Origin of the sequence: Agrobacterium sp. ST15.16.024 (genome assembly GCF_027956545.1) — a bacterium.
Classification (GTDB): Bacteria; Pseudomonadota; Alphaproteobacteria; order Rhizobiales; family Rhizobiaceae; genus Agrobacterium; species Agrobacterium cucumeris.
This window is the reverse complement of sequence record NZ_JAQKGO010000004.1, coordinates 1-57,671: the sequence shown is the minus strand read 5'-3', so window position 1 is coordinate 57,671 and position 57,671 is coordinate 1. Positions and strand designations below refer to the sequence as shown.

The window sequence follows — 57,671 nt, the reverse complement described above, 5'->3', positions numbered from 1 at the left end:
CGGAACCGTGCGCACCCAGGCCTGGGAAGCTCGGGCGGCCAGCAATCCGCAGGTCTTTGAGGAGGCGAAGCACTGGTATCCGCTGCAGCGGATCGTGCGGCCAGAAGATGTGGCCAGCGCCGTCGCGTTTCTGGCCGGTCCGCAGGCACAGGCCATCAGCGGCGTGTGCTTGCCGGTCGATTGCGGGCTGACGGCGGGGCAGGCGCCGCTGGCCCGGACTTTTTCGCAATCCGAACACTACTGATCGAAGCCCTCTCAGGGGCTCAATACGCAATGAAGGGGAGCATCATGGCGCTCGCAAATTATCGTCTCGAAAATTCGTGGCATCCGCTTGCAGAGTCCGCATCCGGCGGCTTTACGTTCACGCTGGTCAATCTTTCCCGCGAACCGCTGAAGGATTTTCGCATCGTCTACACCTCGCTGACGCGGACGGTGGACAAGCCGGTTTGCGGCAATGCCGTTTATCTGCGCCGCAATGCCAATTTCCATGAGTTTGCGCCGCCAGCCGGTTTCGTGCTGGAAGCGGGGAAATCCTGGCGCTTTACCGTCGATGGCCTCCTGAGGCCTGCTCGGCATCGCACCGACGGGGCGAAATCGGCCTATATCAGCCTTGCTGATGGTACACATCGCGTCGTTGATGTCGGCGATTTGATGCTGGATGGGCGTCATAGCGAGCCGGCGCCAGTGCTGCTTCCGGAAGGCGAACTCGATCTGCCTTTTGCCATCCAGCCATGGCCCGCTGAAATCAATGCTGAACCGGGCGAGGGCTTTCCTGTCGCGCTTTTCCCGACGGAAGACGCAAGCACGGAAGAGGTTCTTGCGGTGGAAACCGTGCTTTCCCTGTTCCGCAGGCTTTTTACCGTCGGTCATGTGCCCTTCAGCCTTGCACCGGTTCATGAGGGAAAGCCGCTTCATTTCAAGCAGCATAGCGGGCTGGAAGCGGAAGGGTATCGCATCAGCTTCTCCGAAGATGCGGTCGTCGTGGAGTATTCGGCCGCTGCCGGTCTGCAATATGGCCTGACGGTTCTGGCGCAATTGCTGCGTGGCGCGCGTATCGATCCCAAATTCCGGTTCCCGGCGTCCGGTAGCATCAGCGATGCGCCGCGTTACAGCTGGCGCGGCTGCCATCTCGATGTCTCGCGGCAATTTTATCCGACCGGCGATGTCGTGCGGCTCATCGATATTCTCGCATGGCTGCGCATGAACCGTTTCCATTGGCACCTGACGGATGACGAGGCATGGCGTCTCGAAATCAAGGCCTATCCGCTGCTGACCACCGTGGGCGCGACCCGTGGTCCGGATGCACCGCTTCTGCCGCAGCTTGGCAACGGGGCTGAGCCGGTTTCGGGCTATTACACCCAGGACGACGTCCGCAGGGTCGTTGCCCACGCGGCCGCGTTGAATGTCGAAATCGTGCCGGAGGTTGATATTCCCGGCCACAGCACGGCAGCTCTTGTCGCCTATCCGGAACTGACGGATGGGCAGGAAGCGCCGGACAGCTATCGCTCGGTGCAGGGATATCCGAACAACGCGCTCAACCCGGCGATCGAGCCGACCTATGAGTTCCTCGGCAAGATATTCGATGAGATGGTGGAGCTGTTCCCGTCGCGGTTGATCCATATTGGCGGCGACGAGGTTGCGGATGGTTCATGGCTGGCCTCGCCGCTTGCGAAGGCGCTGATGGAAAAGGAGGGGCTGGATGGCACCTTCGGCATCCAGTCCTATTTCATGAAGCGCATTCAGGAGATGCTGCATGAGCGTGGCCGCCAGCTTGCCGGTTGGGACGAGGTTTCCCATGGCGGCGGTGTCGATCCGGCTGGAACATTGCTGATGGCATGGCAGAAGCCGGAAGTCGGTCTCGAGCTTGCACGTCAGGGCTACGACGTGGTGATGACGCCGGGTCAGGCCTATTATCTCGACATGGTGCAGGATGAAGCCTGGCAGGAGCCGGGCGCAAGCTGGGCCGGCACCGTTCCGCCTTCGCATACCTATGCCTATGAGGCCGTCGGTGAATTTCCGGAGGAATTGAAGGAGCGGATGAAGGGTGTTCAGGCCTGCATCTGGTCCGAACATTTTCTCAACCGCGCCTATTTCAACCATCTGGTTTTCCCGAGGCTACCGGCCATTGCCGAGGCGGCATGGACGCCGAAGGCGCAGAAGGACTGGCTGCGTTTCTCCGCCATCGTTCCCTTGAGCCCGGTTTATTAAGGGGGAAGGTGCAATGCGTATTGCCGTTGGTGGAATTCATACCGAATGCAGCACCTATTCGCCGGTGCTGATGGGTGAGCAGGATTTTCGCGTCTTTCGCGGCGCGGAATTGTTGGAGGCCGAGTATTTCAATTTCCTCGGTGAAGGCGGAGCGGAGATACTGCCGCTTCTGCATGCTCGTGCGGTGCCGGGTGGTCCGGTATCTCGCGGGGCCTATGAGGCGTTCAAAGCGGAATTCCTTGACCGCCTGAAGGCCTCGCTACCGCTGGACGGGCTTTATCTCGCCATGCATGGCGCGATGAATGTCGAAGGCATGGATGATGCGGAGGGTGACTGGATTTCCAGCGCCCGCGCCGTCGTCGGGCCGGATGTGATCATTTCTGCGAGCTACGACCTGCATGGCAATGTCAGCCAGACGATCATCGATCAGCTGGATATATTCGCCGGCTACCGAACGGCGCCACATATCGACGTGCGCGAGACGATGGTGCGGGCTTGGACGATGTTGCTCAAAGCTCTGAAAACGGGTGAAAAGCCCGGTGTGGCCTGGGCGAAAATTCCCGTTCTCCTGCCCGGTGAAAAGACGTCCACCGAAGATGAGCCAGCCAAAAGCCTCTATGCGGTTTTGCCGGGCTATGATGCCAGGCCCGGCATTTGGGATGCGAATTTCATGATCGGTTACGTCTGGGCCGATGAGCCACGGGCGACGGCCTGCGCGGTGGTGACGGGATCGGATCGAGAGGCTGCACAGGCCGTCGCGGCCGAAATCGCGCAATCTTACTGGGACGCCCGGCAGAATTTTCGTTTCGGTCCTGTTACCGAGCCGCTCGAGGCCATTCTGGATATTGCGGAAAAGACGGCTACCGGCCCGATCATTCTCGCTGACTCAGGCGACAATCCAACCGGTGGCGGGGTCGGCGATCGTGCCGATGTTCTGGCGGCGCTGATTGCGCGCAACTGGCAGGGCGCTCTCCTGGGCGGCATAACCGACCGACCGGCGGTCGAAGCCTGCTTTGCGGCAGGCGAGGGGGCGAGCCTTTCCCTGAAGATCGGCGGCAGTCTCGATCCGCAAAGCCCTTCGGTCACTGTTGAAGCCACGGTCCTGAAATTGGATGATTCCAGCGCCGCGGATCAGCGGCAGGCGGTGGTAGGTATCGGCGGTATCACCGTCATTCTAGCGGCGCGACGCAGGCCCTATCACATGATTTCGGATTTCGCGCGTTTCGGTTTTGATCCGAAGGCGGTGAAGCTGCTGGTCGTCAAGTCGGGTTATCTTTCGCCGGAGCTTGCGCCGATCGCCAATCCCAACCTGATGGCGCTGACGGAAGGCGTTATCAATCAGGATATCGAAAACCTTCCCAACCGTCGCCGGGAGGGGGATTTTTACCCATGGAAGCCGCATTTCGATTATATGCCCGAACCCATTCTTTCGGCCCGCTGGCGATGACAGCGGTCCGGTAGCTTTTATCCAGCGATCCGGCGGGGCCGGATCATCTCAGGCGAATATCCATGCCGTCGGCTCTTTCCATCGTCATCAACAATCCGTCGATCCGCATCGGGGCGCTCGCCATCCTGTTTTTCGGATTTTCGAATGCGGCGACCGCACCTTATCAGGCGGTCATCGGCATTCGCGAAATCGGGCTCAGCAACACCGTTTATTCCCTTCTGATGCTGTTTGCCGCCATCATCAATGTCAGCGCCAGCGTGCTGATGGGCATTGTCGCCGACAGGCTGGGCGAATATCGCAAACCCATGCTGTTCATCGCGCTGTTCGGTGTCAGCGGTTATATGCTGGTTTATCTGGCGGGGAATGCCACGGCCTTTGTGAGCGCGAAGCTCATTCTCCTGCCGATTTTCGGGGCGATGAACTCGCTGATCTTCGCGCATGTGCGCGCCGATGCCCGCAATCTTTCGACGGGCGACATGATTGCCGTGAACTCGATCATGCGGGCGACAATCTCGCTCTCATGGGTGCTGGTGCCGGGCATCGTCGGCATTTTTCTCATCAGTTCCGGCAATATGCTGACGGCCTTCCTGTTTTCCGGCCTCTGCGCACTTGTCTGTTTTCTGCTCGTCGCCTTCTGCCTGCCCCGGGCCGCCACGCCGGCGGTGGTGAATACGGAAGCGCGTTTCGGTCTGCGTGCCTCGCTTGCGGAAATCGGATCACGGCGGGTATTGCTGCGGATCATCGCCATCGCGCTCATCTGCTCGATGCTGCATCTCAATGATTCGATACGTTCGCTCATCATCACGGGCCAGGCGAAGGGCACGGTTGCCGATATCGGCATCGTGGCGGGCATCGTTGCTGCGCTGGAAATCGTCTTCATTCTCTTATGGGGGTGGATCGAAAAGAAGGTGCCGCAAACCCTGACCTTGGCGGCGGGAGCGGTGCTTTATGCGGCCTACCTCATTCTGCAGGGGCTTGCGACCGAACCCTGGCATATCTACGCGCAGACGTTCATCAGCGCGCTGGGGGCTGCTGCCATCATCAGCATCCCCATCACTTACCTGCAGGAGTTGATCGCGGACCGGCCGGGGCTTGGAAGCTCGCTAATCGCGGTCAATATCTTCCTCGGCGCAGGTCTTGGCGCTTTGATTTTTGCTCTGGGAACAATGGTCTCCAGCTATTCGGGCACCTCGATATTGGGGGCTATCGTGGGTCTTGGCGGGGTTTATATGCTCTACACGCTTGATGGGACGGGTCGCCGCAGGTAGAGCGTCGAACCCAAAAGTGTGGCGGTTTTCGAATGGTCCAGTGCGTAAACAGGGCACGTTCAAATGAAAGAGGTTAGGATGATTCTCGAGATTTGCGTGGACGATGTGGCCGGTCTGGAAGCGGCGGTTCGGGGCGGAGCCGATCGGATCGAGTTATGCGCTGCGCTCTCCGGCGGCGGTGTAACGCCGTCTGCTGGCTTCATGCAACGGGCGGCGTCCTGTGGATTGCCCGTCAGCGTGATGATCAGGCCGCGCGCGGGTGATTTCGTGTTCACGCGCGACGAAGCCGATGTGATGAAACGCGATATCGACGCGGCACGTGCGGCAGGCCTTTCCGGTCTGGTGCTTGGCGCATCGCTTGTCGATGGTTCGCTCGATCTCGCTCTGCTCGAGGAACTGCGCCGTCACGCCGATGGGCTGGATATGACACTGCATCGCGCCTTCGATGTCGTTCCCAATATGGATGAAGCGCTGGAGGCGGCCATTGCGCTCGGCTTCCCGAGAATTCTGACCTCCGGCGGCGCGCGCTCGGCGCTTGAAGGGATAGAGGCGCTGGCGCACCTCTCCGAGAGAGCAGCCGGTCGGATTGTCATCATGCCGGGTGCCGGCGTGCGTCCGCAGAGCGTGCAGGCATTGCTGGATCGCTTTCCGATTACGGAAATCCACGCATCCTGTTCTGCCGTCCCATTTTACGACCCGGAAAGCCGGGTGGCAAAGCTTGGTTTCACCGGCGATGGGCGCAAGGGCACGGATGAGGCGGCGGTTCGCGAATTAAAGGCGATGCTTACTGCTCATCATAAAGGCGGCGCAAAGCTCTAGCCGTACCAGCCGCCCCATCGAGATCAAGGTGGATTGTGTCCGGTCCCGGCAGGGCTAATGCCGCCGTGATGGCATCGGCCATGGATTGCGTGGAGATATCCTTTTCCTCAAGAACCTGCGCCAGCCCCAACCGCGCGAGCCGCTCGGCACGGGCGCTCTGTTCGGTTTCGCCACCGACTGCGAAGGGTATGAGGAGTGAGCGGCATTTGGCCTGAAGAATATCGCAGACGGTGTTGTAACCCGCCTGTGAAACCGAAAGCCGGGCGCCGGCGAGCAGACTCGCGAAATCCTTGCGGAAACGGAAGACAGAGACATTGTCCGGTGCCTCAGCCGAAATCGCGTCGAAATCCACCTGGGGCATGTTGGGGCCAGTGACGAGGCACCAGTTCCCGATGCCGTCCAGCAGCGGTGCGGCCTCAAGGGCGACCCGTAGAAGTGCTGCACCGACTGCGCCACCACCGGCGGACACCATTATATCGAATTTCTCCGCCGGTTGCGGCGGTGGAAGCGGGGCAACAAGGCCGGTATAGACGATGCGCTGGCTGATCTCGCCAGCAAGGGGGAAGGTGTCTCCCAGCCGGGCGAAATTCGGATCGCCATGCACCAGCACGGCATCGAAATGTTTTTTAACCAGTGACACGGTTTCTTCGTCCCGGCCCGGCTTGGTTTTTTCCTGCAGGATGTCGCGCAGCGATGTCATGACCAGCGGGCGCGGTTCGCTGTCCTCGATCTCGTCCAGCAGCGGCAGCAATTCGAACCGCACCTGCCTGCGGCCGAAGGGGAAAGCTTCGATGATGACGATATCGGGTTTTGCACCATGATAGGCGCCAATCAGCATATCGGTTCTGAGCTTCCTGAAGGCGTCGTCCACCGGCTTGCCGGAACTGTCGACAAGACCGGAAAAGCTGCCGTCGTTGACGGCGATCGGTGGTAGCTCGACATGGCGGATTCCCTCGCCCGGAAAGCCCGGAACCGGGGTGCCGCCTGTCACCAGAACGACATCGAAACCATCTGCCTGAAGCGCGTTGGCAATGCGGCTGGCGCGGGCGATATGGCCGATGCCCAGAAGATGCTGGACATAAAAAAAGACGGAAGGACGCTTTTCCGGTTCACTCATGGTGCTTTTTCCCACTCGGTCTCGAACAGGGCCTTCAGCTCGCTAATGCTGGTGCGGTGGTCGAAAGCGGTTCGCACACGGTTCTCGGCGGCGTTGCCCAGACGCTGGCGCAATTGCGGATCGGTGATCGCGCTGCGCAGAGCCTGCGCGAAGGCGGTCGGATTTTCCGGTTCCGTCAGCAGACCGTTTTCGCCAGAGACGAAAAATTCCGGAATGCCTGAAATATTGGTGGAAATGCAGGTCAGCGCCTGGCTGGCGGCTTCGACCAGCACATTGGGAAGGCCGTCACGGTCGCCATCGGTGGTAATGCGGCAGGCAAGTGCGAAGAGATCGGCTTCCCGGTAGTTTTCCAGCACCTGTTTCTGGTCCATGGCGCCGGTCCAGACGATCCTGTCGGCGACGCCAAGATCGTCGGCGAGTTTCCTCAGTGCCGTAAGTTCGTCGCCGCCACCGATATGGGTGAAACGCCAATGGATGTCCTGCGGCAGCGAGGCCAGCGCCTGCAGCAGAATATCGATGCCTTTTTTCTTGACTGCCCGACCGACGCTCAAAATCCGGACCGGATCATCTGCGTCCGATCCGTTTCTTGCTGGTCGCGATGTTTCGAAATGCGGGAAGCGGGTGAGATCGAGCCCGTGATAGCTGAGATGTACGTTCTGCTTCGCCCCCGAAAGGGTCTGCAAATGCTGAAAACCGCCGGCGGTGCAGGTCACGGCCCAGCGGGCGCTTTGCAGCTTGGCGGCAAGGTCGCGATCATTCGAGGTCCAGATATCCTTGGCATGGGCGGAAATCGTCCAGGGTGTGCCGGTGATCAGATGGGTATAGGCGGCGACCGAGGCGGGCGTGTGGATGAAATGGACATGCAGCCACTCGGCATCCGCAGGCCATTCATGCGCCAGCACGGCGGCTTGACCGAAACGGCGGAAGCGGTTGCGGCTGAGATCATGTGGCAGATCACTGAAGAAGCGGCGGAGCGCGCTGGTGAAGCCCGGCTTCTTGCGGCAGGCCCACAGCGCTTTCAGGACGCGCAGCGGCTCCTCGTGCAGATATTCCGGCAGGTAGGTGACGGGCGCGCGGATCTCGTCATGAACGGGGTGACGTTTCTTGTCTGTCGGCCGGCGCATGGACATGAGTTCAAGTTTCAGTCCCGCCTTTTCAAGTCCCAGAAGTTCCTGGGCGATGAAAGTCTCGGACAGGCGCGGATAGCCCTTGAGGAGCACCACGATTTTTTTTGTATCGGTCACGTTGCGCGTGTCTCTTTTTGAAGCGGTGGTTGTCGGGGAGCCGGTCACGCGGAGAGCGTGATTGGCGTCCGTTCGCCCTCGGGCGGTAGCCATTCGGCGATCCGTTTCGATATATTTTCCAGACCGTCGAGCTTCAGCTCCCGCGAATTGACGGAGGGTGGTGCACGGCCGGGCAGGGCTTTGAGAGCTTCCGCCATTTTTGCGGGGTTTTCGGCATCCTCCGGCAAAAGCATGTCGAAAAGGCCGAGTTCCGAGGCGCGGCTGGCGCGGATCAGCTGCTCTTCCCGCGGGACGGTGCGCGGCACGACGAGGGCGGGCTTGTCGAAGGACAAAATCTCGCAGACGGTGTTATAGCCGCCCATCGACACGACGGCCTGGGCGCCGGCAACGAGATCTTCCATGCGGTTGTCGAATTCGATGATCTCGATATGCGGAATATCGGCGACGCTGCTCATGAAGCGCTGACGCTGATCCGCCGGCATATAGGGGCCGAGAACCACCAGTGCCTTGTGGGTGAGTTCCGGATCATGGCGGTAGGCGTTGATGACATCGTCGATCAGTTCGCTACCATCGCCGCCGCCGCCGGTGGTGATGAGAAGGTAATCGCCTTCCGGCCGGTGCGCCACGGTTTCTGCCTGCGTTTTGGATCGCTGCAGGAAGCCGACGAAATCCATCTTGTCACGAACATTTTCGGGAACATCCAGTCCCGTCAGCGGGTCGTGGAAATCCGGCGGGCCATAAACCCAGACATGGTCATAAAACTGGCCGATCTTGGTCATGACATTGTTGCGCTTCCACTCGGCTTCGAGCAGTTGTGGCGCATCCATGACATCGCGCAGGCCGATGACGAGCTTGGTTCCCTGTCCCTTTAGATACGCAAGCGTTTCCTCCACTTCACCGCGCAGACCCATGGGTTCCTTGTCGACGATGAAGATGTCAGGCTTAAAGCTTTCGGCCGTATGATAAATGATGGAGCGGCGCATCTTCAGGGTTTCCTGAAGATCGATATGCCTGTCCATCGAAGTGTATTCGCCATTGCGCAGCTTGATGACGCTCGGGATTTTCACGAAATCGACGCGGGCGCGATAATCGAAAGCGCCGGCAATGGTGGCTCCCGAAATGATGAGGACGTTGAGGCCGCGATAATCTTCCACCAGCGCATGTGCGATCGTGCGACACCGCCGCAGATGTCCGAGGCCGAAAGAATCGTGGCTGTACATGAGAATACGCGCGTCGTTCAAACGGGAGGTCATGGGCCACACCTCTTGTTGCCTTTCACGATAAAGGCGATGGCGGAAAGGCAGTTCATCAAGGCGTGTTCCATTTTATCTGAAGGGATCCGCAGCATCACGTAGTCCGTCACCAAAGAAATTAAAGGCCAGAATGACGAGAACGACCGGGATCGTCGGTATGAGAAGCCACGGATATAGCGCAATGACGCTGACGCTGCGCGCTTCCGTGAGCAGAATTCCCCAACTTGTGATCGGCGGGCGCAGACCAAGGCCGAGGAAGCTCAGCGCGGTTTCGCCGAGGATCATGCCCGGTATCGTCAAGGTGGCCGAGGCGATGAGATGCGACATGAAGCCGGGAATAAGATGTCTGCCGATGATGCGCGGTGTGCCCGCACCCATCAATTGTGCAGCCAAAACATAGTCTTCCTCGCGAAGCGCCAGCAATTTCGAGCGCACGGCACGCGCCAGCCCTGTCCAGTCCAGCATGCCGAGAATGATGGTGATACCGAGATAGACAAGGATCGGGCTCCAGGTCACCGGCATGATTGCCGCAAGCGCCAGCCATAACGGAATGCTCGGAATGGATTGCAGGACCTCAATGATGCGCTGGACGATGAGATCAAAGGTGCCGCCGCGATAACCGGCGAGACCGCCGATCACAATGCCGAGAACGAAGCTCATGGCGACGCCGAGAAGGCCGATGGTGAGCGAGATGCGCGCGCCGTAGATGATGCGCGACAGCACGTCGCGTCCGAGGCGGTCGGTGCCGAGCAGGAACATTTCACCGCCTTCAGCGGGGCATACAAAGTGGGTTCTGCCTTCGAACATACCCCAGAAACGGTAGGTATCGCCCTTGCAGAAGAAACGCAACGGCTGAACATCCGTCGGCACGTCGCGATAGACACGCCGCAGATTGTCCATGTCGAGCGTCATTTCCCGGCCGTATACGAAAGGCCCGACAAACTTTCCGTTGTCGAACAAATGAATGGCCTGCGGCGGAGCGTAGATATGCTCGATATTACGGGTATGGAGATTGTAAGGCGCGAGGAACTCGCTGATCAGGATCGAAAGATAAAGCACCACCAGAAACGCGCCGGACCAGACGGCGATCTTGTGCTGGCGGAACTGCCACCACATGAGCTTAAGCTGCGATGCCTTGCTGAAGGCCGCCATACCAGACGTGTTCGGTTCGATCAGGGATGGATCGAAAGGCGCGGTCGATACGTAATGGGGCAGTGCTTCGCCTGCTTTCGGGATGGATGAAGTCATTTGACGTTACCACCTCCGAAGCGGATTCGCGGGTCGAGTATGGCAAGGGCGATATCCGACACCAGAACACCGATCACCGTCAGGAAAGCCAGGAACATCAGGAACGAACCGGCCAAATACATGTCCTGGCTCTGCAGTGCCCTGATGAGCATGGGACCGGTGGTTTCGAGCGACAGGACGACGGCGGTGATTTCCGCGCCTGATATGATGGCGGGCAGGATCGAGCCGATATCCGAGATGAAGAAATTCAGCGCCATGCGCAGCGGATATTTGGTCAGGACCTTGAAGGGGTGCAGGCCCTTGGCACGGGCGGTGACGACATATTGTTTCTGCAATTCGTCCAGAAGGTTGGCGCGCAGGCGGCGGATCATGCCGGCCGTGCCAGCCGTGCCGATGATAAGGACGGGTATCCAGATATGTTCGAGGATCGATCTGAACTTCGCCCAGCTCATCGCCTGGTTCAGATATTCGCGGTCCATCAGATGGCCGATGGAGATGCCGAACCAGATATTGGCGAAATACATCAGGATCAGCGCCAGCATGAAGTTGGGGATGGCGATGCCGAGCAGGCCAAGAAAGGTCAGGCCATAATCGCCCCAGCTGTATTTATGCGTGGCAGAGTAGATGCCGATTGGAAAGGCGATCAGCCAGGTGACGATGATGGTGAGGAACGACACCAGAACCGTGAGCCAGAGGCGGTCTCCGACGACATCGCTCACAGGTAGCTGATATTCGAAGGAATAACCGAAATCACCGACCAGCATGCCAGTCGCCCAGCGGAAGTAGCGGATCGGAGCAGGCTGGTCGAAACCGTAGCGGACGCGCAGCTCCTCGATTTCGGCAAGGTTGGCCGTCTCGCCCATGGCGCGCAATTCGGCGACATAGCTTTCGAAATAATCGCCCGGCGGCAGTTCGATGATGGTGAAGACCAGCATCGAGATCAAGATCAGCGTGGGGATCATCACGAGGATGCGCTTGAGAACATATCGCAGCATATCAGGCGTCCCCGTCGTACCAGAAGGCATCCGGCAGGTAGACGCCAAGATACGATGTGGGTTCATAACCAAAAAGCGCCTTTTCGGGCACGTTTCGCATGCGTTTGACATGGACGACAGGCTGAAGCGCGCCGTTGACGATGCCGATGGAAAACACCTGCTGTGTGTAGATGCCAAGCATTTCCAGCCAGATGGCCTCGCGCTCTTCCTCTGTGACGCTTCGACGCCATTTTTTCAGGAGGTCGAGCAGATGTGCCGCCTCCGGCAAATCGGGCTCCTTGCCCTCGCGGCCGCCGGACAGATAATGGATGCCCCAGACCGGCCATTGCAACTGGTCGTCACCGGTGGGCGCAAGGCCGGATGGCAACATGTCCGGGGTGGGCACACCATTGTCCATGCCCATCCATACCGACATCATCACCTCGCCGCCCATGGCGCGCTTGCGGAAGACGTCGCGCTGGGTGGGGCGGACGGAAACCGCAATGCCGATATGCCGCCAGTGATCCGTCACCAGTTCCATCACATCGGTTTCAAGCGTGCTCTCGCCTGTCGTCTCGACGATGATGTAGGCCGGGCGACCATCGGGCAGGAGCCTTATGCCGGCATTATCCCGCTTGTCGAGACCCACTTCATCGAGCAGCCTGTTGGCCGTCGCGCGATCGAAGGCGCTCCAGGCTTCGGCAAATTCCGGCCGGTAGAGCGGGCTTTCCGGCAGAACCGTGTCGGCGCTTTCCTTCGCCAGCCCGTAAAAACAGACCATGTTGATTTCATGCCGGTTGATCGCAAGGGACAGTGCACGGCGCACCCGCACGTCCTGAAAATAACCCCGCCATGCCGGGTCGGCGCAATTGAGGTTCGGCAGAAGCGCAACGCGTGATCCCTGCGAGCGCTTGTACAGGTTGACCTTCAAGGGGAAACGCTTTTCGGCATCCTTCAGGAAGGTGTAGTCGGCGAAATCGAGGCCGAAATATTGCAAGTCACTGTCGCCGGATGCCGTCTTGGCCGAGATGATATCGGAGGAGGTGACGTTCAGCAGGAAGCGATCGAGATAGGGCAGCTGCAGACCGTTTTCATCGACACGGTGATAATAGGGGTTGCGCTCGAATACGAACTGTTCGGCCGGCGGCGAGGTCGTGTTGCGCCATGCGTCCAGCGTCGGCAAAGCCGGGTTTTCCGGACGCACCTGCCGCGACATCTTGATATGCAGCCCGCTCCAGTCATCCGCCTTGTTCTTCTTGATGAGTTTGGCGAGATTTTCGGCAGTCTGATATTTGATGTGGAACTGTTTCATATAAGCGGCGGGCAGGAACAGTCTCGCCGGCGAGGCAGCCGCAAGTTTCGCCAGAAAATCCGGGTTCGGACCTTCCCAGGTATAACGAACGGTCAGCTGGTCGATGACTTCGATCAGGGGCGGATTGTTGTTGACCAGAAGTTCGATCGGTGGACCGCCCTTATGGATTTCCTTGTTGAGGGCGACATCCTCCCAGAAATAGCGGAAATCCTCCGAGGTAAAGTCGCTGCCATCGGACCATTTGTGGCCCTCGCGCAGCTTGAAGGTGAAGATGCGTTCTTCCTGAACGTCGTAGCTTTCCAGAATGTCCGGGTGCAGCTCGAATTTTTCGTCATAACCGACCAGCCGGGCATAGTTGCTTATCGGCATAAGCCTGATATCGCGCTGGCCGCCGATGAGCATGCGCACGGAGCCGCCATGTTTTCCCGGCTCGCGGCCGAGCGATTTCATATTCATGACGCGGGGGTTTTTCGGCAGACGTTCCGCAACGTCGGGCAACTCGTCCTTTTCCCGCTTTTCCTTGAAGTAATCAGGGTCGGTATAGGCGGCGCGCGCATACGCCGGCAGGAAGACGGAGGCCATGAGGGCGAGAGTGGTGCGGCGCGTGATCAAGGGCGAAGCTCCCGGATATCGACGTTGCCGTTTGCGAGAACAAAATGGCCGCCGCCCAGATCGGCGGAAATCATGTCGCCATCACCCTCGTCACGAAACTGTTTGCCCCAGTCGAATTTGCCCGTCGCGCTGATCTTGCCGATGGTGCGGAAATCAAGCGGACGGTCGAGGTCTGGAAAGGGCACGGCCGCCAGCAGCGATTTCGTGTAGGGATGCACGGGGGAGCGCATCATGATTTCCCGCGGCGCCAATTCAACGATGCGGCCTTCACACATCACGGCCACGCGGTCGGCCATATAATCCACCACCGCCAGATTGTGCGAGATGAAGAGGTAGGTGAGACCAAGGTCTTTCTGCAAATCCTTGAGCAGGTTGAGAATTTGCGCCTGAACCGAGACATCGAGCGCAGAAACGGGTTCGTCACAGATCAGCAGTTCTGGCCCAAGCGCCAAAGCTCTGGCAATGCCGATGCGCTGCCTTTGGCCGCCGGAGAAGCTGTGCGGATAACGGTTCAGCGCGCTTTCTCCAAGGCCGATGGCCTTGACGAGATTGCGGACTTTCTCGGCGCGGTATTTCGCATCACCCCGTCCGTGGATTTCCAGCGGCTCGCTCAGGATATTGCCGACCGTCATGCGTGGCGAGAGCGAGGAGATGGGGTCCTGAAAGACCATCTGTATTTTCGAGCGCAGTTCCTTGAGGTCTCCGTCTTTGGCGTTGAGAACGTCGATGTCGCCCTGCGGACGGTGGAAGGTAACGGAGCCTTCATCCGGGCGAACGGCGCGCATGAGGATCTTGCTGACGGTGGTTTTGCCGCTGCCGCTTTCGCCCACCAGCCCGAGGCATTCGCCACGGCGGATTTCAAAACTGACGCTGTTGACGGCCTTGGTGGCGTTGGCATCACCTTTGCGGAACCAGCTGGACTTGCGGGTCGTGAAGGTCTTGCTGATATTATCGACGGTCAGAAGCGGGCCGGGGGTCTTGTTCACCGCGGCGGTTTTTTTGCCGACAAGGCTTTCGTGATCAACATTGATCTCGCGTAGCGCCTTCAGCCTCTCGCCGGGCTTCATGTCGAAATGCGGCACGGCTGCCATCAGGCCCTTGAGATAGGGATGGCTTGGCGACTTGAAAATCTCGTCGACAGTCCCGGCTTCCATGATCTCGCCCTGATAGATCACGGCAACTTCATCGGCGATGTTTGCCACCACGCCGAGATCGTGGGTAATGAGCAGCATGCTCATATTCAGCCGGCTCTGCAGATCACGCAGCAGCTTGAGGATCTGCGCCTGGATGGTCACATCAAGAGCTGTCGTCGGCTCGTCGGCGATCAGCAGCGCCGGACGACAGATCAGCGCCATGGCAATCATGGCGCGCTGGCGCATGCCGCCGGATAATTCGAAGGGGTACATGTTCACGACCTTCTTGGGTTTGGAAAACCCCACGAGGTCGAGCGTTTCATACATTTTTTCCGCGCGTTCTGCCGGTGACAGGATGCTGTGGATGCGCAGCGCCTCATCGATCTGATTACCGACGGTGTGCAGCGGCGAAAAGGAGGTCATTGGCTCCTGAAAAATCAGCCCGATGCGATTTCCGCGTATCGAGCGGATTTCCCGGCCGTCTTTCGGCAACTGCAACAGATCGACGGGACCGGCTGCGGCATTCTCCGGATCTGTGAAGAGTACGCGACCGTTCACCCGTGCCGTCTTGGGATGGATGCCCATGATGGTCTGGCCGATGACGGATTTGCCCGAGCCGGATTCTCCCACAAGTGCCGTGACTTTTCCGGGAAGGATACGAAGGCTTGTGCCTCTCACGGCATCAATGGTGCCGCCCATAAGAGAAAACGAGACCCGCAGGTTTTCAATACGGAGCAAATCTGCGCCTGCGCTCATGCCAAAGGGTTCCTTGCCGTCTCTTTATCGTTGCCTTGTGACAATTTGCTCAGGAGGGCTTAAAGGCACGTTATCGCAGGGTTTGTTGTCTGTCTATGCTTCTGAAACATCGAATTGTGCAGCAAATTCAAAGCCGGCTTCTGAAACACGATGGCTTGCCTGACGGCTCTTGTTTGGCGATATGTTAACGAGCGTTTCTGGATGAGGATCTATGTCCGACAAGAAATATTATGACGCGCAGCTGGAGAAAGCCCGACAGTTGCAAAATGACGGCCAATATGCGGAAGCGCATGCGCTTCTCCTATCTCTGGTTGCGGCAAAAGACGGGCACCTGATGGGCGAGCGGACGGTGCTCGGCCTGCCGCGCCGGCTGCATGCGGCGCGGCTGCGTCTTGCCAAGGGGGAAGGCGATATGGTCGCCAGGATCGGTTACCAGTATACGCTGGTGCCGCCGCCTCATGTGCTGGCGAAATATGCACAGTTTTCACCGGAAGAGCGCCGCACGATCAATCTCAAAAGCAGGGAGGATGTGCCGCGGTTCATCCACCAGATATGGATCGGTCAAAAAGCCCCGCCGGTATCGGTGGGCGCCTGGGCAGCTCATGCCGCGAGGCACGGATATGGCTACCGTCTCTGGCGGGAGGCTGATCTTGAGCGGGAAGGCGTGTTTGCAGACGCCGTCTTCAAGACCATGCTGGATCAGGGAGATTATCCGGGCGCGGTGGACGTGGCCCGTTATATTGTGCTGGAACGATTTGGCGGCATCTATCTAGACTGCGACTGGTATCCGGCGCGGGACGATGTGAGCTTCGAGGCTTTCCTGCCTCTGGTGGGGCTGACGGCATTCGATGAAAAAACGCCGCGTGATACGGGGCAGGGCAGCATGTTGCTTGCCAATTCCTTTATCGCCGCTCCCGCAGGTCATCCGGTTTTTCGCAGGATGCTGGGGGCGTTTCCCGGTATCCTCCAGGAAATGCCGCGCGCACCGGCCTGGTGGTCGACGGGACCGCTGATTTTTACCGTCATCGCCCGGGAGGGAAGCATCAGCCTCGCACCGGCGTCGTTCGTTGCCGCGTCTCTTGCCGATCATACGCCGGTTGCGGTGGTCGAAGCGCTCCGGCAGAAGCTCAACGAGGCGAATGGGTTGCTGATCGCCTGGAAATCATGGTGAGATTTCGTCTACGAGGTCTCCGGAAGAGCGCCATCGAGCAGCGGGATGATTGGCGGTCGCCTCGAAAAGCCGCCTCAGAAAACGCCAGACATTGTCGTCATGCACGAGATGATGGGTGAGGATGCCGGTGGTGCCGCCGTCTTCGGCGGTCCTCAGGATGCGGGCAGCGGTTTCGGCGAAAAGGATATCGTCGTCGCGGCCGCCTCGGCTGCCGTGCCAGTCGATAACGTCAACATGGGTGTTCAGACGGGGCGGCAGGGTGTTTTTCTCCGGGCCGAAAACGGACAGGGCGCGATATCCGAGACCCGTCAATCCATCGACGATAATGCCATCCACGCGGTTCCATGGCGGCACGAGCATGGGCACGAAACGTGTGCCATGCAGGTCGTGGAGTTTATCCAGTCCGGATTGCAACTCGTCGAGAACGAGGGAAAGCTCCCGGTGAGCGCCAAGTTCCTGTTTCTTCTCGCCGTTCCCGGCATAATTTGTGTGCGACCAGCCATGCACGGCCACATGGGCAATATCGGACGCATCCAGATACTGCGCGAGCCTATCCGTCGTCATTTCGGGAATGACCGCGAGGGTGACCGGCACGGAAAAGCCGCGGCAAAGCTCAAGCAGCGTATCGAGCGCGGATGTCGGCTCCACGGCATCGTCGTCCCGAAGCCAGAGATCGGCGGTCATGCCGCGCCGGCTGCATTCATCCAGCGCTGCAATCAGTTTTTCCACACTCATGATCTTCGCGCCTTTGCTTGCAGCAGGATATGGTTCAGCTCTGTCGCGGCGTTTTCCAGGGATCGTTCATTGACGACGAACTGGCGGGCCGCTTTTGCCAGTTCTTCGCGCTGCCTGTCATTGCCGAGCAGGGTCTTGATCGCGTCGGCGTAGGCGGCTGTATCATTTTCCGGTGTCAGTAATCCTGTGGTGCCGGATTTTACCACTTCGGGAACGCCAGCCACTTTTTCGGCTACCACCGGCAAGCCGGCGGCCTGTGCCTCAAGATAGGCAAGACCATAGGCTTCGCCATGGCCGGGCCAGACATAGAGGCATGCTTTTGAAAGAAGTGCGGCGATCTCGGTTGCGGTTTTTTCGCCGTGCCAGACAAGACGATTGTCGGGAAATGTGCTGAACATAGCCTCCACAGTGCCGCGTTCCGGCCCGTCGCCGATGATATCCAGTGTCCAGTCGAGATCCTGCGGCAACAACGCGAGGGCTTCGGAAAGCGCGCGATAACTGTTCAGCTTGTCGCCCGCCCGCATCATTGCGACGGTGATGAGCCTCCCCGGCTTCGGGTTTGGGGCATTCGCAACAAACTTTTCGGTATCAATAAAGGGTGGCAACATTGCAGAGTGCAGGATTGGAGACGCGCGCAAAAGCCCTTCGCGATCCCGTGCGGTGAAGCAGATATTGACCGCGGCCGCGTTCAATGCGGCCAGCAATTCATCCTGTATCGCCTGCCAGCCCATGGCATTGCGCTTTGGCGAATAGGAGGCCTCGGCGGTGACGTAGGCAATATCGAACCGTCTGGCGAGTTCCGGCCCGAGCAAATCCGGGGCCTTGTAGTAAGGGTGGTAACAGAACCAGAGGTCTGGCGCGCCTTCCAGTTTCCAGCGCTTGGTAATCGCCTCGATTTCACGCTCGGCCGTATCGGCAAGCGAGGTTCGTGCCGGGTCATCCGCCTGTTTAAGAAAGCTGCGCAGTTCTGAAGCAACGAACACCGCGCGGCCACCCATCGTCATCGCCTGCATCAGCAGGCGGGCCATCAACCGGTCTCCGGAGGGAACGGGATGGTTGGGCGATTTGAGCGGCGAATAAAAAGCGATCTTCATGCCGATGGTTGTGCGTTGGCGGCGGTTCCTGCGTCAACCGGAATTTGAAAGGGCCGAGCCTTGACAGCCCGGCCATTCTTGCCCAACTGAAAGGCATCTTTTGCACATGCGCGGAGCGTGACACGCTTTGACTTCTTCTGACATTTCCCAGAACCTGCTTTCCAGCATCGAAAATAAAACCGCCAAGGCGGGTGTGATCGGCCTTGGCTATGTCGGCCTGCCGCTCGCCATGACGGTCGCCAAGGCCGGGTTCAAGGTCGTCGGTTTCGATATCGACCCCGGTAAAATTACCGCGATCGATGCGGGCCGCAGCTATATCGAGGCGGTATCCGATGAGGTGCTGACAAGTGTCAGGCAGGACGACGGCTTCGTCGCGACGGCCGATTTTGCCCGACTGGCCGAATGTGATGTGATCGCCATCTGTGTGCCGACGCCGCTGACAAAATATCGCGAGCCGGACCTTTCCTATGTCGAAAAGACCTGCTGGGATATTGCCGCGCATCTGCGCAAAGGACAGCTCGTGGTTCTGGAATCGACCACCTATCCCGGCACGACCGATGGGGTGGTGAAGACCATTCTGGAGAGCCGCGGGCTGGTTTCCGGCGTTGATTTCTTCATCGGCTTTTCGCCCGAGCGGGAAGATCCCGGCAATCGTGATTTCGAGACTTCGACCATTCCGAAGGTCGTTGCCGGCGATGGCGAAGCGGCTGGAAAACTGATGGCCGCGTTTTATGGATCGGTTGTCAAAAAGATCGTGCCCGTTTCGACAAACGCCACGGCCGAGGCGGTGAAAATCACCGAAAACGTCTTCCGTGCCGTCAATATCGCGCTCGTCAATGAACTCAAGGTCGTCTACGAGGCCATGGGCATCGACATATGGGAAGTGATCGACGCGGCAAAAACCAAGCCTTTTGGTTTCATGCCGTTTTATCCCGGTCCGGGCCTTGGCGGCCACTGCATACCGATTGATCCGTTCTACCTCACCTGGAAATCACGCGAATATGAATTGCCGACCCGGTTCATCGAGCTTGCCGGGGAAATCAACACCGGCATGCCCCGTCACGTCATCGGGCGGGTTGCTGAAGCGCTCGATATCCATTCCGGCAAGGCGCTCAGCCGTTCGAAGGTTCTTGTCGTCGGCCTCGCCTACAAGAAGAACGTGCCCGACATTCGCGAAAGCCCCTCGCTGAAGCTCATCGAACTTATCCAGGAGCGCGGTGGTGAAGCAGCCTATTATGATCCGCATGTGGCGGAAATCCCGAAAACCAGGGAATATAGCCACCTGATGGGCATGAAATCGGTGCCATGGGACAAGCAGACGATCGGCGCTTTCGATGCCGTTCTCGTGGCGACCGACCATGACAATGTTGATTATGCCGCGCTCAGTGAATGGGCGCCGCTGATCATCGACACGCGAAATGTCTTTGCGCGGCGAGATATTGCTGCAAAGCACATCATCAAGGCCTGATACGGACGGACCATGAGCAGACTGGACAGTTTTATTCGTCGGTTGACCGCGCAGCGGGATATTCTCAACCACCTCGCGGCCGATCTCGATCTGCCTGATGAGGGTGCACTGATGGAAATCGGACTCGGAAACGGACGCACTTTCAATCACCTGCGCGAACTGTTTCCCAGCCGTCGCATCATCGCCTTCGATAGAGCCATGGGTGCGCATGCCTCGTCGGTTCCGGCCCCGGAGGATCTTGTTATTGGTGAAATCTCGGAGACCGCGCCTGCCTTCATCGGTGCAGATGCGGCGATGGTTCATGCCGATATCGGCACGGGCTATCCGGAAAAGGACGCGGTTACATTGACGTGGTTGCCGGATCTTGCCGCGGGCGTTCTGGCGAAAGGCGGCATCGCCGTCAGCGGTTTGCCGCTGGAGCATCCCCTGCTCAATCCGCTGCCGGTGCCGGAAAGCGTGCCAAGGGACCGCTATTTTCTCTATCGCAAGATTTGAACCTGCGCAGGTAAACAGCAAGCGCCCGGGCCTTGTCCTAGAGATAACGTTCGCTCTCTTCCTTCGAGAGCAGGAAAACTTTCATCTGTGAGTTCCGTCCGCGGATGGTGATCTGTTCGCTGCGCAGGTCGGCGATATCCTGCCCTGCCTGCGTTAGCGCCGGTTCGGAAACAACGATGGCTGCGCCGAATTCCTTGGCCTTGGATTCGAGCCGGCTTGCGACATTGACGGTATCGCCGATAGCCGTCAGGGTTTTTGCGGCGCCATATCCCATGACACCGACGATGCTTGGGCCGGCGTGAATGCCGACCACAACTTCGAGACGGACGGCGAATTGTTTCTCCAGCCCCTCGTTCAAGATTGCGATATCGCGCAATATGGTGGCGGCCGCCTTCATCGCATTGCGGCAGGCATGTTCCTCGTCCTCTCCAAGTCCAAAAAGAGCCATGGCTCCATCGCCGATGAACTTGTCGAGATGGCCGCCCGCGTGCTCGACGGCCTGGCCAACGATGGTGAAATAACGGTTCAGGAGGAAGACAACATCATAGGGCAGCTTCGCCTCGGACAGCGTGGTGAAGTTACGCAGATCGCAAAAGAGGATGGCGATTTCCTCTTCCCGGCCGGGGCGGGCCAGCTGCGCATCGACCGGCAGGTCGCTCTGCTGGGGCGGCGAAACGAGAAGCGCGATACCAAGATCGCTCGTGGGGCGCAGCTGACAGCCGAGCCTCACATCCGAATCGGCATGGATGCGTCGCAATGTGGTTTGCTCTATGTCTCCGGGCGGCGGAAGCGGGCCTTTGCTGTTCAGAATCTTGACCCGACAGGTTGAGCAGCGCCCTTTGCCACCGCAGACCGAATAATGCGGTATGCCCGCAAGCCGGCTGGCCTCCAGAATGCTCAGCCCGGCCGGCACACGCGCCTGTGCGCCATGTTCGTAGCGGATTTCGATGGCCGTCAACCGTTGCCGCCAGCTGCGCACGCCGCGCAGGACGAAAACCAGCATTACCGCGCCGATAAACGACGTTTCCGCCGTCCCGGTGATGAACCGGATCTGCGTCTCCATTTCCCGTTGCAGCGGTAACTCGTCTTTTTGAATGGTATTGTCGACGAGCCCCGGAGGAAGCGCATATTTTTCGTCGATCTCCGCCAGCCATCGGCCGGCATCGCTGAACCCCAACAGCGCAAGAAGCGGCAGCATCACCGCCACCGTCATGAACAGCCCGGCTATGCGCGGGTACCAGTCGCGGTAACGTAGCCAGAAATACAGGCCGATGCATCCGTGGACCCAGATGACGATCAAGGCGAGGCTTTGCCACGCGCCCTGTATCGGGTTGTTGATCCATAGCCTGCGGATGACCGAGTAGTAGCCGACATCGATGCCATAAATCATATGTGACACGCGGATATTGACGGCGTGGCCGATGATCAGAAACGGGATCGACAGGCCGAAAATGACCTGAAGCGCTTCGCGCAACGGCATGCGCAATGTTCTGCGCAGATAAAGCGAGCGCAGAACAAGGCAGACATGCACCAGAACCGAGCCATAAAAAAGCAGGCTGCTGATGGGGTTGAGCCAGATCAGGCTGAACCATTTTCGCGCCCGTTCGGCGGTGTCTATGGAGATGAGTGCAAGGGAGTGATTGAAAAGATGGGAAAATACAAAAGCAAATATGATGAGACCGGATAAAATCCGGGCCCGTCTCAAATTGGTCTCCGAAAAGAAACGGATCATGCAAATCCCATCATGTGGTCGCTCAGTGCAGAATCATCATTTAATAAGCCGTGACGTCCTTAGTGCAGGGAATCTCGTGGCAATATCGTGGAGCAAAAGGCTGGCAACGGTCAATTGTGCGTGTTCGAATGTCGCCGGCGCATCTTCTGTTTAAAAAGGAGCCGTTCGGTATGCTCTCGCCTTTTGTTTTACGCATCGTCCGGACATAAAACCGCTGCGCATTTTATTGGAAATTTTCTGGACGCACGATCGCAATCGCGACTTGGGGACGCTGCCAGGCACCCCTAACCTTCGCTGTGACCAGGAGGTTGCAGTGACCGCGATCAGAGTTCTATTATCTGGCCGTCCATGGCAGCGAATGCGCCACCGAACTGGGCTTTCGCCTGTTTTTCGATACTGTCCAGCTCCTCGTCGCTGCGACTTGGGGCATGGTGTATGAAACCGACATTTTTTGCATCGGCCAGTTTGGCAAGGCGGATCGCCTGTTGCCAGGACGAATGGCCATAACCGCGATAAAGGCCCATTTCGTCGTCGGTGAACATGGCGTCGTAGAGGAAAAGATCGACATCCCTGATCAGATCGAGCACGGTTTCGTCGATGCTGCCCGGCTCATGCTCCGTATCGGTGATGATGGCGAGGGATTTTCCTTCCCAGTCCAGCCTGTAGCCGATGGCATTACCGGGATGATTGAGCATTCCGGTTCTGATTGAAAGGCCGGGGCGCGGGTTGAGCGTGTCGCCGGGCATGAAGTCCCGCGTCACCATTTTTGCGCAGCAAACCTCCAGCGGCACGGGGAACCAGGGTGGGCTCATGAAATCCTTGAGCATTTCCCGCGTTGTCATGATGCCGGCCAGGTGACCGGACCAAATAGCGACGTCGTTGCAGCTGTTGTAAAACGGCTTGAAGTAGGGGAAGCCGACGATGTGATCGTAATGACAGTGCGAGAAGAACAGATCGACGTTGGTAATGCCTTCCGCCCGCAACGCCAGACCGGCGGGATGTAGCCCAGACCCTGCATCGAACAAAAGGACATGATCTCCGCATCTTACCTCGATGCAGATGGTATTGCCGCCATATTTTCGGAAGTTTTCACCTGAAACAGGAAGCGTTCCCCGCGCGCCCCAGATCTTTACCCGAAAATTTCTATTACTTTCCCGACTTGCTGTGTCGGAATCGAACGCCATGACACACCCCAATAACAACGGAATCTTACACGCTTCCCCCATGAAGCCCGTTGTCTCTACAGATTTTTATATCCGCCTTTTCTGGCGGATGCCTTTACCTCTTATTCAGTCAGCATTTCATTTATATTGCAATGGTGCGACATTTATTTTTCTAATATCGCCCGTCGGGGTAGCAAGGAATTGCCACTCATGTTCTGGCGCTTGCGCGCGCCTTGCTCAGTTCCGTCGTTGTCTGGGTGAGGCGTTCGGCAAGAACGCGCATGACTTTTATGGTGATATCCGGGAAATCGGACATGAGCTTGAAGAACTGCTCCTTGCCGATCCGCAGGGCTTCGACATTGGTGGAGGCGCGCACGGTTGCGGTTCTGACGCTGTCACAGAGGATGGCGATTTCGCCGACGATGGCGTTGCCGGTCATTTCCGCCACTTTCAATGTGCCTGATGGGGAATCGACCAGAACATCCACCTTGCCGGTCAGAACCACATAGGCCGCATCGCCGACATCCCCCTGCCGGAACAGCACGTCACCCGTATGATAGGACACCCGATCCGATGCAAAAGCGAGTAGTTTGAGCTTCGACGGTTCCATTTCCGAAAAAAACGGGACGCGTTTCAGCATTTGAATTTCGTCTTTGAAGAGCATTGCCTTACCCTATTCTTGTTCCACCTCGGCCACGTTCTTGGACTTATGTTGCGACCATGTCCTTGAATGTACCGTTTTCCTGCGCCAGAGTCTCGTAACTTCCGTCGGCGGTGATTAGTCCCTGGTGGACGAATATGACCCGGCCGAACATGCGTGAGAGCGTTGCATTCGACAGAACCCATATGATTGACGGGTTATTGTTGTTCTGTTTCAGGAGTGTGATGACCCGCTCGACAATTTCCTCCTGTTGTCGGGGATCGAGGCCGGGAAGGGGGCGATTAAAGACGTAATAGTCGGATTTGCGGATCAGCGCGCGGGCAAGATTGAGCTTCTGGCGCTGCAGCGGACCAAGCCGCTTGCCGCCGGCACCGAGGTTGAAATCGAGGCCGACCGCCAGAACACGCTCGTAGACGCCCTGCTTGCGCATGACATCGGCGACGATGTGGGTGATACGCCGCGAGGCATCGGTATAACGATGGCTGACCTTGCCGAAGAGAATATTGTCCAGCAGGCTGGTGGCGCTCATATATTTCGTCGGATCGTAGATTTCGATGACGTTTTTCAGGCTGTCGGGCAGGTTTTCATGGAACATGTGCCGGACTTCGACGATCCTGTTCATGATTTCCGGCGACAACAGGCCGAAACGCTGCCGGGGCTCGATATAAAAGAAGCTCAGCCGCAGCATAGCGCGTTTTTCGCTCTCATTGGCATCATCGAAACCACGGCCCTGCAAGCGCTGCAACATCTGCTGATAGACCGGAATGTCATCGGGCGTCATGAATGTCAGCTGCTGGAAGAAGGGGTGGTCTCCCGGCAGATCGGCGAAGATTTCGACGATGTTTTCGGCGATTGTATAACCCATTTCAAACAGGGTTTTAACAAGACCGGTTTCGCGCATCAACGAGCGGAAATAATCGCTTTCGATGATGGTCCTGATCGTCTGGGAGGAGTCCCGCATGGTGCCGAACAGCAGGTTTTCGCCGACCGTCGCTTCGCTGTTGTAGCTCTCAAGCTCGAAAGGCGCGATGAGGCCGCTCAGATTCTCCTTTTCCAGTTCGGCGCGCAGCACGTGCCGCAGTTCCACGATGCGGGCGGCAAGATGGAGGTCGGTCAGGGGGTCGATCGACGAGCGCAGTGCAAATTCGAGGATATCCTGCGACAACTCCACGCTGTCGAGCACGGCCAGGATTGCCCGAATGAGATTTTCCGGTTTGCCGTCACCGGACGGGCTGGAAGCGTAGTCGATCCATTCGCTGTTTATGTCGATCAGCGGATTGCCAGCCATCTTGGCTTCGCGGATTTCCCACTTGCGGTGTTCCAGAGCCGCACCCTCATAGTTCTTGTCTGCGAGCGGGGCGTGTTTCAGGCCGTAGAGCAGATTGTCCATCAGGCTGGCATGGAAAAAATAACTGTCCGAGGAGACATAGGAGATGCGCCGTCCCGTCAGTGATTCCGGCAGTTCCAGTATGTCGACATCATTGATGCTGATCTTGCCGGAGGCGGGCCAGAGTGTACGGCCGATCGCATCCGCAAGCGCTTCGCCTCCCGCACCGCCGACGATGGCGATGACTTCACCCGGCTCGATCTTCAGCGATGCCTGCTCCAGAAGCCGGCTGCCGCTGTCGTCTTCCAGTGTCAGATTGGTGATGACGATCGGTGCGGTGATGGCTGCGACGGTTCCCGGCGACAGTTTCTGCACGTTCTCTTCGATCATGTTCGGGGCATTGAACTGTTCGAAGACCTGCTCGTATTTCACCTGCACATCCTGACGTGCCTGATCCCAGTCGATCAGTTCCTTCAGCGGTCCGGGCAATTCCTTGTAGGCGTTGATGACGGCGACCAGCTGGCCAACATCGAGGCTGCCCTTGAGGGTGAGATAACCGCCAAGCGCATAAAAGAAGAAGGGCGTAAGCTGCGCGAGGAAGTTATTGATGAATTTGACCAGAAACTTCCACTGGTAGAGATCGTAGCGGATCTTGAAGATGTCGCCGAGCCGGTGGGAGGCGTCGGCGCGCTCGAAATTGGACGTATCATAGGCGTGGATGGTGCCGATGCCGTCGACCATCTCGCCGATGCGCCCGGCAAGCTGGCGGGCGCTCAACTGCCGTTGGCGACCGAGTTCAATGAGGCGGCGGCGCATCTTGGGGATGATGCCGACCTGAATGGCGGCCATGAAGGCAGCGATCAGACCCAGCCAGAAATTCTGCACGAGGATGAAGAAGAGAGCAGAGAGCGCCTGACCGCCGAGAAGCGCTGGCTGCACGAAGGCGTCGCCGGTAAAACCGCCTAGCGGCTCGACCTCGTCCTTCACCATGCTGGAGATTTCAGCGCCTTTGACCCGCTTGAAATGGCTGGGTGGGAAGCGCAGGATCCTGTCGATCAGCTCAAAGCGGACGCGCCGGAGAAGCCGTTCGCCAAGGCGGCCCTTGAAGGTATTGATGTAATATTTGAAAAGCCCGTTGATGACGACAAGCGCAAGGAATGTCAGGCTGAGCGCCATCAGCATCGACATTCGGTTGAGTTCGAGCCCGGGGAACAAGGTCACGGTGCCCCAATAAGGGATATCGACCGTGAGATGCATGAAAAGCTGTGTTGCGTTCGCCCCTTCGAAACCATCCCCCTGAATGGGGCCGTTGACGATCTGCTTGGGCAGATCGAAGGCGAGGAAGTAGGGGATCATGGACAGGGCCACGATCAGCAGAATGAAAAGCTGCTGCCGCCTCGTGTGCGACCAGATATAACGCGTAAGGCTTTGTTCCATATAAAACTTCTATGACCTGTCGGGGCAAGCCCGGGGTGTTGGTTTGCGCGGTGTCTAGACGATCCGGTGGGCGGGTGGCGCAAGCTCCTCCTGCAAATAGGTACGTGACTCGCTATTTATCAGTATATTCAAGCGGTTTCGAGCAAAATAGCATCCGCATCGAGGCTTACCCGCCACACTGAAAGATTGTTTTTGCAACCCGTGTGTCGCAATCCATATAAATGCGACAGTATTTTTAGAATTCTCTAATGTTATTGTTTTTAGTGTAGAACAGGCGTTAAGACACTTGGGTATAGTGATCCCGTGGTGGTTGAGCCAGACGCTGGCGCAATAGTGGCAAGGTCGATGGCGATAGATATTTCAGAGCGTGCAGGCGGCGAACCTCCCCTTGAGTCACGGCAGCGTTTCGACATTGCAGCGGATGGAATGATCGCGCATCCCGTTTCTTTTGAAGGGCTTGCCGGTATTTTTCATCCGGCGCGCAAAGATGTGCAGCGGGATCATGCGGTTCTTTTCGTCAGCCCGTGGGGCATGGAAGAGCTGTGCAGCCGCAAGTTTCAACGCGTTCTGGCCGAGCGGCTGGCCGCTTCCGGCGTCGCCAGCCTGCGATTTGACTATCTTGGCTCAGGCGACGCGCTCGATCCGGACGATGTGGGTCGGGCGGCGGACTGGCTTTCCGACACGCGCGCGGCGTTTGAGTATCTGAAGCGCCTTTCCGGCTGTTCCGGGGTTGTCGTTGTCGCGCAAGGGCTTGGTTGCGCGATTGCAGCTCAGGCACTTGCCGGCACTGCACCCGCCGGTTCCATGGCTCTTCTGGCGCCGGTCGTCTCCGGTCGCGCCTATCTGCGTGAACTGGCGATGTGGTCCTCCATGATTGACGATGGTCTTGGTCTGTTGCCCGCGCAACGCTCGGTACAGCCCGGGGCGATCGCCGGAATGACCATGCCTGTTGGTGTTGCGGATACGATCAAGAAGATCAATCTCTCCGGTCTTGAAACTGTTCCGGCCCGCAATGTCCTTGTGCTTGCGAGAGCCGGTCGTGTGACTGACAGTGATCTCGCCAGACATCTCGCGGCGCTTGGCGGTGAGGTGAAAGAGGCGGCTTTTTCGGGTTATGACGATCTCGTTTCCAGCCCGACGCTTTCGAAAATATCCGGCGATGTCGTGAACCGACTGGTGGATTGGGTCTTGTCACAGACCCATGCCGGGAACCCGGTCACACTCCCTGAAGATTTCACCATCAACGCGCCACAGCGCGGCAATGGCTTTTTCGAACAGCCGGTGCAATTTGGTGAGGGCGGACGGCTTTTCGGCATCTTTTGCGAGCCGGATCATCGGCAACCGGTTTCTTCTGTCCTTCTGCTTGGCGCGGCCTATGACCGGCATGCGGGCTGGGGCAGGCTTTCCGTGCAGACCGCCCGTGCCCTTGCGCGTGCCGGTGTCGCTTCGCTGCGCTTCGATGCGGCCAATATTGCCGACAGCCCGCCGGTCAAAAACGTGCCGGATCAGGTTCTTTACGATGTCTCGCAGAATGATGATGTCTCTGCCGCTCTCGATTTTCTCGAGCGGCGCGGCAAAGGTCCCTTCATCGCGGCCGGCCGGTGCAGCGGCGCCTATCTCGCTTTCAATGGCGCGCTTGCGGATGGTCGGATCAGCGCAGTCGCAGCGGTCAACCCGGTCGTCTTCCACTGGCAGAAAGGCCGCTCGGTCGATGAAGCCTTGCACAAGCGGCCGCGTTCGTTTGGGGAGTACAGCCAGCGTTTTCGCCAGGGGGCAACGTTCAAGCGTCTCTTCAGCGGCGATGTGGATGTCATCAGTGCCGGGCTGAATATCGTCAAGGCAACGATGAAGAAGCTTTCGACAAAAACGGCAAGGCTGTTCCGCCGGGGCAGCGAAGAAGGGCGCGCCGTTTACGGTGCTTTCGATTCACTCAAGGCAAAGGGCACCGCTGTCAGCCTGCTCTATAGCGTCAATGACGACGGGCTTGAGCATTTCCGCTATTATTTCGATGCCGATGGTCGCGGGCTTTCGGCCTATCAGAATGTGTCGCTGACAATTATTGCCGATGCCGACCACAATCTTTCGACACCGGAAGCGAAAACGATCTTCATCGATGCGGTGACGCGATTGGCTCTAAAAGGAGAAACGCCGGCCGGAGCCCAGTGATACCACTTCTCCGGACGGTGGCGTTTCGATTGTCCCGGCCTCCGGCACAAGATTGATTGTCTTGCTCTCGCCGGGGGCGAGATGGAACCAGTTTTCCGAGGCACGATAGCCTTCCGCCGACACATGGACGGATTGCGCCAGCCGGTCGGTACCGATTTCGAGCGACCAGTTGCCGTTGGTTTCGCTGATACCCGAAGACAGATTGGCGGCATGTAGTGCCTTTTTCCGGCCGAGCGGAAAATGGAAGGCGTCGGCGATAACAAGCCCGGTTGCGACATCACGAAGCCGGGCGACCGTGACATCATGGGATGGCGGGCCGAAACGATAGGCATAGGTCGTATCGAAAAAGGCGCCGAACAAATCGGTTGCGGCAATTATCTGGTTCTGCCGCGGCGAGAGCGTCAGCGGGCGTTTGGCGTGCACGACTGGCTGCGCGCCGTCGCGCAGGCATGTGAGTTCCAGCATGGCGTCAAAGCTCTCGCTGGTTTCATTGATGAGATGGATGTCCAGCCCGTTGGTGCCTTCATCGGAAAGGCTGAGCTGGATAGGGCGGAACGCGCGCTTTAATGCGTGCCAGACGGATTTGGGCCGGCCGGTGGCGTCGATGATGCCCCAGCCAGCGCCGGGAACGAGATCCTGCAGGGTCCAGACCAGCGCGCCCCGACAAGAGGAACCGCTGCGCCGCCATTCGGCGAAGGTCGCTTCCATAACTTCGGCTGTTGCTGCGCGGGACATGTCGAGATAAAGCCCGCCATCCTCGCGTCGCAGAACGTCCGGCTCAACGTCGTAAAGCAGCTTCAGATAATGGTCGCGAACATCTTCGAAATCCCAGGACGCGCCGCGATCGCGCGGCGTGCGGGCTTTCCAGCGTGGATCATGCACGGCCACGCCGGAAAGATATTTGTCCAGCGTTTCCTGTTCGGGAATATTGGCAAAGGCCAGGCACTCGGCGGCAAAGCGCACGTCGGCGCGGCGGGCATCTTCCAGCGGACGGCAATAGGCGCCCACACCATAATAGTGACCGACCCCGGCATTGGGGAAAAATGGCAGCGCGCCGCCGGAGGGGGAGTTGGTGACATAGGCCGCATCCGGCCGTTTCTCAGCCATTACATCCGGAATAATCTCCTCGTTGAGCGTCGCCTTCCATATCTGTTCCGGCAGGCCGAGCATGGCGCCCTGCTGGTACATCTCGCTGCCGCCGCAAAAAACGGTGAGGGATGGGGAAAGCGCTGTCGTCTCGAGGAACTGCGAGATTTCCGTAACAATATGCTGGCGCAGGCCGTCATCCTTTGCCGGGTAATCGAAATTGGCAAGCATGGCGTCCTGCCAGACCATGATGCCCAGTTCATCGCAAAGCGCGAAGAATTCCGGCGTCTCATAGGCCATGGTGCCGCCGATACGGATCATGTTCATGCCGGCTTCGGCTGCTTTTTTGAGCCATGGCTCGTAGTCCGGCCGCGTTCCCGGCAGGCGCACGATGTCAGCCGTCGTCCAGACCGCGCCGCGGCAGAAGACGGGTTGCCCGTTCACCTTGAGTCCGAAACTGTTGCCATCCTCGCCGTTATCGATCGCCACCTGGCGGAAACCCGTGCGCCCGAGCCTGTGTTGCTTGCCGTCAAAATCCAGAATGATGTCGTGCAGCGCGGGTCTGCCATGGGTGTGCGGCCACCAGATTTCGACGCCGGGCATGAGCAGTTCGCCGAGGAGTTTGCCGTCTTCGCCCTTTGAAAGATTGATGCTGTAACCCGCGCAAATCACCCGTGCGGACTGGATGTCGCGGTTCGCTTCGAGAGCGATGCTGACCTTTCCCGTGCCGGTATCGTCAAGCGAAGATTGCAGGGTGCAAAGCACGCTTTCCTGTTTGATGAGGCTGATGGGTCGCCACGGGCCTGCGGCATGGATTTCCGGGCACCAGCCGGGCATATGGCCAAGTGCGGTGGTACGGATCAACCGCAACCCCTGCGTATTCATCATCTGCGGACGCCAGCGGGCGCGCGGACCGGTCTTTTCCAGCCGTGGTGCAAGCGCCCGGAAGCAGATCGAAAGTTCGTCCGCGCCTGTGAGCGTGACTGGCACTTCCAGCCTTTCGAACATGCTTTGGCTGGCGGCAATCAGTTCGCCGTTGAAGAAGATTTCCGCAATGGTTGCGAGGCCGTCGAAGCGCAGTGTGGCCCGTTCCCGCGCATCGGAAATCATCGTCAGCCGATACCAGGCGTCCCTGTCATTGAGGGCGACGGGGGCAAGGCGATCGAATTTCCCGGCCGCTTCCAGAGCTTGAGCTACCGTGCCCGGAACGGATACGTGAAGGCTTTCAAGCGATGCCGGGATGTCGGACGGGGTTTCGCAGGCATCGGCGGGCGTCAGTGTCAGCGTCCAGCCTTCACTCAGCAACTCCTCGCTTTCGCCCGGAAAATAGGTCCTCACGCGGCCTCGCTGGCATCAGATAGCTTCGCCGCAAGGCTTTCCATCAAACCATCCCATGCGTCCGCTGCCGGATCGAGCACGGATGCCAGCGCATCGAATTTGCGGCGCGTGACAGCGCGGGCAAGCTGGAACTGCACGGTCTTGGCGACCTCGGAGATACGCAGCGCGTGGTCTCTTGCTTCAGAAAAACCGTCCTTGTCCAGCCATTCGAGGTGGCTTGCCGCCAGTTCGAAATTGGCGCCGAGCTGGCGCAGCGTGTTGAAAGCATATTTGTGGAAAAAGCCGAAGGGCCTGTCGGCAACCTTTTCCACCTGCGCCGGAAACACGGCTGAAAAAGCTCTGACCGGATTGGAGGATGGCCGCCGTGAAAAATGAAATCTCAGCAACCGCTCGGCCGTCTTGCGAATATGGGTCGGCGACGGATTACCGTCTGCGAATTTCGCAAATTCGGTGTAGGGCAGGAAAGGTAGGTCGGTCTCAGCCAGATGGTGCTGGAACAACCCGTCGAAATCCTCGCCCGACAGATGGAAAAAGCCGGCATTGTGGAAGTAGTCGAGTTCCCGGTTCGCCAGATCGAGCCGGTTGATGGCGACGGTGGTTTTGCCGTGCTCCTTCTGATAGCCCACCCCATGGGTGTCGGGCATATAGAAGCTGTCCATCTCGACCAGGCAGATGCGACCACGCTCCAGCTGCGCCTCGATGTGGTTTTCCACCCGGTCGAAGATCGCCAGTTCGGTAGCGCGAACGCCATAAAGCGCTTCGAGATCTTCCAGCGGCACCTTGAAGAAGGTGAACTGGTCACCCTCAAAATCCTGCGTCAGGGTGAAACCGAACATGGCTTCCGGCGGCAGGCCTTTCGAGGCCAGAACCTCGATCCACAAATCAATGTAGCAATTGGTTTCCGGCCACATTCGTTCGGAAGAATGGAGCGGATGCTGCACATAGTTTTTAGGATCAAGGCCGGGGAAAATCTGCCGCATGGATAATCAGCCCCAGAGGGTTTCCACGACCTTTGCAGGCCATTTCTTCACATCCAGACCATGATGCGCAAACAGCGCCAGAGCGATACGCTCAAGGCCGAAACCGACGCAGGCGGTATGGGCGACATCGCCGTTCGCGAGGTTCAGACCCCATTTCTGGCCGAAGGCATCCTGATGGTAGTTGAAGCTCATGCAGGCCGTCGGGTTGGTCGTCGATGTGACCGGGATCAGCAGTTCGAATTTCAGGTTCTGATCGCGCTGGTTGTTGGCGAGCATCTTGCCGGCGCGGCCGAAGAAAGGATCGTTGGCGACGTCGATGGTGACGTCGAGGCCGACCGCTTTCATCATCTCCACGCCACGGTCCATCCAGGTCTGGCGGAATTCGGTGACGTCGGATTCGGTGCCCATGCAAACATATTCGCGCATGCGGAAAAGCTGCTGGCGGGCCGGATCCTTGGAGGGCTCATGGCGGAAGCAATAGGACTGGATGTCATAGAGACCACCGCCGGCAGGCAGCGCGCCGCGCTTGGCGATCGTCGGATAAAGCGGATAGCAGGCTGCCGGCGTCAGCACGATGTCTGTTGCTTTCTGGTCCTTGGTCCAGTCGCCGCCCTCATCCATGGTCTTCAGCAGGCTGACATGGTCGAGCTCACAGCCGCAGAAGGAATGAACCGTGCCGGCCAGCTGCGGGAAGCTCTTCATGTAACCGCTTTTTTCAAAATGGGCGCGGTTGATGCCGGGCGGAAAACGGATCGCTTCGGCGCCATCGGCGGCGCCCGTGCGGTCGATCAGCCGCTCGAATGCGGCAATCACGTCCTCGAACTGGCCGCTACGTCCATAAAGGCCGTCCACACCCGTTTCAATCAGCAGGCCTTCTTCGAACAATCGATCGAGAAACGATGTTTGCATGTCCATGTTCTTATCCCAAGAGGCTGGTGTCCTGCTTGTGAACCAGCAGGAGATTGGCGGAATTACCGAGAATACGGTCGTTGGAAATCATCAGCCGGGCGGAATGCGCATCGCGCAGATGCCGGCCGAGGCTGTAGGGCGTGCCGTTCTTGTAGCCCATGATGCCGCAGACCAGCATGGCGTGATCGATGATCTCGAGAATGGTTTCCGAAGAGCAGATCTTCACATTGTTCATGGCGACAGCAAAAGCCATGGACATCAGCTTTTCGGCATCGCTCTTGGTGTCCTCATAAGCCTTGATGCCGGCAATGATATTGGATTTCACCACCTGCAGCTTGGTGGAGACCTCGGCAAGCCGTATCGCGCCGGGAGGGGCGGTGCCGGGCGATTTGCGGGCCGCGGCCCTGACGAAGGATTGCGCGCGCAGCACCGCGTCTGAGGCGATGCCATACCATACGGCGCTCCACAGGAGATGCGAGCTTGCAAGCATGGATTGTGCCGCGATTTCCGCGAAAGGCTTCGGGAAAATCTGCGCCGCCGGCGCTTCGCCGCGGAACAGGAAGCCGTCCGAACAGGTGCCGCGCATGCCGAGCGTATCCCAGATATGGGTCTTTTCGAGCGTATACTGGTTTTTCAGGAAAACCGTCATCACCTGATCGGCCGGCGCGGCGTCCTTGTGGGCGCGCGAGGTGATGAGGATCGCATCGGCATTGCTGCCGTAGGAAATGACGGTGGCATCCTTTTCCAGCCGGCAGCTATCGCCATCGACCTCGATCGCGCAGATGGAATTGCGCAGATTGCCGCCAATGCCGCCTTCGGTGGTGGCGGAGCCGAGCAGAAGCTGTTCGCCGGCGATGCGGCGCATGAAGCCCGCATGCCATGCGCTTGCCTCGCCGTGTTCCACCAGGCTGGACAGCTTGATGTGATGCATGGCGAAAATCATCGCCGCTGCCGAACAGGCCTGGCCGAGCCGCGCGCAGATATCGGCGATTTGCTGCAGGGATGCGCCTTCACCGCCCAACGAGGAGGGGACCTGGATGCCCAGCAGGCGTTCCTGCCGCAGCGCATCGACAGCTTCCTGCGGGAAGCGGCCGGTGACATCCACCTCGTCGGCATGTTTGGCTGCAATGGTCGCGACACGGCCCGCGCGCGCGGACAGCGTTTCATCCTGCGGCGCTACGGTCACGTTCATCAGGCAGCCTCTTTACCATCCAGAATGAGCTTAACGGTGTCTTCAATGGCCTTGATGCTGGCGAAGGACTTGCGGTTCAGCAGATTGTCGGGAAACTCGATATCGAATGCTTCTTCGATACCCAGCATCAGTTGCACCGATGCAAAGGAAGAAAGGCCTGCCGCATAAAGATCTGCTTCATCTGCAATCGTATCGACGGGGGTGGGAAGCTGGCCGAATTTTGCCAGTATTTCACGAATAGTCGCATTCATTCCGACGTATCTCCAATGAAATTAACATTAGGAAGGTTTGTGCTTATCGTTATGTCGCAAACGATAATATTCACCTAAACCGTTAGGTTAATTACAACTAACGGCAGCATGCGCCATTCCCGCACCTTTGCCAAGCGTTGATCGGCGGCCTTGACAAAAGGCGGCCGGTGTTTTTTCCTGTGGCCATTCACCAGGGGTGTCCCGTCAAGGGGCTGAGATTCTGCTTTCATGCGCAGTGACCCGTTGAACCTGATCCAGTTCATACTGGCGTAGGGACGGTGCAAAAACCTGATGTCGGCTGGCGTGTGCATTGCGCTGTCGGCGCTGCGGTATTTTCCATCATTCCGGCTCGAACTGGGTCTCCACTGTCAAACTTTGGAGCCTCAAGATGAATATCGCTGCCAAGAATATCCCACTGTCGGTCACCACCGGGCCGCATGCCGCCTCCACGAAAATCCACAAGCCAGGAATTTTACATCCGCATATTCGCGTGCCGATGCGCGAGATCGCCGTCCACCCGACGGCAGGCGAACCGCCGGTAACGGTTTATGATTCCTCCGGCCCCTATACCGATCCCACATATCCCGTTCTAATCGAAAAGGGTCTGCCGCGAATGCGTCACGACTGGGTTGTGGCACGTGGTGATGTCGAGGCTTACGAGGGTCGGCACGTCAAACCGGAGGATAACGGCTTTGCCACCGGTGAGCGCCTGACGCCCGAATTTTCCGTGCGCCACCAGCCACTCAGGGCGACTGCTGGCAAAGCGGTGACACAGCTTGCCTATGCGCGAGCCGGTATCATCACCCCGGAAATGGAATTCATCGCCATCCGCGAAAATCTCGGGCGCGAGGCGGCCAAGGAGAAGCTGGTGCGCGATGGCGAAAGCTTTGGCGCGCATATCCCTGACTACGTGACGGCGGAATTCGTTCGGCAGGAAGTGGCGTCGGGTCGGGCCATCATTCCTGCCAATATCAATCATTCGGAACTTGAACCGATGATCATCGGGCGCAATTTTCTGGTGAAGATCAACGCCAATATCGGCAATTCCGCCGTCACTTCCTCCATGGCGGAAGAGGTGGAGAAGATGGTCTGGGCGATCCGTTGGGGTGCGGATACCGTCATGGACCTTTCGACCGGGCGCAACATCCACAATATCCGCGAATGGATCATCCGCAATTCGCCGGTGCCGATCGGCACGGTGCCGCTTTATCAGGCGCTGGAGAAGGTCAACGGCATTGCCGAGGATCTGAATTGGGAGGTGTTTCGCGACACCCTGATCGAGCAGGCGGAGCAGGGCGTGGATTATTTCACCATCCATGCCGGCGTGCGGCTGCATTACATTCCGCTCACCGTCAACCGCGTTACCGGCATCGTCTCGCGCGGTGGGTCGATCATGGCCAAGTGGTGTCTGCATCATCATCGCGAGAGCTTTCTTTATGAGCATTTCGACGAGATTTGCGACATCTGCCGCGCCTATGACGTTTCCTTCTCGCTGGGCGATGGTCTGCGCCCCGGCTCGATTGCCGATGCCAACGACGCGGCTCAGTTCGCCGAGCTGGAGACGTTGGGCGAGCTGACGCAGATCGCCTGGGCGAAGGACTGCCAGGTGATGATCGAAGGCCCCGGCCATGTGCCGATGCACAAGATCAAGGAAAACATGGACAAGCAGCTGAAGACCTGCGGCGAGGCGCCCTTCTATACGCTTGGACCGCTGACGACCGATATCGCACCCGGTTACGACCACATTACGTCAGGCATCGGTGCGGCGATGATCGGCTGGTTCGGCACCGCGATGCTCTGCTACGTCACGCCCAAGGAACATCTCGGCCTGCCTGACCGTAACGACGTTAAGGTCGGTGTCATCACCTACAAGATCGCCGCCCATGCCGCCGACCTTGCCAAGGGCCATCCGGCGGCACAGGTGCGGGATGATGCGCTGTCGCGCGCAAGGTTCGAATTCCGCTGGGAAGATCAGTTCAACCTGTCGCTCGACCCGGATACGGCGCGGTCTTTCCACGACGAGACCCTGCCGAAGGAGGCGCACAAGGTCGCGCATTTCTGCTCCATGTGCGGGCCGAAATTCTGCTCGATGCGGATTTCCCATGATATCCGCGCCGAGGCGCAGAAGGAGGGGCTGGAGGCCATGGCCGCGCGCTTCAAGGAAGGCGGCGAGCTTTATATGCCGCTGCCGACGCCTGCGAATGCCGAATAAAATGCGCGTCCTTGTCAAGGGAACGGGGGTCGCCGGATTGACGGCGGCCCTCGAGCTGGCGCGGAGCGGTGTTGCTGTCGAGGTCTCGGAGCGCAATTCCGAGCCTTCGCGCGGGGCGTCGTTCTATGCGGGCGGCATGCTGGCGCCTTGGTGCGAGCGTGAAAGTGCTCAAGAGGTGGTTCTGACGCTCGGTAAGGTGGCGCTTGGTTGGTGGGACGACGCGGCTCCCGGCCTTGTAGTCCGTAACGGCACGCTGGTGGTCGCGCCTGCCCGCGACAAGGCGGAGCTGTCTCGTTTCGCATCGCGGACCACTGGTTATCGCTGGGTGGATGAGGGGGGAATCGCCGCTCTGGAGCCTGATCTTGCCGGCCGATTCCGATCCGGACTTTACTTCCCGGGCGAGGGACATCTTGATCCGCGCCTTGCTTTGAAATCGCTGCATGAGCGGCTTTGCGCCATGGGTGTGCCGTTTCATATGGGCGTTTCGGTGGATGAACAGCGATTCGACCGGGTGGTGGATTGCACCGGACCTGCGGCGGTGGGAGTAATTTCCAACCTTCGCGGTGTGCGGGGAGAGATGCTTTATCTCGGCACGCCAGAGATTTCCCTCTCCCGTCCTGTCCGGCTGCTGCATCCGCGCATTCCGCTTTACATTGTGCCGCGTGAGCCCGGCCGTTTCATGGTGGGTGCGACGATGATCGAGACGGAAGATGCGGGCGCCATTTCCGCCCGTTCGATGATGGAGTTCCTCAATGCCGCCTATGCGGTGCATCCGGCTTTTGCGGAGGCGGAAATCATCGAGACCGGCACGGGCGTGCGCCCCGCCTATCCCGACAATCTGCCTGACGTGACCGAGGACGGGCGGACCGTCTTCATCAACGGCGCTTACCGGCATGGCTTTCTGCTCTCGCCGGCGATGGCGCGGCATGCGGCCGGGATCGTCTGCCAAACTCTTATTCAAAAGGAACAGGATCATGAAACTTCTGGTGAATGGCGACGAGCTTGATCTCGCCGCCGAGACGCTGGCCGGCCTGCTTGCCAGCCTCGAATATGAGGGCGAGTGGCTGGCGACGGCGGTCAACGGCGATCTGGTGCATTCGGAAGAGCGCGCCGATTATTTGCTGAAAGCGTTCGACCGTGTCGAAATCCTTTCGCCGATGCAGGGAGGCTGAGGCCATGCTGACGCTCTATGGCCGCGAGGTCTCGTCCCGTCTTTTGCTCGGTACGGCGCGTTATCCGTCGCCCGCCGTGCTTGCCCATGCGGTGCGGGCCAGCAATACCGATATTCTGACGATTTCGCTGCGTCGGGAAATGGCGGGCGGCAAGCAAGGCGGTCAGTTCTTCGAGCTGATCCGCGAACTGGACCGCCATATCCTGCCCAATACCGCCGGTTGCCACACCGTGAAGGAAGCGGTGCTGACGGCGAAGATGGCCCGTGAGGTGTTTCGTACGAACTGGATCAAGCTGGAAGTCATCGGTCATCACGATACCTTGCAGCCGGATGTCTTTGCGCTGGTGGAGGCGGCAAAAATCCTCTGCGACGAGGGTTTTGAGGTCTTTCCCTATACGACTGATGATCTTGTCGTGGGCGAAAAGCTGCTGGAGGCCGGCTGCAGGGTGCTGATGCCCTGGTGCGCGCCGATCGGCAGCGCCATGGGACCGCTTAACCTGACGGCACTGAAATCGATGCGGGCGCGGTTTCCCGATGTGCCGCTGATCGTCGATGCCGGTATCGGCCGGCCGTCACATGCGGTGACGGTGATGGAGCTTGGCTATGACGCTGTTTTGCTCAATACGGCGGTTGCCGGGGCACGTGAACCGGTCGGTATGGCGGAGGCTTTTGCCCGTGCGATAGAGGCTGGCCACTTGGCATTTCTGTCCGGGCCGCTGGAACCACGGGATATGGCCGTTCCCTCGACACCTGTTATCGGGACAGCGGTTTTCTCCTGATCGCGGCTTTTGCCAGAGGCGGGGCACGTCACCTTTTTGCGTTGACAGTGCCCGGCCGCGGCGGGATACCGGGAGCAAAGGGGAACGGCATGGCGACACGCAACAATCTTCTCACGGATATCGACGGCGTTTCGGTCGGCAATGTCACCGATCTCTCCCTCGGCTCCGGCGTCACGGCGATTGTTTTCGAAAAGCCTGCCATCGCCTCCGGCTCGGTTCTCGGCGGTGCGCCCGGTGGGCGCGATACTGGCCTGCTCGATCCAGCGATGACGGTTGAAACGGTGGATGCCTTGGTACTTTCCGGCGGTTCGGCCTTCGGGCTGGATGCGGCGGGCGGGGTTCAGGCCGGGTTGCGGAAGATCGGCCGCGGGTTGCAGGTAGGTTCCACCCGCGTGCCCATCGTGCCGCAGGCGATCCTGATGGATCTGCTAAACGGCGGCGACAAGGAGTGGGGATTGCATTCGCCTTATCGCGAGATGGGATATGCGGCCTTCAAGGCGGCAGGCCGCGCGGCGTTTGAACTCGGAACGGTTGGCGCAGGAACGGGCGCGACGACCGCCACCTTCAAGGGTGGCCTCGGTTCGGCCAGCGCCATCAGTTCCGGCGGCTATAAGGTGGCGGCCATCGTCGCGGTCAATGCGCTGGGTTCCGCTACTGTTGGCACAAGCCGTCATTTCTGGTCCGCGCCGTTTGAAATGCAGGGCGAATTCGGCGATTGCGGTTTTCCGGAACGTTTTGAACCGGACCATACCGCGCTGCGGCTCAAGGGGGTCAATCTCACCGCGACGACCATCGGCGCTGTCGTGACTGATGCGACACTTACAAAGGCGCAGGCGCATCGCCTCTCCATCATGGCGCATGACGGGCTGGCGCGTGCGATTCTGCCCGCCCATTTGCCGAGCGACGGCGACACCATGTTCGCGGCTGCGACCGGCGACAAACCACTTGAAGGCGGCGTTCATTTCGCCGAACTCTGCTATCTCGCCACAATCGTGATGGCGCGGGCGGTGGCGCGCGGTGTCCATGCGGCGACGGCACTGCCGGTGGCGGGCGCACAAAAGGCCTATCGCGATCTTCATGGGCAGGACCGTTGAGCGATGAACGAAACGAGAGTACCGCTGAAACCCGTCCTTCGCATCGACTTCCCTCCCGGGGAGCGCCTGGGCCACGGCAAAATCGAGTTGATGGAGCTGATTGTTGAGACAGGCTCGATCTCGGCCGCCGGGCGGGCAATGGATATGTCCTATCGCCGCGCATGGCTGCTCGTCGATGCGCTGAACCATATGTTCGGGCAGCCGGTGATCGAATCGCAGCGCGGCGGCAAGCAGGGTGGCGGGGCGGCGCTGACTGCCTTCGGCACGGAACTGCTTGAGCGCTATCGCGGCATGGAAAGGCGGATGACCGAGGTCTTGCGTCAGGATATTGAGTGGCTGGAGGCCAACCGCAATCCCGAGGGTGCCGTCAATAGGGATCGAGAGCCGCCGATTTTATGATTGCGTGCACCGGTTTGCCGGGCTCCAGTTGCAGGCGTTCTCGCGAGAGATCGGTGATGCGCGACTGGATGATATCGCCACCGCAATCCACCTGAACCGTCACCATGCCGTCCTCGCTGACCGAGATATCTGCGATATGGCCTTCGAGAATGTTGAGCGCGCTGAGGCCTTCGGGTTTCACCAAAGCCAGCATGACATCGCGAGCTGGTATCAGCACCCGTGCAGGGTTGCCGGGTGCTCCCATTTTTGCCGGAACCTGAAGCAGCGCTGTGCTGAGCCTTACGGCGGCAAGCCCGTGCCGTGCATCGAAGCTTTCGATGTGTCCTGACAGGATGCTGCCCGCTTCCCGCCGCTCCAGATGGCTGCTGAAATCGGGTCTCCCCAGCACATCGGCCGCATTTCCCTGCGCCTCCACCTTACCGTCTTTCATCACCACGATGCGGTCGGCAAGGCGGGCGACTTCCTGGATGGAATGGCTGACATAGACGATCGGAATTTTCGTCTCGTCGCGCAGCCGTTCGAGATAGGGAATGATCTCGGCCTTGCGCTGTTCATCCAGCGAGGCGAGCGGTTCGTCCATCAGCAACAGTCTGGGGGAAGAAAGCAAGGCGCGGCCGATGGCAACGCGCTGTTTTTCGCCGCCTGAGAGTTTGTTCGGACGGCGCTGCAAGAGATGGCCGATGCCGAGCATGTCGACGATACGGTCATCGTGTGCGACCTTCGTTTTGTCTGGGGTGAACCATCTGCCATAATTCAGGTTCTGCGCCACGCTGAGATGCGGGAAGAGCCGCGCCTCCTGAAAGACATAACCAAAACGGCGTCTGTGGGCCGGCAGGAACAGCCGGTTTCCGCTATCGGCCAGTACTTCGCCGTCGAGCGAGACTTTTCCTTCATCCGGCCGCAGCAGGCCGGCAATGATGCGGATCATCGATGTCTTGCCGGAGCCGGAGCGCCCGAAGAGTGCGGTCACGCCGCCTTCGGAGGCAAATGACGCGTCAAGTTCGAAGGAGCCGAGGCGGTGGTGAGTTGAGACTGAAAGCGTCATTCCATGCTCACCCGTTTGCCAATGATACGGGCCAGAAACTCCGAGACGAGCAAGGCGAGCATGGAAATCACGACGGAAACGATGGTCAGTCGCAATGCACCGGCATCGCCGCCGGGCACCTGCGTGAAGGTGTAGATGGCGGCGGAAAGCGTCTGGGTCTCGCCCGGAATGTTTGAAACGAAGGTAATGGTCGCGCCGAATTCGCCCATGGCCTTGGCAAAAGCAAGGATCATGCCGGCGATGATGCCGGGGAGTGTCAGGGGGAGCGTGACGGTGAGGAACACCCAGAACGGGCTTGCCCCCAGGGTACCCGCTGCCTCTTCCAGCTTGCGGTCCACCGCCTCGATGGAGAGGCGGATGGAGCGCACCATCAGCGGGAAGGCCATGACGGCGCAGGCGAGCGCTGCACCGGTCCAGCGGAAGGAAAAGACGATGCCGAAATAAGTATCGAGAAATTGCCCGATGGCGCCCCTGCGGCCGAAGAGAACGAGCAGCAGAAAGCCGGTGACGACGGGCGGCAGAATGAGTGGCAGGTGGACGATGCCGTTCAGCAGCGATTTGCCCCAGAAGCGGCCGCGGGCCAGCGCCACGGCCACCGCAATGCCAAAGGGCAGGCTGGCAAGCATGGCGATGGAGGACACCCACAGGCTGAGCCTGATCGCCGTCCATTCTTCAGGGCTGAGTGTCCACCAATGCAATGCCATATCCTGCAATCGTCAAGTTTCATGGCCCACCGGGAGGTGGGCCTGAGACAAGCTTATTTCAAAACGGTAAAGCCTTGCTTTTCGAAGAAGGGCGTTGCCTTGGCCGACTTCAGGAAGTCCAGATAGGCCTTTGCTGCCGGGGACTTTGCTTCTGAGAGAATGGCGACCGGGTAGATGATCGGCGGGTGGCTGTCTTCCGGGAAGGTGCCGACAATCGTTACGCCCGGATCGGCGGCTGCGTCGGTCTGGTAAACGATACCGTAGGGTGCTTCGCCGCGCGAGACGAGCAGCAGGGCGGCACGCACGCTTTCAGCGCCGGCGACTTTCTTTTCAACCGAAGACCAGGCGCCGAGCTTTTCAAGAGCGGCCTTGCCGTATTTGCCGGCGGGAACGGAATCGACCGCGCCCATGGCCAGACGGCCTTCACCCACGAGAGCAGCAAGATCGAAGCCCTGCTTGATATCGACCGGCTTTGCCTTGTCTGCGGGAGCGACGAGAACGATGCGGTTACCGAGAAGATTGGAGCGGCTGTCAGCGTTGATCAGCTTCTTTTCGGCGACATAGTCCATCCATGCAAGGTCAGCGGAAATGAAGATATCCGCCGGCGCGCCCTGCTCGATCTGCTTGGCGAGCGCGGAGCTTGCGGCATAAGAAACGGTCGCTTCGTTGCCGCTTTCCTTTGCCCATTCGGCATTGATGGCGTCGAGCGCGTTTTTCATGCTCGCGGCAGCAAAGACCGTAACTTTTTCGGCGGCATGGGCCGGAACACCCACAAAGGAAGCTGCCACCCAGAAGGAGGTGGCGGCGGCAATGGTTTTGAAGAAGCTGCGACGCAAAAGTCTCATGGTCTGTTACCCCCGTTTCGAGATATTCTGGTGAATATATCGATAGGCCTATAGGGCAATCATTATATTTTCAAGAATATATCGATGGGTTGGGAAAAAGGCCGCAGCTTTGGCTGGCGCGGTCAGTGAAAAAAGTTCGAAAACTTGTCATTCGTCATGTTCTGACCTGTGCCCGACATTGCAGGCATAACTGCCCGCATATCCGATCAGAAACGTTCGCCGGCGAAATGGGCGATCTGTGCGCCCGCTTCGTAGTAAGCTTCCTTCACCGCACGGAAAGCCTGTGCCTTGGGTTCCGTTATCGGCAGGGGCAGGTCGCTTTCGGTTATGTCACCCAGAATATGCTGTGCAATTACCTTACCGAAGGCGGTGCCGGGCGCGATACCACGGCCGTTATAGCCTGAAAAGCCGACGACATTGTCTGCGAATTTGTGAAAGCGCGGCACGGCATTGTCGGTCATGCCGATCTGGCCATACCATTCACATTCGAATTCCGTATCCCCGAGCTGCGGGAAGAGCCGCTTCAGTGAGCGTTTCGCCCAGGCCCGGTGAATGGCGGCGCCGGTGCCACGCAGGGCGCCGACACTGCCGAACACCAGTCGGCCGGCCTTGTCCATGCGGAAGGATGAGAGGATTTCCTTCGTATCCCAACAGCCCTCACGGCCCGGCAAAAGGCTTTTTTTAAGGTTGTCGCCGAGCGGTTTCGTGGCGAAGTTGAAATAGGGCAGGTAGGTCTGTTCGTCACGGACAATCTGCCACGGGCCGGTGCTATAGGCTTCGGTGGCCACGACGATCCAGTTGGCGGTTACCGATCCCTGCTGCGTCTTCACCACCCATTGTCCACCGCTGCGTTCGGTCGCCACCACGGGGCTTGCAGTGTGCAGCCTTGCACCTGCATTTTGTGCGGCGATGGCGAGACCACGAACATAGGCAAGCGGCTGGATCGTGCCGGCGCGGGTGTCCAGAAGAGAGCCGGAATAAGCCGTACTACCGGTGCGCCTTGCCGTTTCATCGGCATCGAGAACACGCACGGGCGCGCCCCTCGCAGCCCATTGTTCACAACGCTCGCGAATTTCGGTGAGGCCCTTCTCGCCGACGGCGCAATGTAAGGTGCCGTTTTTTTCGATCTCGCAGGGAATCTCGTGTTTTTCCACCAGTGTGCGGACGAGCAGCGGCGCGTCGCCCAGAAGGTCGAGAAGACGTTCCCCATAAACCTCGCCCAGTACACCCGGCAATTTCCTGGGCATGACCCACATGCCGCCATTGATGAGGCCGACATTACGGCCTGCGCCGCCGAAACCGATTTCCTTAGCCTCGAGAAGGACGACGTCCACGCCTCTTTCAGCAAGATGCAGGGCGGCGGATTGCCCGGTGAAACCGCCACCGACAATGACAACATCGGCAACCGCCGAGCCTTGCAAGGCGGGCGTTACGGGCGGCTGCGGCGCGGTCTTTTCCCAGAGGCCGTGCGAGCGGGGGTCGTTATACATCGTTCCACCATATTCCGGGCCAGTTCATTTGTTTTTCGTATGAGTGACAAGCCCTTGTTTATGAGACTTTACAAGCGGTCGCGCCTGTTGAATATCGACATATCGTCAAGAGTTCATTCCGGGAGGGAATATGGTTCTGCCGCCGCGCCGTTTTCTGCCATCGCTTTCGCTGCTGGCGGCCTTCGAAGCCGCTTCGCGGGCGGGCAGTGTTACCGCTGCGGCGAGGGAACTCGGCCTGACGCAGGGTGCAGTCAGCCGGCAAATCCTGGCGCTGGAAGAACAGCTTGGTGTGGCGTTGTTTCTCCGCGAACGGCAGACGATCCGGCTGACAAGGGCGGGGGAGGGTTATGCGCGGGAAATTCGCGAGGCCCTGCGGCGCATATCGACCGCTTCACTTAATCTGCGCGCCAACCCGGATGGCGGCACGCTTAATCTCGGTGTTCTGCCCAGCTTCGGCACGCGCTGGCTCGTGCCGCGCCTTCCCGATTTCATCGCCCGGCATCCGGGTGTTTCGGTCAATCTTTTAACGCGGTCGTCACTGTTCGATTTTCGGACCGATACCGTCGATGCGGCGATCCATTTCGGCCTGCCGCACTGGCCGGGCACCGAGCTGGTTTTCCTGATGCATGAAAAGGTCGTCCCGGTATGCAGCCCGGCCTTCCGGGAGCGCCATGGACTTTCAAGGCCGGGCGATCTGTTGCAGGTACCGCTGCTGCACATGACGACACGGCCGGATGCCTGGGAACAATGGTTTCGCAGCCATGATGTGCGTTTTGACAATGTGCACGGCATGCTCTTCGATCAGTTCACCACCATTGCCGAAGCTGCAGGCGCGGGGCTCGGCGTATCGCTCATTCCTTCCTTCATGATCGAGGAGGAGTTACGAAGCCGGCGTCTGGTAGCGGCTGTTGCGGGGGAAGTGGAAAGCGAAGAGGCGTATTATCTTGCCTGCATGCCTGATCGCGCCGGTTATGCGCCGCTTGAGAGCTTCCGGCGCTGGATCGTTGCCGAGGCGGCACGTGGGCCGGGAGCGTTTTCGGCGTAAACCGGCGGGCGGTCTTGCAAGTCTGCTGCGGCTCAGCCAATAGTGCGCCATGACGCGTGGCGCCAGATGCCACACACCGAAAGTTCCAATACGGGAGATGTCCGTGAAGCCCATTTTTGTTCAGCTTCAATGTGAGCCCGGCAAGACCTATGATGTCGCCGACGCCATCTATAAAACCGAACTGGTTTCCGAGCTTTATTCCACCAGTGGCGAATATGATCTGCTGCTGAAAATCTATCTTCCGCAGGAAGAGGATATTGGCAAGTTCATCAACCAGAACATCGTCAATATTCCAGGGATCGTCCGCTCGCTGACGACGCTGACCTTCACCGCGTTCTGACGCGGATAAGCATTCACGCATTGATATCATCGCTGTGAAGGCGGTGGTCGGGCTTCCCGGGGGTGCCCGCCGCTTCATCGAAGCTAGATGTGTGTTTTTTACGGGAAGGCCTTATCGGGGCTTTTCAGATCAGCGGATGGGTGTGTTTTGATACACCCTGCAGCAAACTGTCATGCAAAATAAAAGCGCGCCATCGGCCCGCAATTTGGGGTCCGATATTTGGCGCGCTCTGGTTTTGACGGTTCTGTGAGCAGGCGATGGTTTTCCGGCATCAGGCCGCGGCCAGATTCCGGTTGCGTACGAGATCACGGATTGCGATCCGCACGTCATCGGCACTGTCGAACTTTTGTTCGTCCAGATCGTGAACGTGGAACTTCACCGCGATGAACTTCAACCGGTCGTTGTCCGGTATGACGATGCCGACGGGTTCGCCAGCGAATTCAATAACTTGCTTTTGCATAGATATACTCCCGCTGTGGCTAATTCACAGCATGTTGTCGAACTGAATTTCAGGAAATTGAGACCGTTAAGTCACATTCGACAGCAGCGGGAACACGTGGATTTAAATCCAGCATTCCAAGACACAAGACCAAGGATTGCGTTAATGTTGATATATTTTGACATGACACACTCCCTGTAATTGGTGTTGGTCCGGAATCAGGAGACTCGTTCTCCAGTTACACACTGATAATCCAGACCTGCACGAAAATCAATGCTGATTGTTATAGGTAGAATATTTTTCTTTATGATGACAGGAGAGGGGCGGAATTGTGAAATTTTTGTTTTCGTTGGGGGCCGCCGCAAAAGCCCGGCATAGCGGGCTTTTTATGTTTTTTTTAATTGCTGCCAGCTGTCCGCGGCGGGTAAATATGATCGTTTCCGTTGAAATCAGATATGGAATAACAGCCATCGCGGGTTTTTTCGGCCGCATTTGAGCCAATTGCCGCCTTGCCGTGGCCTCCGGGTATGTCGAGAACATAGGTCGGCTGGCAGAGACCGGAGAGATTTCCCCGCAGAGCGGAAACGATTCGCTGGCCTTCTTCGATCGATAGCCGGAAATGGCTGGTGCCGGGCGCAAGATCTGGATGGTGCAGGTAATAGGGCTTGATGCGGGTCTCAACGAAGGCGCGCATAAGCTCGGCCAGAGTTGCGGGGTCGTCATTGACGCCCTTCAGAAGCACCGTCTGGCTGACCATGGCTATGCCGGCATCAATCAGCCGCGCGCAGGCGCTTCTGGCTTCGTCGCCAAGTTCGCGTGCGTGATTGGCGTGCAGAGCCACATAGGTGGTCTTGCCGCTGGCTTTCAGGGCTTCGATAAGCGGCCCGTCGATACGCTCAGGATCGACGACCGGCACGCGGGTATGAAAACGAACGATCTTCACATGCGGTATGTCTTTTAACCGCTTCATCAGATCGGACAGGCGTCGCGCCGAGAGCACCAGCGGATCGCCGCCGGTGAGGATCACCTCCCAGATGGCCGGGTTGGCTTTTATGTAGTCGAATGCGGCGTCCAGCTCCTCCGGGCTCATCATGCCGTTGCCCTGCGGGCCGACCATTTCGCGACGGAAACAGAAACGGCAATAGACGGGGCAGACATGCACTGCCTTTAAAAGAACCCGGTCGGGATAACGGTGAACGATGCCATGCACGGGGCTATGGGCGTCGTCGCCGATCGGATCGTCCCGTTCTTCGGGAAGGTGGATAAGTTCGGCCGTATCCGGCACGAATTGCCGGGCAATGGGATCCTGTGGGTCGCGGCTATCGATGAGGTCGGCAATTGGTGGCGTGATCGCCAGCGCGTAACGCTGCGTCACCGCGCGCAGGCTTTCCAGCGCGCTGGCCTCGATCAGCCCCGCTTCGACAAGCGCTTCCGGTGTCTTGATGGTTTCAAGCCTTGTCATCGTCCATATTCCGCAACGGGTGCCCACATGACGAGATCGATGCGGGGAGCGCCGGTTGCCAGCATTACCAGCCGGTCAAAACCGAGCGCGATACCACTGGCTTGCGGCATGATGGCGAGAGCCGCCAGAAAGTCCTCGTCCAGCGGATAGGTCTCGTCATAGACCCGCTGCTTCTCGGCCATTTCCATTTCGAAGCGCCGTCTTTGCTCTGCAGCGTCGGTCAATTCACCGAAGGCATTGGCAAGTTCCACGCCGCAGGCATAAAGCTCGAAACGTTCCGCCACCCGCGCATCTTTCGCGGACTTGCGGGCAAGGGCTGCTTCACTGGTTGGGTATTCATCGAGAATAGTGGCGCGGCCGAAACCCAGTTCCGGCTCCACCCGCTCGACGATGACGCGGCTGAACATATCCGCCCAGGTGTCATCTTCGGCGATGCGGATACCGGCATTGGTGAGGCTGGCGGCGAGATGTCGCTCATCGGTCTCGCCGTTTCGGTCGACAGTAGCCAGAAGATCTATTCCCGCATAACGCTCGAAGGCCTCGGCGACGCTCAGGCGTTCGGGCTCCAGAAACGGATCGACGCTGCGGCCACGATAGGTGAAGTTTTTTGTGCCGGTGGTTTCAGCGGCCAGTGCCAGAAGATCGGCGCTGTCCTTCATCAGGCTCTCATAGGTTTCACCGACCCGATACCATTCCAGCATGGTGAATTCCGGGTGGTGCAGGGGGCCTCTTTCCCGGTTCCTGTAAACATGGGCGAAACAGGAAATACGTTTTTCACCGGCCGCGAGCAGCTTCTTGCAGGCGAATTCCGGCGAGGTATGGAGATAGAGCGGTACGGCATCGCCGCCCGGCGTCAGGCCCTCAGTGGCAAAGGCGTGCAGGTGGGCCTCGTTACCGGGGGAAATCTGCAGGGTGGCGGTATCGACCTCGAGAAAATCGGCGCGGGCAAAGTGGCTGCGAAATGCCGACTGGATCGCGTTGCGGCCAATGAGAAAAGCGCGGCGGTCGGCATGGACGTCGGGCGTCCACCAGGGCGACATTGTCTCGTTGCTTGCACGCATCTTCTCTTCTTTTCCGTCTTCTCTGCGGCGCCTGTTGCGGGTAAACGGCCCGCAAAACGCCTGATCGCGTCATTTAAAGCAATTCCGGGCGGAAAACCGCTAGGCACTCTTCGGCGAATTGCTGTAGAAGGCTGGCAATTCGCGCGGATTTAAGGTAGTTGCGCCCCAGAAAAAAGACAAAATGTCTGCCGGGGCCGGTGCTGCCGCGCAGTCCTTTACGACGCATTTCATCGAGTTACAAGGAAGTCATATGGTCAAGGTTATCGCCTCATCCGTCCGCAAGGGCAATGTTCTCGACGTGGACGGCAAGCTTTACGTCGTTCTTACCGCGCAGAACTTTCACCCCGGCAAGGGCACGCCGGTTACGCAGGTGGACATGCGCCGCATCGTTGATGGCACGAAGGTCTCCGAGCGCTGGCGCACCACCGAACAGGTCGAGCGGGCTTTCGTCGAAGACCTGAACTTCCAGTTCCTTTATGAAGACGGCGAAGGCTTCCACTTCATGAACCCGGAAAACTATGACCAGGTCGTGGTTGATGTCGAGACGATGGGTGACCAGAAGGCATATCTGCAGGAAGGCATGACCTGCGTTCTTTCCATCCACGAAGGCAACCCGCTGGCTGTTGAACTGCCGCGCCACGTGACGCTGGAAATCATGGAGACGGAACCGGTTGTGAAGGGCCAGACGGCTTCTTCGTCCTACAAGCCGGCAATCCTTTCCAACGGCATCCGCACGATGGTTCCGCCGCATATCGATGCCGGCATCCGCGTCGTCATCGCCACGGAAGACAATTCCTACGTGGAACGCGCCAAGAACTGAGCCTGGTGACGGGTTAAACAAAAAGCACCGGGTGACCGGTGCTTTTTTTATGTCTGGAACAATAAAAAAGCCCGCGTCGAAACGCGGGCTTTTTCGTTTGCCTTGTGGCGTGTCTTACATGGCCTTCGCTGCGGTCCGGGTCGGGCCGGCTGCTTTCTTCGGGGCTGGCTGGCCAACGGCATAACCGCCGCCGAGCGCCACGTTCAGCGACACGTAGTCCTGTGCTGTCGTCTGGATCGCCGTGGCAAGGTTTGCCTGCGCATCGGAGACCGAGCGCTGAGCATCCAGAACATCGAGCAGGGACGATGCGCCATCACGATAGCTGGCGGTGGAGAGTTGCAGCGCTTCCTGGTAGGAGGCGACGGTCTTTCTCAGCGCATCGACGGTACGCTGGTCGCGATTGACGGCGGCCAGGGCGTTCTCGACTTCTTCCACCGCGTTAAGAACGGTCGATTTCCAGACGAGATATTGTTCGCGCGCCTGCGAGTTGGCGATGTCGACGTTGGCGCGCAGTCGGCCACCATCAAGGATCGGAAGAGTGAGGCTTGGACCGAAGGACCAGCTATTGGCCGTTCCTCTACCGCCGCCGCTCAGGAAATTGTAGCTCGGGGTGATCGCGCCACCAAGCTCGATGCTCGGATAAAGTTGAGCCTCGCTTACACCGATCGTGGCGACAGCAGCGGCAAGATTGCGTTCGGCGACGCGAATGTCCGGACGGTTGCGGATCAGGTCGGCCGGGATGCCGGTGCGGGGAATTGCGCGCGCAACAGGCTGGCGTGCGCCTTTCTGCAGTTCGGTAATAAGCGATGAGGCCGGCATTCCGAGCAGGGTCGCGATGCGATGCGCGGCCCTGCGGAAGCTGGTTTCAAGGCCAGGGATCTGTGACAGCGTGGAATTGACCAGACCTTCGGACTGGACGACGTCAAGACGCGAGGCCGCACCTGCTTCGAGCTGCAACTTGGTCAGATCAAGCGTTTCGCGGCGGGAAGACAGGTTCTGACGGGCAATCGCCAGACGCTCCTGATAATAGCGCACGTCGATATAGGCTGCGGCGACTGACGAAATCAGTGTGAGGCGCTGAACATCAACGGTAGAATAAGCGGCATCGAGCGACGCATTGGCGCTTTCCGTTGCCCGGCGGTAGCGGCCGAACAGGTCGAGGAACCAGGAAACGCTGAGGCCGCCGTTGGACACGTTGGTGACGGGAACGTCACGGTAGCTGCCCTTGGTTCCGCTGGTCGTGTGGCTGCCGCTGCCCGTCAGGCTTGGCAGGCCGCCGGCGCCCTGCACGATCACCTGGGCCTGCGCCTGATTGATACGTTCGATCGCCTGCATCACGGTCAGGTTCTGCGCCAGGCCGGTGGAAACGTAACCGTTCAGGCGGCCATCGTTGAAGGCAGTCCACCATGCAACGCTGCTGATGTCGCCATTACTGGTTTTTCCGGCTTCCGCAAACTTTCCCGGCAATTGAACTTCCGGCGTCTTGTGGTCGGGTCCAACAACGCAGCCTGAGAGCAGCAGCATTGTCAGGGGAAGAGTAGCGCGAATAGACAGCATATAATTTTCCCAATTCTCTAGGTTGGCTTACCGAGCGCGGCTTGCTGACAAATGGGCTGCGCGGTCGATATGCCGTAGAAACGTGCATTTGCCAAATCGGCAACATTTCTAGCAGCGTATTAACGGTTGGCACAGCCCATTTTTGTTTTGTTAACGCCTTGAAAGGCGACGAATGATGACGAAAAAGGACGGAACGAAGAAAATTCCGAGCAGTGTTGCAGAAAGCATACCACCCAGCACCCCGATACCGATTGCATTTTGCGCCGCGGAACCTGCCCCGGTTGCAATAGCGAGAGGTACGACACCGAGGATAAAGGCGAGCGACGTCATGATGATCGGACGCAGGCGCAGCTTGGCAGCCTCCAGTGTCGCCTCCAGCAAAGTTAAGCCGTGCTCCTGCCTTTCCTTGGCGAATTCGACGATCAGGATCGCGTTTTTCGCCGCAAGGCCGATGGTCGTCAGCAGGCCCACCTTGAAGTAGACGTCGTTCGACTGGCCGAAGAAATGTGCTGCGGTCAATGCGCCAAGCACACCCACCGGCACGGCCATGATGACCGAGAAGGGGATGGACCAGCTTTCATAAAGCGCGGCAAGGCAAAGGAATACGATGAGCACCGACAGCGCGTAAAGCATGGGCGCCTGCGAACCGGACAGACGTTCCTGGTAGGAAATGCCCTGCCACGCCACGGTGTAGCCGCCCGGCAGGCTTGCCGTCAGCCGCTCCATCTCGTCCATGGCGTCACCGGAGGCGACACCCGTCCCGGCGGTACCTTCAAGCGAGATTGCGCCCGTACCATTATAACGTGCCAGAGACGGCGGCGCGTTGATCCACTTCACCTCGCTGAAGGAGGAGAAGGGCACCATTTCGCCGTTGGTGTTGCGGGCATACCAGAACTTGAGGTCGTCCGGCTGCATGCGATAGGGCGCGTCGCTCTGGACATAGACGGGCTTGAGTTCGCCGTTGAGCGTGAAGTCATTGACATCCCGGCCGGCAAAGATCGTCGTCAGCATGAGATTCACGGAGGCAAGATCGACGCCCATGGCTCCCATCTTTTCCTGATCGAGAATGATCTTCATCTGCGTTTCATTGTCCTGGCTGTCGCTTCGAAGCGAACTGATCTTCGGATTGCCGGTGGCAAGCGCGATCAGTTCCTTGGATGAGGCAGTCAGGGCGTCAGTGCCGTTGCGGCCGCTATCCACGAGATACATCGAGAAACCGCTCGATGTACCCATGCCCTGAATTGCTGGCGGCAGAAGCGGGAAGACCTGCGCATCGCGGAAACCGAAGAAGGTGCCCATGGCGCGCTGCACGATGGCGGCAGCGTGCTGATCGGGCGCGGTTCGTTCGCCGAAGTCCTTGAGCTTAGTGAAGACGATTGCGTTGTTCTGACCCGAGCCACTGAAGCTGAAGCCAAGCACGCCGAAAACCGATTCGACATTGGCGGCTTCTTTTTCGCGGAAGTAACTCTCGACCTGCTTCACCACCTCGTTGGTGCGTTCGATGTTCGAACCGGTCGGCGTCTGAATGATCGTCAGAAGCACGCCCTGGTCTTCCTGCGGCAAGAACGAGCTTGGCAGCTTGCTGAAGAACCAAGCGCAGCCGCCAATGACGATTGCGAAGAGGATCATCACACGCAGGGGGCGTTTCAGCAGGTAGCCGATGGAGGAGACATAGCCGTCCGTCGTCTTGCCGAAGCCGCGATTGAACCACGCGCCGGGTCCGCGCTGCTTTTTGTGGTGGTCGATGGGCTTGAGCATCGTGGCGCAGAGTGCCGGTGTCAGAACGATGGCGACTACCGCTGAAAGCAGCATGGCTGAAACGATGGTGATCGAGAACTGACGATAGATGATACCCGTCGATCCGCCGAAGAAGGCCATCGGAATGAACACGGCCGTCAATACAAGCGCGATGCCGATGATCGCGCCAGTGATTTCACCCATCGATTTTTCGGTTGCCTCGACCGGCGACAGGCCTTCTTCCGACATGATGCGCTCGACGTTTTCAACAACGACGATGGCGTCATCGACGAGAAGGCCGATTGCCAGAACCATGGCGAACATGGTGAGGGTGTTGATGGAGTATCCCGTCAGCGCAAGGATGCCGAAGGTGCCGAGCAGCACGACGGGCACGGCAATCATCGGAATGAAGGTGGCTCTGAGGTTCTGCAGGAACACCAGAAGCACGACGAAGACGAGGATGATCGCTTCGATCAGCGTATGCACCACTTTCTCGATCGAGAGCTTCACGAAGGGTGTCGTGTCGTAGGGATATTCGATCGAAACGCCTTCGGGCAGCGAACCCTCGACGGCCGAGAGCGCCGACTTTACGCGCGCCGCCGTATCGAGCGCGTTCGCACCCGTGGCAAGATTGACCGCGAAACCGGCAGAAGGCCGGCCGTTGGAGCGGGAATCGCCACCATAGGTTTCCTGGCCGATCTCGATGCGGGCCACGTCGCTGAGGCGGACGGTCGAGCCATCTTTTTCGACTTTCAGGATCACCGATTCGAAATCGGCGACCGTGGTGAGCTGGCTCTGCGCCGTTACCGTCACGTTGAGCTGCTGACCCTTGACGGCAGGCACCGCGCCGAGCGAGCCGACCGAAACCTGCGTGTTCTGGCTTTGGATGGCGCCGGTGACGTCGGCCGTGGTCAGCTGATATTTGTTGAGCTTGAACGGATCCAGCCAGATGCGCATCGCATATTCGGAGCCGAAGACGTTGATGCTGCCCACACCTTCCAGACGCTTGATCTGGTCTTCGACGCGTGAGGAGAACACGTCGCCGAGATCGGCCGAATTGCGCTTGCCGTCGGTCGAGATCAGCGCCCCCACCATCAGGATGCTCGATGTGGAGCGGCTGACCTGGATACCCTGCTGCTGCACGGTATCAGGCAACTGCGACTGGACGAGCTGCAGCTTGTTCTGCACCTGAACCTGCGCGATGTCAGGCATGATGCTGTTACCGAAGGTCAGTGTCACTTCGGCGCTGCCGGTGGAGGAAGACGACGTCATATAGGTGAGGTCGTCGAGGCCGGTCATGCCGTCCTCGATGATCGTCGTTACCGATTTTTCGACTGTTTCGGCGCTGGCGCCGTTATAGGTCGCGCTGACGCGCACCGTCGTCGGTGCAATATCGGGATATTGCGAGATGGAGAGCGTCGCGATTGCCAACGCGCCGCCCAGCATGATGACGATGGCGATAACCCATGCAAAAACGGGGCGCCGGATGAAGAAATGGGCCATGGCAGTCCTGCCTTACCTTTTACGAGCTTCGACCGAGGGTTTCGTGCTCATGCTTATTTCGAGGGGGCGGCGGCAGGCGGAGCTTGCTGCGGCAGAACAACGATACCGCGATCGTCGATGGTTACTTCCACCGGCGCGACAGTTGCGCCGTCGGCAATCCACTGGAAGCCGTCCACGATGAGCTTGTCGCCATCCTTGACGTTTTCCATCACCAGCCAGGCGTTGTTGGATTGCTGGCTGGACGGGAAGGTGCGGGTCTCCACCTTGTTTTCCGCCGAGACGAACTTTGCGGTCAGTTCGCCATTGGCGTTGCGGCTTGCCGCGCGCTGCGGAATGCGGAAGCCCTTCTCCTTGCCGATGGTCAGCGTGGCGCGAACATAGGTGCCGGGAAGCAGAAGATCGTCCGGATTGTCGAAGAGGGCGCGGATGGAGAAAGTGCCGGTTGTTTCGCTCACCGCCATGTCCGACATGTCGATCTTGCCGTCATGTTTGTATTCGGTGCCGTCTTCCAGCGTCAGATGAATGCCGGTTTCCTTGGTGTCGCCGCCGAGTTGGCCCGACGAAATCGCATTTTTCAGACGCAGAAGATTGATGCTGGATTCCATCAGATCGATATAGATCGGATCGATGCGGCGCAGCGTCGTCAAAGCCGTCGTCTGGTTTGCCGTCACCACGTTGCCGATGCTGAAAGCGGTGGCGCTGGTGATGCCATCGAAAGGCGCGCGAACCTTGGTGAGATCGAGATTGATTTCAGCCGTTTCCAGCGCCGCCTTGGTCTGGGCCACGTCGGCCTGTGCCTGCAGCAGCGTCACCTTGGCGTTCTCATATTCGATCTGCGTTGCGCCGCTGTTGACCAGCCGTTCGTAGCGGGCAAGGTTCGCCTCGGCGCTTGGAACGCTGGCTTCGGCCTTCGCCACGCTTGCCTTGGCCTGCGCCACTTCCGCCAGATAGGTGTTGTCTTCGATCTGGTAGAGAACGTCACCCTGCTTGACTTCACTGCCTTCCTTGAAGGGAATTTCGCGGATGATGCCGGTGACGCGCGGACGAATCTCGGCCGTCTGGAACGCGCTGGCGCGACCGGGAAGCACTGTTGTCAGAGGATATTCGCTGCTCTTCATCAGGATGATGCTGACCGGAGACGGCGGACGCTCGGCACCCTGACCGGCGGTCTGGCTGCTCTCACCGCCATCGCTGCATCCTGCCAGGACCGCGGTTACACACAAAGAAGCAAATAGGGGTAAAATACGTCGGCTCATTGTTCTTCCCTGCGTATCGGTCGCATTCAACTATAAGCGCAATGTCGCTCGGCGGATGCGCGCCCGGGAGGAACGGTTAAGACGGGAAAGGCCTTCTTGGGGGCCTTCGTCATCACATTCATTCCGGACCGCCACGCGCATAGAAGCGCAGGCTTAGGCGCTTCGCAAGCAATTGCGAGAAGGTGACGTAAATAGGGAATCGTCACTTAGCAAGCGGATTGCGCAATCCGGCGTCGACTAAATCGACGAGTTGGTCACAACGTGTTGCTAAATTGCCGATATCTTCCCGGGCAAGGAGGACGGGATGTATGACGCTGGTCAGCGCGTGGAGCACGGTTTCCGCCAGACCGGGAATGTTGGTGGCGGTGTAGGTTCCCGTCTCGACGCCGTCCTCAATGATCTCAGCCAGCAATTTCACGATGACGGATTTGTAGTAATCTCCGCACTTCATGTCCTGCTTGGCGGTCATCAGGATCATTTCGAAGACATAGGGATTTTTATTGAGATCCTGGTGGTGCTGTTCCATGAGGTTGCGCGCGAGGTGACGCAGCCTCTCAAGCGGTGCGTGGCTTTTGTCGAGTGGACAGATCTGCCGTTCGAAAGCGCCTATCTGTTCGAAGCCGAGGGCATCGACCAAGGCATTCTTCGAGCTGAAATTCTTGAAGACATTGGCAGGTGACATGCCAAGCGCTGCAGCGATATCGGCAATCGCCACGGCATTAAAACCGCGCTCGCGGAAAAGTTCTTCGGCTTTGGCAAGAATGTCCCGCCGGGTTTCCTCGGCGGAACGGCGGGGCCGGCGTTTGACAGGACGATCGCTCTTCCTGTCCACCTTTCTCGCCTGTTCTATCATTTTGCTCACGGTCAGACTCCGGGGAAGAAGGGCTCCAGATTCCGGCGTACTCTTGCAAGCGGCGTCTCACCGCTATCGTCGGGAACGAAACTCTGTCCGGTGATGCGTTCGTAAGCATCAATATAGACCTTCGAGGTCTGCAAGACGAGGTCCTGCGGAATCTCGGGAACCTCGTCCTTATAGGGGTCGCAACGTTCGGCAACCCAGGCCCTGACGAAATCCTTGTCGAAGCTCGCCGGCCGGGTGCCGTTGCGGAAGCTGTCCTCATAGCTGTCGGCCATCCAGTAGCGGCTGCTATCCGGCGTGTGGATTTCGTCGGCCAGAATGATCTTGCCGTTTTCATCCGTCCCGAATTCATATTTTGTGTCGACGAGAATGAGGCCCTGCCTTGCGGCAATCTCCTGCCCGCGCTTGAACAGTGCAAGTGCATAATGGGACAGCGTGTCCCATTGCTCCTGTGTCAGAAGTTTCTTCTCGACGATCTCTGCAGGTGTCAGCGGCTCGTCGTGGCCGCCATCGAAGGCCTTGCTTGTCGGCGTGATCACCGGCTCGGGTAAAATCTGATTGTCCTTCATTCCGTCCGGCAGGCTCATGCCGTACATGTGCCGTTCACCCTTCTTATAAAGGGTCAGGATCGATGTGCCGGTGGTGCCGGCCAGATAACCGCGAACCACGACCTCGACCGGCAATATGTCCAGTCTCTTGCCGATGACGACATTCGGATCGGGATAACTCACCACGTGATTAGGGCAAATATCCTTCGTCAGCTCGAACCAGTAGCGCGCCGTCTGGGTCAATACCTGTCCCTTATAAGGAACGCATGTAAGAATCCGGTCGAAGGCGCTCAGGCGATCGGTGGATATGATGATGCGGTTGCCGTCAGGCAGATCATAGTTTTCCCGCACCTTGCCACGGTAATAATTCGGCAGCTCGGGAATGACGGCTTCATCGAGAATGCGCACGGGTTCTCCAATTCTTGGCTTTATGGGGGGCTTTGGGCGCCCAGTCTTTCTGAAACTCTTGTCCGTTCCTATGGCATGTTTCCCGGAACAGGACCAGTCGCTACAGAAAGGCGGCCCTTTCCGGCGTCTTGTTGTCATTTTTGTTAAAGTGGTTAGTGATTTCAGTTAGTTAGCAAAAATGTCAGTTTTTTGACGATGGGTGTGTTGACTTGTTTGAGGTGATGGATTTATAAGTCCGCTCACTGAACGAGGGCGGCGGCGCTGCTGGCGACGACGACTTTCGTTCTAAAGAAATCAAGTT

General features: G+C 58.7%; 48 protein-coding genes and 1 riboswitch (1 of these 49 running past the window's edge). Of the genes, 18 read left to right on the top strand and 30 right to left on the bottom strand.

What is annotated here, in order from left to right:
* The 5 genes from PL640_RS15040 to PL640_RS15020 form a co-directional block, all read left to right on the top strand.
* On the top strand, positions 1-244 hold the 3' portion of the coding sequence (locus PL640_RS15040) for an SDR family oxidoreductase (RefSeq protein WP_269701263.1). The gene continues 539 nt to the left of window position 1, outside the view; 244 of the gene's 783 nt are visible here — the last part of the coding sequence; its start codon lies beyond the left edge, outside the window; its stop codon occupies positions 242-244.
* 44 nt (positions 245-288) lie between these two features.
* Positions 289-2,208, top strand: a complete 1,920-nt coding sequence (locus PL640_RS15035) for a beta-N-acetylhexosaminidase (protein WP_271362468.1) — start codon at positions 289-291, stop codon at positions 2,206-2,208.
* A gap of 13 nt (positions 2,209-2,221) precedes the next feature.
* The gene (locus PL640_RS15030) at positions 2,222-3,655 is read left to right on the top strand and encodes a M81 family metallopeptidase (protein ID WP_271362467.1); all 1,434 of its coding nucleotides are present in this window, start codon (positions 2,222-2,224) and stop codon (positions 3,653-3,655) included.
* 62 nt (positions 3,656-3,717) lie between these two features.
* A complete protein-coding gene (locus PL640_RS15025) occupies positions 3,718-4,923 on the top strand; it encodes an MFS transporter (RefSeq protein ID WP_142842330.1) in 1,206 nt (401 codons plus the stop codon).
* Between the two features lie 78 nt (positions 4,924-5,001).
* Positions 5,002-5,742 (top strand): copper homeostasis protein CutC, encoded by a 741-nt coding sequence (locus PL640_RS15020; protein WP_142842331.1) that lies wholly within the window; start codon positions 5,002-5,004, stop codon positions 5,740-5,742.
* Here PL640_RS15020 and PL640_RS15015 read toward each other — a convergent pair.
* From PL640_RS15015 to PL640_RS14985, 7 genes are all read right to left on the bottom strand, one after another.
* Entirely contained in the window at positions 5,708-6,859 is a 1,152-nt protein-coding gene (locus tag PL640_RS15015; protein ID WP_271362466.1) for a glycosyltransferase family protein, read from the bottom strand. The two genes, PL640_RS15020 and PL640_RS15015, sit on opposite strands and share 35 nt — an antisense overlap.
* On the bottom strand, positions 6,856-8,103 hold the full coding sequence (locus tag PL640_RS15010) for a glycosyltransferase (protein ID WP_271362465.1): 1,248 nt from the start codon (positions 8,101-8,103) through the stop codon (positions 6,856-6,858). The genes PL640_RS15015 and PL640_RS15010 overlap by 4 nt, the downstream gene beginning before the upstream one ends.
* 44 nt (positions 8,104-8,147) lie before the next feature.
* On the bottom strand, positions 8,148-9,356 hold the full coding sequence (locus PL640_RS15005) for a glycosyltransferase family protein (RefSeq protein ID WP_269701278.1): 1,209 nt from the start codon (positions 9,354-9,356) through the stop codon (positions 8,148-8,150).
* Positions 9,357-9,428: 72 nt separating this feature from the next.
* On the bottom strand, positions 9,429-10,604 hold the full coding sequence (locus PL640_RS15000) for an ABC transporter permease (RefSeq protein WP_142842334.1): 1,176 nt from the start codon (positions 10,602-10,604) through the stop codon (positions 9,429-9,431).
* A complete protein-coding gene (locus PL640_RS14995; protein ID WP_142842335.1) occupies positions 10,601-11,599 on the bottom strand; it encodes an ABC transporter permease in 999 nt (332 codons plus the stop codon). The genes PL640_RS15000 and PL640_RS14995 overlap by 4 nt, the downstream gene beginning before the upstream one ends.
* Before the next feature lies 1 nt (position 11,600).
* Positions 11,601-13,502 (bottom strand): ABC transporter substrate-binding protein, encoded by a 1,902-nt coding sequence (locus tag PL640_RS14990; protein ID WP_271362464.1) that lies wholly within the window; start codon positions 13,500-13,502, stop codon positions 11,601-11,603.
* Positions 13,499-15,391, bottom strand: coding sequence for an ABC transporter ATP-binding protein (locus PL640_RS14985; protein WP_271362462.1), 1,893 nt, complete (start codon positions 15,389-15,391; stop codon positions 13,499-13,501). Before PL640_RS14985 ends, PL640_RS14990 begins: the two co-directional genes overlap by 4 nt.
* Before the next feature lie 211 nt (positions 15,392-15,602).
* Here PL640_RS14985 and PL640_RS14980 point away from each other — a divergent pair, with 211 nt between their 5' ends.
* Positions 15,603-16,562, top strand: coding sequence for a glycosyltransferase (locus PL640_RS14980; RefSeq protein ID WP_271362461.1), 960 nt, complete (start codon positions 15,603-15,605; stop codon positions 16,560-16,562).
* Here PL640_RS14980 and PL640_RS14975 read toward each other — a convergent pair.
* Together PL640_RS14975 and PL640_RS14970 are read right to left on the bottom strand one after the other, a co-directional pair.
* Positions 16,554-17,297 carry a polysaccharide deacetylase family protein gene (locus tag PL640_RS14975; protein WP_271362460.1) on the bottom strand — a complete coding sequence of 248 codons (744 nt, stop codon included), beginning with the start codon at positions 17,295-17,297 and terminating at the stop codon, positions 16,554-16,556. The genes PL640_RS14980 and PL640_RS14975 overlap by 9 nt on opposite strands.
* Complete coding sequence (locus tag PL640_RS14970; RefSeq protein WP_271362459.1) at positions 17,294-18,391, bottom strand: glycosyltransferase family 4 protein; 1,098 nt, start codon at positions 18,389-18,391, stop codon at positions 17,294-17,296. Before PL640_RS14970 ends, PL640_RS14975 begins: the two co-directional genes overlap by 4 nt.
* 127 nt (positions 18,392-18,518) lie before the next feature.
* On the opposite strand from PL640_RS14970, the gene PL640_RS14965 reads away from it, so the two are divergent.
* Together PL640_RS14965 and PL640_RS14960 are read left to right on the top strand one after the other, a co-directional pair.
* A complete protein-coding gene (locus PL640_RS14965; RefSeq protein ID WP_271362458.1) occupies positions 18,519-19,859 on the top strand; it encodes a nucleotide sugar dehydrogenase in 1,341 nt (446 codons plus the stop codon).
* Positions 19,860-19,871: 12 nt separating this feature from the next.
* Positions 19,872-20,354, top strand: coding sequence for a class I SAM-dependent methyltransferase (locus PL640_RS14960; RefSeq protein ID WP_271362457.1), 483 nt, complete (start codon positions 19,872-19,874; stop codon positions 20,352-20,354).
* Positions 20,355-20,391: 37 nt separating this feature from the next.
* On the opposite strand, the gene PL640_RS14955 is transcribed toward PL640_RS14960, so the two are convergent.
* The 4 genes from PL640_RS14955 to PL640_RS14940 form a co-directional block, all read right to left on the bottom strand.
* Positions 20,392-22,086, bottom strand: coding sequence for an adenylate/guanylate cyclase domain-containing protein (locus tag PL640_RS14955; protein WP_142842341.1), 1,695 nt, complete (start codon positions 22,084-22,086; stop codon positions 20,392-20,394).
* 323 nt (positions 22,087-22,409) lie between these two features.
* Positions 22,410-23,270, bottom strand: a complete 861-nt coding sequence (locus PL640_RS14950) for an MBL fold metallo-hydrolase (protein WP_142842342.1) — start codon at positions 23,268-23,270, stop codon at positions 22,410-22,412.
* Between the two features lie 187 nt (positions 23,271-23,457).
* The gene (locus PL640_RS14945) at positions 23,458-23,913 is read right to left on the bottom strand and encodes a cyclic nucleotide-binding domain-containing protein (protein WP_046799488.1); all 456 of its coding nucleotides are present in this window, start codon (positions 23,911-23,913) and stop codon (positions 23,458-23,460) included.
* A 43-nt stretch (positions 23,914-23,956) separates the two neighbouring features.
* Complete coding sequence (locus tag PL640_RS14940; RefSeq protein ID WP_271362456.1) at positions 23,957-26,674, bottom strand: ABC transporter ATP-binding protein; 2,718 nt, start codon at positions 26,672-26,674, stop codon at positions 23,957-23,959.
* A gap of 345 nt (positions 26,675-27,019) precedes the next feature.
* On the opposite strand from PL640_RS14940, the gene PL640_RS14935 reads away from it, so the two are divergent.
* Positions 27,020-28,840 (top strand): serine aminopeptidase domain-containing protein, encoded by a 1,821-nt coding sequence (locus tag PL640_RS14935; RefSeq protein WP_271362455.1) that lies wholly within the window; start codon positions 27,020-27,022, stop codon positions 28,838-28,840.
* On the opposite strand, the gene PL640_RS14930 is transcribed toward PL640_RS14935, so the two are convergent.
* The 5 genes from PL640_RS14930 to PL640_RS14910 are packed head-to-tail and all read right to left on the bottom strand — an operon-like array spanning position 28,808 to position 34,596.
* The gene (locus PL640_RS14930) at positions 28,808-31,264 is read right to left on the bottom strand and encodes a glycosyl hydrolase 2 galactose-binding domain-containing protein (RefSeq protein ID WP_271362454.1); all 2,457 of its coding nucleotides are present in this window, start codon (positions 31,262-31,264) and stop codon (positions 28,808-28,810) included. The two genes, PL640_RS14935 and PL640_RS14930, sit on opposite strands and share 33 nt — an antisense overlap.
* Positions 31,261-32,244 carry a DUF1839 family protein gene (locus PL640_RS14925; RefSeq protein ID WP_271362453.1) on the bottom strand — a complete coding sequence of 328 codons (984 nt, stop codon included), beginning with the start codon at positions 32,242-32,244 and terminating at the stop codon, positions 31,261-31,263. The genes PL640_RS14930 and PL640_RS14925 overlap by 4 nt, the downstream gene beginning before the upstream one ends.
* Before the next feature lie 6 nt (positions 32,245-32,250).
* Positions 32,251-33,159 (bottom strand): amino acid--[acyl-carrier-protein] ligase, encoded by a 909-nt coding sequence (locus PL640_RS14920; protein ID WP_174030470.1) that lies wholly within the window; start codon positions 33,157-33,159, stop codon positions 32,251-32,253.
* A gap of 4 nt (positions 33,160-33,163) precedes the next feature.
* On the bottom strand, positions 33,164-34,345 hold the full coding sequence (locus PL640_RS14915) for an acyl-CoA dehydrogenase family protein (RefSeq protein WP_271362452.1): 1,182 nt from the start codon (positions 34,343-34,345) through the stop codon (positions 33,164-33,166).
* Complete coding sequence (locus tag PL640_RS14910; protein ID WP_003504852.1) at positions 34,345-34,596, bottom strand: acyl carrier protein; 252 nt, start codon at positions 34,594-34,596, stop codon at positions 34,345-34,347. The genes PL640_RS14915 and PL640_RS14910 overlap by 1 nt, the downstream gene beginning before the upstream one ends.
* Before the next feature lie 182 nt (positions 34,597-34,778).
* A riboswitch (TPP riboswitch) is annotated at positions 34,779-34,890 on the top strand.
* Between the two features lie 94 nt (positions 34,891-34,984).
* Here PL640_RS14910 and thiC point away from each other — a divergent pair.
* The 6 genes from thiC (at position 34,985) to PL640_RS14880 (ending at position 40,251) form a co-directional block, all read left to right on the top strand.
* Positions 34,985-36,808 (top strand): phosphomethylpyrimidine synthase ThiC, encoded by a 1,824-nt coding sequence (gene thiC, locus PL640_RS14905; RefSeq protein WP_271362450.1) that lies wholly within the window; start codon positions 34,985-34,987, stop codon positions 36,806-36,808.
* A 1-nt stretch (position 36,809) separates the two neighbouring features.
* Positions 36,810-37,814 carry a glycine oxidase ThiO gene (gene thiO, locus PL640_RS14900; protein WP_271362449.1) on the top strand — a complete coding sequence of 335 codons (1,005 nt, stop codon included), beginning with the start codon at positions 36,810-36,812 and terminating at the stop codon, positions 37,812-37,814.
* On the top strand, positions 37,783-37,980 hold the full coding sequence (gene thiS, locus PL640_RS14895; protein WP_065114209.1) for a sulfur carrier protein ThiS: 198 nt from the start codon (positions 37,783-37,785) through the stop codon (positions 37,978-37,980). The genes thiO and thiS overlap by 32 nt, the downstream gene beginning before the upstream one ends.
* 4 nt (positions 37,981-37,984) lie before the next feature.
* Complete coding sequence (locus PL640_RS14890) at positions 37,985-38,758, top strand: thiazole synthase (RefSeq protein WP_271362448.1); 774 nt, start codon at positions 37,985-37,987, stop codon at positions 38,756-38,758.
* An 89-nt stretch (positions 38,759-38,847) separates the two neighbouring features.
* Positions 38,848-39,852, top strand: coding sequence for a P1 family peptidase (locus PL640_RS14885; RefSeq protein ID WP_271362447.1), 1,005 nt, complete (start codon positions 38,848-38,850; stop codon positions 39,850-39,852).
* Positions 39,853-39,855: 3 nt separating this feature from the next.
* Entirely contained in the window at positions 39,856-40,251 is a 396-nt protein-coding gene (locus PL640_RS14880; RefSeq protein ID WP_271362446.1) for a winged helix-turn-helix domain-containing protein, read from the top strand.
* Here the strand turns inward: PL640_RS14880 and modC are convergent.
* The 4 genes from modC to PL640_RS14860 all read right to left on the bottom strand — a co-directional run bounded on the left by modC (position 40,220) and on the right by PL640_RS14860 (position 44,335).
* The gene (gene modC / locus PL640_RS14875; protein ID WP_271362445.1) at positions 40,220-41,296 is read right to left on the bottom strand and encodes a molybdenum ABC transporter ATP-binding protein; all 1,077 of its coding nucleotides are present in this window, start codon (positions 41,294-41,296) and stop codon (positions 40,220-40,222) included. The two genes, PL640_RS14880 and modC, sit on opposite strands and share 32 nt — an antisense overlap.
* Positions 41,293-42,000, bottom strand: a complete 708-nt coding sequence (modB, locus tag PL640_RS14870) for a molybdate ABC transporter permease subunit (RefSeq protein WP_065116060.1) — start codon at positions 41,998-42,000, stop codon at positions 41,293-41,295. The genes modC and modB overlap by 4 nt, the downstream gene beginning before the upstream one ends.
* Positions 42,001-42,053: 53 nt before the next feature.
* On the bottom strand, positions 42,054-42,845 hold the full coding sequence (gene modA, locus PL640_RS14865) for a molybdate ABC transporter substrate-binding protein (protein WP_269701321.1): 792 nt from the start codon (positions 42,843-42,845) through the stop codon (positions 42,054-42,056).
* Positions 42,846-43,051: 206 nt separating this feature from the next.
* Complete coding sequence (locus PL640_RS14860; protein ID WP_271362444.1) at positions 43,052-44,335, bottom strand: NAD(P)/FAD-dependent oxidoreductase; 1,284 nt, start codon at positions 44,333-44,335, stop codon at positions 43,052-43,054.
* A gap of 130 nt (positions 44,336-44,465) precedes the next feature.
* Between PL640_RS14860 and PL640_RS14855 the strand changes: the two genes are divergently transcribed.
* Entirely contained in the window at positions 44,466-45,380 is a 915-nt protein-coding gene (locus tag PL640_RS14855; RefSeq protein WP_271362443.1) for a LysR family transcriptional regulator, read from the top strand.
* Between the two features lie 103 nt (positions 45,381-45,483).
* Positions 45,484-45,720: an Lrp/AsnC ligand binding domain-containing protein gene (locus tag PL640_RS14850; RefSeq protein ID WP_003521320.1), complete on the top strand. Its 237-nt coding sequence runs from the start codon at positions 45,484-45,486 to the stop codon at positions 45,718-45,720.
* A gap of 271 nt (positions 45,721-45,991) precedes the next feature.
* Here the strand turns inward: PL640_RS14850 and PL640_RS14845 are convergent, their stop codons facing one another.
* The 3 genes from PL640_RS14845 to epmA form a co-directional block, all read right to left on the bottom strand.
* Positions 45,992-46,180: a hypothetical protein gene (locus tag PL640_RS14845; protein WP_045019798.1), complete on the bottom strand. Its 189-nt coding sequence runs from the start codon at positions 46,178-46,180 to the stop codon at positions 45,992-45,994.
* Positions 46,181-46,556: 376 nt separating this feature from the next.
* A complete protein-coding gene (locus tag PL640_RS14840; protein WP_271362442.1) occupies positions 46,557-47,621 on the bottom strand; it encodes a lysine-2,3-aminomutase-like protein in 1,065 nt (354 codons plus the stop codon).
* Complete coding sequence (epmA, locus tag PL640_RS14835) at positions 47,618-48,682, bottom strand: EF-P lysine aminoacylase EpmA (RefSeq protein WP_271362441.1); 1,065 nt, start codon at positions 48,680-48,682, stop codon at positions 47,618-47,620. The genes PL640_RS14840 and epmA overlap by 4 nt, the downstream gene beginning before the upstream one ends.
* 250 nt (positions 48,683-48,932) lie before the next feature.
* On the opposite strand from epmA, the gene efp reads away from it, so the two are divergent.
* Entirely contained in the window at positions 48,933-49,502 is a 570-nt protein-coding gene (gene efp / locus PL640_RS14830) for an elongation factor P (protein ID WP_142842361.1), read from the top strand.
* 114 nt (positions 49,503-49,616) lie between these two features.
* Here efp and PL640_RS14825 read toward each other — a convergent pair whose 3' ends face one another.
* From PL640_RS14825 to PL640_RS14805, 5 genes are all read right to left on the bottom strand, one after another.
* A complete protein-coding gene (locus PL640_RS14825) occupies positions 49,617-51,059 on the bottom strand; it encodes an efflux transporter outer membrane subunit (protein ID WP_271362440.1) in 1,443 nt (480 codons plus the stop codon).
* Positions 51,060-51,209: 150 nt separating this feature from the next.
* Positions 51,210-54,299 carry an efflux RND transporter permease subunit gene (locus PL640_RS14820; protein ID WP_142842363.1) on the bottom strand — a complete coding sequence of 1,030 codons (3,090 nt, stop codon included), beginning with the start codon at positions 54,297-54,299 and terminating at the stop codon, positions 51,210-51,212.
* Positions 54,300-54,352: 53 nt separating this feature from the next.
* Positions 54,353-55,555 (bottom strand): efflux RND transporter periplasmic adaptor subunit, encoded by a 1,203-nt coding sequence (locus PL640_RS14815; protein WP_142842364.1) that lies wholly within the window; start codon positions 55,553-55,555, stop codon positions 54,353-54,355.
* A 202-nt stretch (positions 55,556-55,757) separates the two neighbouring features.
* Positions 55,758-56,417, bottom strand: coding sequence for a TetR/AcrR family transcriptional regulator (locus PL640_RS14810; RefSeq protein WP_271362439.1), 660 nt, complete (start codon positions 56,415-56,417; stop codon positions 55,758-55,760).
* A 2-nt stretch (positions 56,418-56,419) separates the two neighbouring features.
* Positions 56,420-57,370 (bottom strand): phosphoribosylaminoimidazolesuccinocarboxamide synthase, encoded by a 951-nt coding sequence (locus PL640_RS14805; protein ID WP_271362438.1) that lies wholly within the window; start codon positions 57,368-57,370, stop codon positions 56,420-56,422.
* Positions 57,371-57,671 lie beyond the last annotated feature (301 nt).

Bases quoted from the DNA above. Each gene is read 5' to 3' on its own strand.
- PL640_RS15035 (WP_271362468.1), top strand. From the start codon at position 289: ATGGCGCTCGCAAATTATCGTCTCGAAAATTCGTGGCATCCGCTTGCA.
- PL640_RS15030 (WP_271362467.1), top strand. From the start codon at position 2,222: ATGCGTATTGCCGTTGGTGGAATTCATACCGAATGCAGCACCTATTCG.
- PL640_RS15025 (WP_142842330.1), top strand. From the start codon at position 3,718: ATGCCGTCGGCTCTTTCCATCGTCATCAACAATCCGTCGATCCGCATC.
- PL640_RS15020 (WP_142842331.1), top strand. From the start codon at position 5,002: ATGATTCTCGAGATTTGCGTGGACGATGTGGCCGGTCTGGAAGCGGCG.
- PL640_RS15015 (WP_271362466.1), bottom strand. From the start codon at position 6,859: ATGAGTGAACCGGAAAAGCGTCCTTCCGTCTTTTTTTATGTCCAGCAT.
- PL640_RS15005 (WP_269701278.1), bottom strand. From the start codon at position 9,356: ATGACCTCCCGTTTGAACGACGCGCGTATTCTCATGTACAGCCACGAT.
- PL640_RS15000 (WP_142842334.1), bottom strand. From the start codon at position 10,604: ATGACTTCATCCATCCCGAAAGCAGGCGAAGCACTGCCCCATTACGTA.
- PL640_RS14995 (WP_142842335.1), bottom strand. From the start codon at position 11,599: ATGCTGCGATATGTTCTCAAGCGCATCCTCGTGATGATCCCCACGCTG.
- PL640_RS14985 (WP_271362462.1), bottom strand. From the start codon at position 15,391: ATGAGCGCAGGCGCAGATTTGCTCCGTATTGAAAACCTGCGGGTCTCG.
- PL640_RS14980 (WP_271362461.1), top strand. From the start codon at position 15,603: ATGTCCGACAAGAAATATTATGACGCGCAGCTGGAGAAAGCCCGACAG.
- PL640_RS14975 (WP_271362460.1), bottom strand. From the start codon at position 17,297: ATGAGTGTGGAAAAACTGATTGCAGCGCTGGATGAATGCAGCCGGCGC.
- PL640_RS14970 (WP_271362459.1), bottom strand. From the start codon at position 18,391: ATGAAGATCGCTTTTTATTCGCCGCTCAAATCGCCCAACCATCCCGTT.
- PL640_RS14960 (WP_271362457.1), top strand. From the start codon at position 19,872: ATGAGCAGACTGGACAGTTTTATTCGTCGGTTGACCGCGCAGCGGGAT.
- PL640_RS14955 (WP_142842341.1), bottom strand. From the start codon at position 22,086: ATGATCCGTTTCTTTTCGGAGACCAATTTGAGACGGGCCCGGATTTTA.
- PL640_RS14950 (WP_142842342.1), bottom strand. From the start codon at position 23,270: ATGGCGTTCGATTCCGACACAGCAAGTCGGGAAAGTAATAGAAATTTT.
- PL640_RS14945 (WP_046799488.1), bottom strand. From the start codon at position 23,913: ATGCTCTTCAAAGACGAAATTCAAATGCTGAAACGCGTCCCGTTTTTT.
- PL640_RS14940 (WP_271362456.1), bottom strand. From the start codon at position 26,674: ATGGAACAAAGCCTTACGCGTTATATCTGGTCGCACACGAGGCGGCAG.
- PL640_RS14935 (WP_271362455.1), top strand. From the start codon at position 27,020: ATGGCGATAGATATTTCAGAGCGTGCAGGCGGCGAACCTCCCCTTGAG.
- PL640_RS14925 (WP_271362453.1), bottom strand. From the start codon at position 32,244: ATGCGGCAGATTTTCCCCGGCCTTGATCCTAAAAACTATGTGCAGCAT.
- PL640_RS14920 (WP_174030470.1), bottom strand. From the start codon at position 33,159: ATGGACATGCAAACATCGTTTCTCGATCGATTGTTCGAAGAAGGCCTG.
- PL640_RS14915 (WP_271362452.1), bottom strand. From the start codon at position 34,345: ATGAACGTGACCGTAGCGCCGCAGGATGAAACGCTGTCCGCGCGCGCG.
- PL640_RS14910 (WP_003504852.1), bottom strand. From the start codon at position 34,596: ATGAATGCGACTATTCGTGAAATACTGGCAAAATTCGGCCAGCTTCCC.
- thiC (WP_271362450.1), top strand. From the start codon at position 34,985: ATGAATATCGCTGCCAAGAATATCCCACTGTCGGTCACCACCGGGCCG.
- thiO (WP_271362449.1), top strand. From the start codon at position 36,810: ATGCGCGTCCTTGTCAAGGGAACGGGGGTCGCCGGATTGACGGCGGCC.
- thiS (WP_065114209.1), top strand. From the start codon at position 37,783: ATGAAACTTCTGGTGAATGGCGACGAGCTTGATCTCGCCGCCGAGACG.
- PL640_RS14890 (WP_271362448.1), top strand. From the start codon at position 37,985: ATGCTGACGCTCTATGGCCGCGAGGTCTCGTCCCGTCTTTTGCTCGGT.
- PL640_RS14885 (WP_271362447.1), top strand. From the start codon at position 38,848: ATGGCGACACGCAACAATCTTCTCACGGATATCGACGGCGTTTCGGTC.
- PL640_RS14880 (WP_271362446.1), top strand. From the start codon at position 39,856: ATGAACGAAACGAGAGTACCGCTGAAACCCGTCCTTCGCATCGACTTC.
- modC (WP_271362445.1), bottom strand. From the start codon at position 41,296: ATGACGCTTTCAGTCTCAACTCACCACCGCCTCGGCTCCTTCGAACTT.
- modB (WP_065116060.1), bottom strand. From the start codon at position 42,000: ATGGCATTGCATTGGTGGACACTCAGCCCTGAAGAATGGACGGCGATC.
- modA (WP_269701321.1), bottom strand. From the start codon at position 42,845: ATGAGACTTTTGCGTCGCAGCTTCTTCAAAACCATTGCCGCCGCCACC.
- PL640_RS14860 (WP_271362444.1), bottom strand. From the start codon at position 44,335: ATGTATAACGACCCCCGCTCGCACGGCCTCTGGGAAAAGACCGCGCCG.
- PL640_RS14855 (WP_271362443.1), top strand. From the start codon at position 44,466: ATGGTTCTGCCGCCGCGCCGTTTTCTGCCATCGCTTTCGCTGCTGGCG.
- PL640_RS14845 (WP_045019798.1), bottom strand. From the start codon at position 46,180: ATGCAAAAGCAAGTTATTGAATTCGCTGGCGAACCCGTCGGCATCGTC.
- PL640_RS14840 (WP_271362442.1), bottom strand. From the start codon at position 47,621: ATGACAAGGCTTGAAACCATCAAGACACCGGAAGCGCTTGTCGAAGCG.
- epmA (WP_271362441.1), bottom strand. From the start codon at position 48,682: ATGCGTGCAAGCAACGAGACAATGTCGCCCTGGTGGACGCCCGACGTC.
- efp (WP_142842361.1), top strand. From the start codon at position 48,933: ATGGTCAAGGTTATCGCCTCATCCGTCCGCAAGGGCAATGTTCTCGAC.
- PL640_RS14825 (WP_271362440.1), bottom strand. From the start codon at position 51,059: ATGCTGTCTATTCGCGCTACTCTTCCCCTGACAATGCTGCTGCTCTCA.
- PL640_RS14820 (WP_142842363.1), bottom strand. From the start codon at position 54,299: ATGGCCCATTTCTTCATCCGGCGCCCCGTTTTTGCATGGGTTATCGCC.
- PL640_RS14815 (WP_142842364.1), bottom strand. From the start codon at position 55,555: ATGAGCCGACGTATTTTACCCCTATTTGCTTCTTTGTGTGTAACCGCG.